Source organism: Clostridium sp. (genome assembly GCF_034179595.1).
GTDB lineage: Bacteria > Bacillota > Clostridia > Clostridiales > Clostridiaceae > Clostridium.
Window position 1 is genome coordinate 1 of record NZ_JAXFPT010000016.1, and the last position, 57671, is coordinate 57671.

The window sequence follows — 57671 nt, forward strand, 5'->3', positions numbered from 1 at the left end:
TATAATTTTCATCTTTCTTTAAGTTCTGTGCATAGAATGATATTTTACATTTATCACTTTTAGCCTCTATCTTTGCATAGCCAGATAGTGGTTTATCAGCAGAATTAGAATGATTATTTTCATCCTCCTGTAAAATTATAAAATTTCTATATAATTTATTATGTGCCAAGCTCCATTACCTCCACATATATTTATTCCATATAGTATATGCTTGAAGGTACCCTTTATGATAATATTAATTTATTTATATTCGTAAATACAGTCGCTAAGCCTTGCAAACTCTTCTAATGATAAAGTTTCTCCTCTTCTTTTTGGATCAACTCCAGCTTCTTCAAAAGCTTTCATTAAATCTTCTTTATCCACGCCCATATTTTTAACACCATTCCATAGTGTTTTTCTTCTCATATTAAATGAATTTCTAATTATTTCAAACATAAGATTTTCATCTTTAACCTTAACTCTTGGCTCTTCTAATCTATCTAATCTTATAACTATAGATTCAACCTTAGGTCTTGGCATAAATGAACTTGGTGCAACTTTTCTTATTATTTTAGTATCACAATAATATTGAACTAATAATGAAAGAGAACCATATTCCTTACAATTAGGCTCAGCATCCATTCTTTCTGCAACTTCTTTTTGGATCATTATAGTTAAACTTTTAAAGTTATACTTATTCTTTAAAAGATTAACTATTATTGGAGTTGTAACATAGTATGGAAGATTAGCAACTAGTTTTACGCTTTTTTCATCTCCAATTACTTCATTAAAATCTACCTTTAATGCGTCTTTATGTATAAGTGAAAAATTTGGATGATCTCCAAGTTCTTGTTGTAATATAGGAATTAAATCATTATCTAATTCTATTGAAGTAACTTTTTTTGCTTTATTTAATAATTGTGCAGTTAAAGTTCCAACCCCAGGACCTATTTCTATTATAAAATCTTCACCATTTACATCAGCACCATTTACTATATCATTAAGTACTGAATCATCTATAAGGAAGTTTTGCCCTAAGCTTTTTGAAAACTTGAAGTTATATTTTTTTACAAGTTCTTGTGTTTTATAATCTTTTATTTCCATAATAATTATTCTCCTATTTCTTTATCTACCTTTTGTATTGCTTTTACAAATTCATCTTTATCTATGCCATAATTATTTAATCTAGATACCATTTGCTTGGCATTTCCATATCCTATACCAAGTTCTTTTCCAAGTGCCATTCTTCTTTCTTTAGCCTTATCATCAGCTGTTAACTTAAAGAAAAACATATCTTCCATTGAATATACAGTTTGCTTTTCTTCTAATGTTACTTTTGCTCCTTCTAAAGCTCTTATTATAACTTCAGGAGAAGCATTTTCAACACCTATATCTCCATCTTTTAAGCCATCTTCTTGAGCGATATATGCATGCTTTATTCCATTAACTCTTTTTCTTATAATACTTCTTATTTTTTCTCCAGCAAAATCTGGATCAGTTAAAACTATTACACCTTTTCTCTTTTGTGCTTCTTTTATTCTATCTATAACTGTTTTATTTATTCCAAATCCACCAACAGCAATTAATTCAGCATCCACTGCTTTTTTTACTGCATCTATATCATCTCTTCCTTCAACAACGATGACTTCTTTTATAATTTTTTTACTCACCATATGACTTCCTTTCGCAAACTTTATTTTTCCTTATCTTCTATATAAATAATTTACCTATATATATACACTGTGTCAAATTTCAAAATTTTATTTTATCATAAAAAATAGAGATAGCAATATTGCTATCTCTTAAAAAATTACTATTCTCCCGGATAAGACACTATATAAACATCCACACCATGTTTTCTTCCCCATTGATTACATTGTGATTCATTATTAAAGAAAACATCTATTATATTTCCCTTAATTGCTCCACCTGTATCTGATGCTCTAGCATATCCATATCCTTCTACATATACTAAGCTACCTAACGGTATTACTCTTGGGTCAACTGCTATAGTACTAGTTCCACCAGGGTTGTACACTGGTTTAACTCCAGTAGCAGTAGTAGTATGTCCTGAATACGCGGTTGATTCCATAACTAAATGTTTCTTGTACGCCACTGAATTTCCTCTGTTTGGTATATAATTTACAGGATCTTTAGTTCCATGTACAATAACTGCATTTACTGGGACAGCAACAGTTTTACTGCTTACTTCTTTCTTTGAAGCTTCCTTGCCATTTTTATATACTACTTGGTAAGTAACCTCTTGCTTTCCATCTTTACCTTCAGCTTCAACTTTTTTCTTTCCCTTTTCAAGATCTGCATCACTCTTAGTTATAGTGTCAAAAGGTATTGCCTTATGCTCAGTTACATTTTTAGTTTCTACCTTTGTAACATCAATATCCATACTTTCTTTTATAGGAGTATCAAGTGATGGCTCAACTTCATCTACACCATGAACATATTCTACTCCTTCTTTTTTAAGTTGATCATTGCTAGCTAATAAAGCATCTTCAACATTATCTTCTGTTGAAAGAATTTTAATATCTTTTTTTGCGAATTTAACATTGATAGATACAGCTTTCTTAACTTCAATTTCTTCCGCTTTTTCAATTTTGGATTCTAAGGATGGTTGCACTTTATCATATTCGGATACTTCTACCCCTTTTTCTTGCAACACATCTTTAACAGTCCCTTTATATGTGATAAATGTCTCTTCTTTTCCATCGATGCTTAGTTTTACTGTCTTTCTCATTACAGCAACGGTTGTTGCTGCTACTGCCACAACACATGCCGTGGCAAATATCACTATTTTTGCCTTCGGACCGTTAGAAAAACTTTTCTTCATAAAAGTTTTAAATTTTTCTACCATTCGTTTACCTCCTTTGGCAAGAGTGTCTTTTGCATTATATATTAGAATTTTACATTTTGTCAAATTTCAAGCCTCTTGCTTAATTGAAATGATATAAAAAATGCATTTATATGCATGATTGACAAAATTTAAAATTTGCATATTTAAGCTCTTGTTTAGGTGTCTCCGAGTCCTTAATATTTAGTGACGTATGTTTTTTAATATTTTTATTATATACCAATTAATTCCATTTTATATTAAAGCTCTCTCTTTATCAAATTGAAAAAATTGGTATTAAGTTGAATATTTAATCTTTCTGGATTTATACTTCTTATTTCTGCTATTTTCTCTATGATATATTTTATATAATCAGATCTATTTCTTTTTCCTCTATTAGGAGCAGGCGCCATGAAAGGTGCATCAGTTTCTACAAGCATTCTATCAAGTGGAATTTCTTTTGCAACCTCTACTATTTTTTTAGCATTTTTAAATGTTACTACACCTGTAAAGCCTATGTAATATCCAAGTTTTATACATTCTTTAGCAAATTCAACACTACCTGAAAAACAATGTATTATACCTGTAACTTCTGGAAACTCTTTTAATATATCAAGAGTATCTTTGTGGGCATCTCTATCATGAATTATTACTGGCATATTAAGTTCTTTAGCTAAATTCATTTGAGCTCTTAATGCCTTTTTTTGAATTTCTTTTGAAGGATTTTCATCCCAATAATAATCAAGTCCTATTTCTCCAATAGCAACTATCTTATCATTTGATTTAATCATTTCTTTTATTGTTTCTAATCTTTCATCAGTAAGTTCATCTGCATTTTCTGGATGAATTCCTAATGCACCATAAATAAAATCATATTTTTTTGTAAGTTTATCTGTTATTTCTACACTTTCATATGATGATGCACAATTTAATATACCTATAACACCATTTTCTTTTAAATCTTTTAAAATCTCATCTCTATCTACGTCATAATCTTCTGAATCATAATGAGCATGAGTATCAAAAATCTTATAAACTTTTTCCATATATCCTATCTCCTTCTTTAAGTGTATAATAATATATTATACATTATAAACAACATATAAAAATTAATACAATTGAATGGACGTGAAGCATATGAAAAATGAAGAAATAATTGAAGTTTTGGGATTATCACCTCTATTTAATAGTCTTTCGAATGAAGAATTAAGCTTAATAGTAACTAATCCTTTAGTTCGTATAAAAAAATATTCAAAAGAAGAAACAATATTCTTTCATAATGATAAATGTAATGACCTAAGTATATTAATTTCAGGTATTATTGAAATACAACAAAACGACTCTAACGGAAACACTTTAGTTGTATCTACTTTAAATAAATCTAACATATTTGGAGAAAATCTACTTTTTGGTGACAAAAATGTATATCCAATGGATGTTGTAAGTAAAGAAGATAGCTTGGTAATACATATAAATAAAAAAGAAGTAACAAAATTACTTCAATCTAATCAAAATTTCTTACTAGATTTTTTAAAATTATTATCAAATAAAGCTATTATACTTAGCAATAAATTAAGGCAAGTTAGTTCTAAGTCTTTAAGGCATATGATATGTGATTTTTTAATAAAGGAATCTAAAAAGCAAAATAGTAACATAATAAAATTAACTATAACAAAACAATCATTAGCAGATTCATTTGGAGTTCAAAGACCTTCTCTTTCTAGAGAACTAAGTAATATGAAGGCTGATAAGCTTATAGATTATGATAGAAAGACAATAAAGATATTAGATTTTGATAGAATTAATATGTAATAAATCTTTATTCCAAACATGAAACTCAATAATTATTATCTATTAATAATTTATTATACTTTTTGACACATAACTGACATATTAATAAGTTATTATATACCTGTAAAGTAGTTAAAGCATTATTATTTACCCCTTATAACCATCTTAATTGATTGGTTTCCTAGAATATCTCGTCCCCCTATTGTAGATATTCTAGGTTTTTTTATTTTTAAATTTTTTTATTCTTTAATCTCTTTAATTCATCAGCAACATTTTTCTTATCTATCATCTCAAAAATAGGCTCATAATGTAGTGGTTTTTGCTTCTCTTTTATCTCTACAAAATTCCACACACTTTCTTTTACATTAAATTGTTTTTTTATTTTTAAACATATTCTTGGCATAAATGGCTCTAATATATTTATTATGTTTATAAAGCTATCAATATATGGTTTATCAGTTTCACATTCTTCTTTTATATAATCAAAAATCTCTTTTAATGCAGATTTAAATTTTCCTTCTTCAATTTTATCTCCTACACTAAAATATAAATCTAATATCTTATTTTTCTTATCTAAACTAAGTTTATCAAAACTTCCATTTAAGATAGTGTTTTTATATAATTTATTAAATTTTAGAACTAAATCATTATTGTGAGTATTTATAAAATTTCTCCATTTAAAGTCAGTATTTGAGTTTTCTGGCCCATTTAATATTAGGTAATATCTTAAAGAATCAACATCATATTTATCTAATATCTCATCAACCCAAATAGCCCAATTTTTATTAGTAGAAAAATCTTTACCTTCAAGTTTTAAATGCTCACTAGATATTATATTTAGGTTTACATTTTTAAATTCTAATGCTGATAATAATGCAGGAAAAATTATTGTATGAAATGGTATATTATCTTTACCATGAACTAAATATACCTTGCTATTTTCATCATTCCAATAATCTTCTATAATTTGATTTGTACCTTCAAGGCATTTTGCTGTTGCTGTAATATATCCAAGTAATGCTTCAATCCATACAAATATTTTTTTATCTAAAAACCCATCTAAAGGTACATCTACTCCCCAATCGATTTCTTTAGTTACTACTCTATCTCTTAATCCTTCATCTATATATTTTTTAGTTATACTTTGAGCATTTTTTCTCCATACTTGTTGTTTTATAAAAATCCTCTTAACATCATTTTCAAACTTTGAAAGTGCTAAAAATAAATGATTACTTTCATGACCAGTTTCTCTTTCTACTGAAATCTTTTCATATATATATCCTTTATCATATAATTCCTTAATAAACTTCATTACCATTTCTTTATGAAATTCTGTATCAGTATTTGTGAATAAATCAAATGAGAAATCAAGTTTTCTAAAGCATTCAATAAACTTTTCATGGTACGTTAAAAATATTTCTTTTGGACTTAAATTAAGTGATTCTGCCTTTGCTTTTACAGGTCTTCCATGAGCATCACTTCCAGATATAAATAAAACATTATCACCCATCATTCTATGATATCTAGCAAGAATATCTCCTGGAATAAATACTGCAATTCTACCTAAATGCAACTTTCCATTTGCATATGGCCATGAATTTCCTATTATTATATTCATATACTATCTCACCTCATTTAATATAAATAAAGAAGCCAACTTAACCTCAAGCTGACTTCTTCTTCGTATTCTTATTATTATCTTACTTCGCTTCCAGTTGGTAAATCACCAGGATTAACTAAGTTTAGTATGCTATCATCATCATTTGATGCAGCAAGTATCATACCTTGTGATAATTCTCCTCTTAATTTAACTGGTTTAAGATTTGCTACAAGAACAACATTTTTACCAACTAATTCTTCTGGTTTGTAGTGTTTTGCTATTCCTGAAACAACCTGTCTAACTTCTCCATCTAAATCTACTTTTAGCTTAAGTAATTTATTTGCTTTTTTTATTGGTTCACATTCTAAAACCTTAACTACTCTTAGATCAATTTTTTCAAAATCATCTATTGTGATTTCTTCTTTTATTGGTTTCATTTCTTTAACTTCTTTAGCTTTATTAGCTTCCATTTGAGCTTTTCTTAATTCTTCAAGTTCAGCAAGTTTCTTTTCAACGTCTATTCTTGGGAATAGGCTTTCTCCCTTTTTAACCTTTGTTCCAGGTGCTGTTCCATCAAATCCTTCTAATGAAGCCCAATCTTTAGCAGTTATTGCTAATTGTTCATTTATCTTTTCTGATGTTGTTGGTAAGAATGATGATATTAAAACTGATGTAAATCTTAATGATTCTGCTAAATTATAAAGTACAGTTCCTAATCTATCTTTCTTTTCTTCATCTTTTGCTAATATCCAAGGAGTTGTTTCATCAATATATTTATTAGCTCTTCTAACTAATTCAAATATATGCTCTAAAGCTTCTGGAAGTCTAAGTTCTTCTATAGCTTTTTCAACTTTCTTTGGAGTTTCTAAAGCAAGGTTTATTAATTCATCATCAACTGCTTCTTTTTCTAATGGTGCAGGTATTACTCCATCAAAATATTTTTCTATCATTGCAACTGTTCTTGAAAGTAGGTTTCCAAGGTCATTACAAAGATCTGAATTTATCTTCTTTATAAATATTTCATTGTTGAATAATCCATCTGATCCAAAAGGAATTTCTCTTAATAGGTAGTATCTTACAGCATCTACACCAAAGTTTTCAACAAGTGCAACTGGATCTACTACATTTCCTTTTGATTTACTCATCTTACCGCCATCAACAAGTAACCATCCATGACCAAATATTTGCTTTGGTAATGGTAAATTAAGTGCCATTAACATTATTGGCCAATAAATTGTATGGAATCTTAATATATCCTTACCTATTAAATGAACATCTGCTGGCCAATATTTATCAAATAATTCTGTATTATCACTTCCATAACCTAATGCAGTTATATAGTTTGATAATGCATCTATCCAAACATAAACCACGTGCTTTTCATCAAATGTTACAGGAACTCCCCAGTCAAAGCTAGTTCTTGAAACACAAAGATCTTGTAGTCCTGGTCTTAAGAAGTTATTTAACATTTCATTTTTTCTTGATTCTGGTTGTATAAAGTGTGGATGTTCTTCAATATACTTTATTAATCTATCAGCATACTTACTCATTTTAAAGAAGTAAGCTTCTTCTTTTGAAGTTTCAACTGGTCTTCCGCAGTCTGGACACTTACCATCTACTAATTGACTTTCTGTCCAGAAAGATTCACATGGAGTACAGTATAATCCTTCATATGAACTCTTATAAATATCTCCTTGATCATATAATCTCTTAAAGATTTTTTGAACAGCTTCAACATGATAATCATCTGTTGTTCTTATGAATTTATCATAGCTTACGTCCATCATCTTCCAAAGTTCTTTTATTCCTGCAACGATTTCGTCTACGTGTTCTATAGGTTTTATTCCTTTTTCTTCTGCGATTCTTTGAATCTTTTGACCATGTTCATCTGTTCCAGTTAAGAACATAACATCATAGCCAGTTAATCTCTTAAATCTTGCAATTGCATCAGCTGCAACTGTAGTATAGGTATTACCTATATGTAATTTCGTTGATGGATAATATATTGGTGTAGTTATATAATATGGTTTTTTACACATCTTAAAATCCTCCTTATTTTATATATTAAAAAAACCTCTATGCAAAATATTGCATAGAGGCGTTATATACGCGTACCACTCTACTTCTTTCTTACCTCACAATAAGAAACTCACTAGGTGAATCTTCACCATGCAATATAACGGTTGCTCCGTATCTCCCTTACTTAAAAGCTCAAGAGATATGCTCAAAGTCCATATTCATAAAAGTCTATAACACTAACTTTCAGCAAACGTTAGCTCTCTTTGGAAATCTACTTTTACTACTCTTCTTTTCATAGCATTTACATTTTAAATATATAATATTCTATATGTTTTTATCTGTCAATTATTTTTGATTTACATAACAAATTAATCCATTATAATAAACTTGTATGTTATAATATCATAATGTCGGTTAGGGGGAAGGGAAAAATGAAATTAAATTTACCTAAGATTGGTTTACGTAATATTAAAACTGCTTTAGCTGTTACGGTATGCATGGTTATATTTAATATTTTTGGAAGGGAAAATGCTTTCTATGCATGTATAGCTGCAGTAATATGTATGAAAGATACAGTATCTAGTTCCTTTGCTATGGGTAAAAATAGATTAATAGGAACTGTATTAGGTGCAATATTAGGGATTATAGTTATATTTATAATGGTTAAGTTACCTTTCTTATATGATTATAATTCTTTCATAACTGGACTTGGAATTGTTATAGCAATATATGCATGTAATGTTCTTAACAAACCTGGTTCTGTAACAATAGCTTGTATTGTTTTTATAGGTATAATGATAAATTATAGTGGTCCACAATCATATGCTTATGCAGTTAGTAGAAGTATTGATACTGCTATAGGTATTATAGTTACCATTTTAATAAATAAATACTTTAATCCACCAAAAGAAAAGGATGAGTAAAATAAATTTTAGAAGTAAAATAAGTCTGAGAAATAAAATATCTCAGATTTATTCTTCTTTATAATCTACATCAATTATATTATTTTCATTTTCTAATAAACTTTCATTTGTCTTTCCAACTATCTGTTCTTTATATTTTGGAATTTCTAATCTTAATCTATAATTCTTATATGAAGCTCTAAGCTTTGTTATATCAGCATTAGGAACAAAAAATTCTCTCTTAAAATCTTCCCCAAATCTCATTACAGCCATAAACATATTATATCTATTAGAAAATACTTGTTTTCTCTTTACATTTAAATATATATGACTGTTTTTATAATCTATTATTATATCTTTTCTTTCTATACCCGGAAAATAACCTTCTATTAAGTACCTATTATCCTGATCTTTCATATTAACTCTTATAACATCATTGCTTTCATTATTATAATTTTCATTAAAGCTTTGAGCTAAGTTTTCTATAAAATTTGAATTAAATACACTGTTAACTATACTATCAATAAAATTACTATTATTCATAAGCGTATTGAATGTTTGATTAAATAAATTAAAGAAGTCATTATTATCATTCATCATATTTCTATTCATTAATTTATACCTCTATTATAAATTCTTCCTAACTATAAACTATTATATTTATACAAAAAATGTACTTCTTATTTTCATTAATAAAAAAACTCATAGAAAAATTCTATGAGCTTTTAGTCTAATCATTTATATTATCAACTGGCTTTCCTATAAATCTTACAGCTAAACCAATGATTATTATTGAAACTGGTAAAATCACATATATAGGAACATTTAATCCAGCTGGAATATATCCAAATAAAATTGCTGCTCCTCCAACAAATAATGCATACCACATTTGAGTCTTAACATGATCTATATGATCACATCCAGCTCCCATTGATGAGAGAATAGTTGTATCTGATATAGGAGAGCAATGATCTCCAAAAATTGCACCTGTTAAAACTGCACTTGTACTTATCACTATATAACTCATCTCTGGTGATATTGAATATGAAAGTGGTATAGCAAGAGGCATAAGTATACCCATTGTTCCATAAGCAGTTCCTGTTGCAAATGATATTACTGCGCCAAATATGAATATTATGCTTGGAAGTAGAAATGCTGGTATTGAATCTGAAAGTAGAGTAACTAAATATTTAGCTGTTCCTAAATCTTTTATTACTGAACTTAATGACCAAGCAAGTAATAATATAAGTCCTGTTATTATTAATCCTTTCATTCCATCTATCCAAACTTCAATTGCCTCTGTTATAGTAAATATCTTTTTTAATACCCCCATTACTATTGCAACTATTGATGCAAATACCGCTGATTGTAAAAGTGCTGTTGATGCATCTGCTGCACTAAATGCTTGTTGAATTGCTGTAAATGAAAATGGTGATTCAATAAAAATATTTTTAATTGCTTCATCACTTCCTGCAATTATCGAAGAATACCCACTATAATAAAAGCTTATAAGTGCTGAAATTATTAAAGTTCCAATTGGAATTATTGCATTCCATACATTAAGTTCTATTCCTTCTTTAACTTGCATTTCTTCACTTATCTTTGTACTTTCAAGTTTTTTATTACCTTGTCCTTTTCTTGCTTTAATTTCAGCTTTTCTCATAGGTCCAAAATCTCTAAGCATAACTGTAGTAAATACAACAAAGACAAGTATTAGTATATTATAAAACCTAAATGGTATAGTATTTAAAAATACTCCAAATGCATCTACTTTTACTCCTATTTGATTAAATGAATCATTTATAAGTCCAACTTCAAGTCCAATCCATGTTGATATAATTGCAAGTCCAGCAATTGGTGCTGCTGTAGCATCTATTATAAATGCTAATCTCTCTCTTGATACTTTTAGTTTATCAGCAACTGGTTTCATTATTGGTCCTACAATTAAAGAATTTGCATAATCATCAAAAAATACTAATAAACCTAAAAACCAAGTTATTAACTGTGCACTTCTTGGTGTTTTAGCTCTCTTTGCTAAGGCTTCTGCTATAGCTCTTGCTCCACCCATCTTAGAAACTAAGTTTATAACTCCACCTATAGCTAATACTTGAAGTATAATTCCAGCATTCCAAGGATCTGCAAGAGAATTTAAAACTCTTTGAATAAAATCTAAGAATGCTTGAATTAAAGATGTGAATACATTATTATCTAATATCTGAATCATAAAGCAACCAGCTAGTGTTCCTATAAATAACGATATAACAACATTCTTGGTAATAAACGCTAAAACTATTGCAACTAGAGGTGGAATTATAGTCCAAATTCCAAACTTTTCAGCATTTATAACCCCTTGATCAACTTCTGTTGCGAATGCAACTGTCGATAACCCCATAACCAAAATAAAAGTTAATAAAAATATTAAATACCTTCTTTTTTTCATAATATCCCCCCACAAATACAAGAAATTTAATATTTACTTAAAATAAAAAGGACCTGGAGATAACACCCAAGGTCCTATTACATGCGTAAAAAATCCATTGAATGATAGCTCAACACAAAAATAAATTGTGACAGTCTTATGCATATTTTACATAAGCCCAGGTAAATAGCCTTAAAGCATTAGCTAAATCCTTCGGCAATATTTCCTTTTCTATCATCTCTAAGTGCTTATCTCAACAATAGTACTCTTAAATATTGCGCCTCTATCTCTTCTTATTATTCAGTTTAAAATTAATATGATTGTACATTATCTATAAATTATTGTCAATATTTTGTTAATAATTTATACTCATTTTATTAACATTTAGCCATAAATTCTTCTATATCTTTTACGCTCTTAATCATATTTTTAGTAAGAACTTCATTGCCGTCTTCTGTTATTAAAACATCATCTTCTATTCTTACACCAATTCCTTCTTCAGCTATATAAATTCCAGGTTCTACTGTATATATCATTCCTGGTTCTAATGTAGTATTTCTTCCTGGATTATCTATATCATGAGTATCTAGTCCAAGACTATGACCTATGCTATGCCAATAATACTTTGCTACATCTTTCTTATCTTCTATAAGTCCAAGGTTAATACACTCTTCTGCAATCCATTCTCTTGATTTCTTATTCATTTCTAAGAAATTTACACCTGCTTTTAATTCACTTATAACTCTTTCATTAACTCTTAGAACAGCTTCGTATACTTCTTTTTGTCTTTCTGTAAACTTACCATTTACAGGGAAAGTTCTTGAAATATCTCCATTATAATAATTAACTTGTGCACCTAAATCAAATAATATTAAATCTCCATCTTTTGCTTCTGAATTATTATCTACATAATGAAGTATTGTTGCATTTTTTCCTGCTGCTGCAATAGTTTTAAATGCATAATCACCAATTCCTCTTCTTCTGCACTCAAATTCAAAATATGCTTCAAGTTCATATTCTTTCATTCCTGGTTTTATATTTTTCATTATTGATTTAACACCTTCAATTGTTATATCAATAGCTTTTTGAATTTCTTCTACTTCTTCATTACTCTTTACTAGTCTTAGTGGTGCCATTAATGGAAATACATTTTTTATATTTGAATTTGCATATTTATCTCTTAACTCACTACCAAAAGCACTGCTTATTGAAGGAAAACTACTAAATTCATCTCTTTCTAAATCTAAATATATAGTCTTTTCTATGCTTTCATTTAAAATCTTATTTAGATATGGTCTAAATTCTCCTAGATATGAGACTTCTTCTATTTTGCTTATTTCATAAACTTCTTCTTTTCTTATAGTTTTTCCAAGCCATTTTTCTTTTTCTTCATCAATTTCCTTTATAAACATCTTTGCAGTTATGTTTCCATTATTTTTTTCCATAACAAATATATGATCTTCTTCATTTATTCCTGTTAAATAATAAAAATTTCTATTTGGAGTAAATTGATATTTTTCATCTCCTGTTTTCTTTGGTGCATTGCCAGCAAAAAGAATTAATAATGAATTATCATCTAACTTTTCAGCTAATCTTCTCCTATTTAATTCAAATACTTCATTTTTCATAATTATCCCTCCAAGCTTTTATTCAATAGCTAATATCCTAATTTTCACCACTCCATCTATTTCCTTAATCTTATATAAAAAGTTCTTAATATCACTCTTTATCTTAGAAACATCTAAAGTTATGCTAACATTAGCTGTCATGTTTATTTGTATATCTTGATTTATTGTTAGTATATTCAAATTCTTACTTGCAATAAAATCTAACACTTTTGATAATACTCCTGATTTATGAGAAAGCAATAAAATAATCGTTAACTTTTTGCTATTTAATCCTTCTACCATAGGATAAATAGAATCTTTATACTTATAATAAGTACTTCTACTTATGCCCACTTTCTTTACCCCTTCTGAAATATCCTTAACCTTTCCTGTATGTAATAATTCCTTAACTTCAATTACTTTGTAAAACACATCTGGCAATACATTTTCACTAACTACATAAAATTTTTCTTCTGACATATAAATCTCCCCCTGTACCTTTTTTAAAAAAACAAATCCCACAATCTGTTTTTTCGTATAATTTAATTTATGCTTATTATTTCAATTTATTATCATATTATCCCCTAAATTGCATATAACTATTGTTATTCTTCTTATTATTCTTCTTTCCTTTTTATTTTTTAGTTTTATGATAAATAAATAGACATATATTATATTCTTATAATATCATATAAAATACACATGTCTATAGGAGGGATACAAATTGAAAAAATTAGGCTTAATTCCTAAACTTATAATAGCAATTATATTAGGTTTATTATTTGGTAACTTTATGCCTGAAGTATTTATAAGGATACTTGCTACTTTTAATTCTTTATTTGGAAATTTCCTAGATTTTATAATTCCACTTATTATATTAGGGTTTGTAGTTTGTGGGATTGCTGACCTTGGTGGTTCTGCTGGTAAAATGCTGGGATTTACAACTTTATTAGCTTATGGATCAACAATTATTTCAGGATTCTTTGCATTTTTTGTTTCAACAAAGTTTTTCCCTAAATTTATTACTGCATCAGGATCATTTAGCGCAAATAATCCAGAGAAAAGTTTATTAAAGCCTTTATTTACAGTTGAGATGCCACCTGTTATGTCTGTTATGACAGCATTAATATTAGCGTTTCTTTTAGGGCTTGGAATATCATCACTAAAAGAAGGGCGTACTCTTTATAATATGGCTTTAGAATTCCAAGAAATAGTTCAAAAAACGATTAAAATTATTATTATTCCACTTATACCTCTACATATTCTTGGAATATTTGCAAATATGACTTATACAGGTGAAGTTCAAGTTATATTTTCTGTATTTTGGAAAGTATTCTTAATTATATTAGCTCTTCATTTTTGCATAATGCTGCTACAGTTCTCTCTAGCTGGCGCTGTTAGCAAAAAGAATGTTTTTGTTCTACTTAAAAATCAGATTTCTGGTTATTTAACTGCCCTTGGTACTCAATCATCAGCTGCAACTATTCCGGTTAATCTTGATATTGCAAAGAAAAATGGAGTATCAAAAGGAGTTCGTGAGTTTGTAGTTCCACTTTGTGCAACTATTCATTTATCTGGTAGCACTATAACTCTTACTTGCTGTGCTATAGCAGTAATGCTTTTAAATGGTATGACTTTTACATTTCCTCAACTTGCTGGCTTTATAGCAATGCTTGGTGTAACTATGGTTGCAGCTCCTGGTGTTCCTGGTGGTGGAGTTATGGCAGCACTTGGACTACTTCAAGCTAACTTAGGATTTAATGAAGCACAACTTGCTTTAATGATAGCACTATATATAGCACAAGATAGCTTTGGAACTGCTTGTAATGTATCTGGAGATAACGCGATTGCATTAGTAGTTGATAGATTTAAATTTAAATAAAAATAGAGATGGTGTTTAAACACCATCTCTATTTTTATATTATATATTTTATAAAATCAAATCCTTTCATTGCGAACTAGCATTTTATTATTAAACATTTCTCCAAAGGAATTTTTTAAAAAGAATACTGCTCTTTTGCTTTTATTGGTTTTTTAGTTATATCTACATTATAGTATTACCTACAATAACATCCAATTAACTATAATAATAGCTGTTATAATAGCTGTTATATCTGCCATTATAGCTGCCCAAAGTGTATGTCTTATTTTTTTTATATTTGCAGCTCCAAAATAAACACTTATCGTATAAAATATAGTTTCTGTAGTTCCCATAATTACTGATGCAACAAGCCCTATAAAAGTATCTGCTCCATATGTTTTAATTATTTCTGTAAACATCCCAATAGCTCCACTTCCTGAAATAGGTTTAATTAAAACTAAAGGTACAACTTCCTCTGGCAATCCTATGAAATTAGAAAGTGGGGAAATAGTTTTATTTAATAGATATAAAAGATTTGAATTTTTAAATATTTGAACGGCTACTATCATTGCAAGAAGACAAGGAAATATTCTTACACATACTAAAAGTCCATCTTTTACACCATCTAAAAACCACTCATACACCTTTTTACCTTTTATCATTCCATAAATTAATATTATTACAACAACTATAGGAATTATACTCTTTGTTATATATTCAAACATTTTAATTCCTCCTTAAAAATATCGTTGCAATATCTTACAACAAGTTATGCCAACTATTGCAGCAACTCCAGTTGATATTATCGCTGGAATTATTATAATACCTGCATTTTGAGAACCTGCTGCTGCTCTTATAGATATAATTGTTGTAGGCAGAAGTTGTATGCATGATGCATTCATAACTAAAAATAATGCCATATCATTAGATGCTATATCGCTTTTTTTATTTAATCTATCCATTTCTTCCATAGCTTTTATTCCAAAAGGAGTAGCCGCATTAGATAATCCCATAATATTAGCAGTTAAATTCATAACTATTGCTCCAAGTGCTTTTTCATCCTTTGCTGCATCTTTAAATAAAAATCTAAGTAAAGGCTTTAAAAGTTTTGCGATATTAGCTGTAAGCCCGCTATTTTCCGCAACCTTCATAACACCACACCAAAAGCACATTATCCCAGTAAGTTCAATAAGAAAAGTTACTGTACCTCCACTACCATTTACAATTGCTTCTGTTATTTTATCTGCATTTCCAGTTAAAACTGCAAATATTATTCCTAAAAATATCATAAAGAACCAAATATAATTGATCATACTACCCTCCATAAAATAAGTACTGTTAACATTTAAATATATGCCTTGCACAAGAGTTTTAGTAGTGATACGATAAATATAAATAAACATAATCAAATATGATACATTAAAAGGAGTAGCTTAGATGAAAGAAGAAAATCTTAAAAAAGCACAACAAGATATTGAGGATGCATTAAAAACTGTAGAGGACTTAGAAAAAGGACTTGATAGCGATATTATGTCAAGAGACGATATAAAAGAAAGATTTATATCATTAACTGACAAACTTCAAAAATTAGAAGATATCTTAAAAAATGAAGGTATATTATAGGATAAATAAAAGAAGCTTATAAATTTATAAGCTTCTTTTATACTTTATAATACTTTATTTTTAAATTCGTCTATTCCTATTCTGTCTATATAATCTCCAATTTTTTCTCCTGCTAATCCTTCTTCTTTGTAAACTTCAAAAACATTGTCTACAATTCTCATAGCTTCTTTTTCATCTACATCTTGAATTAAAATATCTGCCATTCTTGGATTATGACCTGCTGATCCTCCAGCTGTTACAATAAATCCTGTTTTATCAGCTATAACACCAACATCTTTTGAATATACACCGCCACATGCATTTCTACATCCGCATACTCCTATTTTTGTTCTGCATGGTACTTCCATAAACTGATATTTCTTTGAAAGTTTCATTCCTGTTCCTATAGTATTAAATTTTGATCTTTTACAGAATCCAGCTGGACACATTTCAACATTTTTAACTGAATTTTGTTTTCTTACAGCTGGTTCCATTCCAAGTTCTTCCCAAATTTTAGGTAAATCTTCACCATTAAGATTTGTTATTAATAATCTTTGACCTGATGTTATTTTAATTACTCCATTATATTTCTTTGCAACACTTGTTATCTTTTCTAAAGTTTCTATAGTTATAAATCCACCTGGAATATGAGGTGTTATACCAAAAGTTCTTTTTCCACTTCTGATTTTTTGAAGATTTCCATGATGTGTTCCACTTACCATATTAGGAACCATACTTTGTATATCGCTCATTATATCTTCTCCTTTTTCTCAAAATGTATATTTAAATAAACTTTAATAATTCTACTTTATTAATTTTATTATATCCTACCGTTATAAAATTAGTTGTAACCGATGTTACTAAAGCCATAAAAATGTAAATTATTATATTAACATATGCTTAATTCTTCTTCACAATCTACTTCTTTATTTCTATTTAATTTTTTTACTGAATTATAGAATATAACTAATGTAATTAATGATGAAAGCCCATCACTTATAGCTCCTGAAAGCCATATTCCTGTAAGTCCAAGTGGTTCTCCATTTAAACCTGGAACATTTGGAAGTATTAAAAGACATGGTATTAAAAGAATTACTTGTCTTAATAAACTTAAAAACATTGATATCTTTGCTTTACCTATTGATTGAAAATAATTTGAACTTATTATTTGCATTCCAGTAACAGGTATCATAAATAAGAATATTTTCATTCCAGTAGTTGCTATAGATACAAGCTCTGGATCATTATTAAACATTCTTATTAATGTGTGTGGGAAAAATTGTACTACACACCATCCAAAAATAACAATTATAGTTGCAGCTATAGTTCCATATTTAACTGTTTCTTTTACCCTATCATATTTTCCAGATCCATAATTATATCCTATTATAGGTTGAGAACCTTGATTTATTCCAAAGATAGGCATCGCAAAAATCATAGCAATACTTGATATTATAGCCATTGCTCCAATTGCTAAGTCTCCACCATATTGTTTTAATGAATTATTTGAAATAACTTGAATTATACTTGTTGCAACTTGCATACTAAATGGACTTATTCCTATTGAAAATATACTAATAATAGTAGCTTTATCTAAAATTAAGTTTTGTTTCTTAAGTTTTATAATACTTTTTCCTTTAGTAAAATAATATAATATCCAAATTGTTGTTAATACTTGTGAAATTACTGTAGCAATAGCTGCTCCTCTAACTCCCATACCTAATACAAATATAAATATTGGATCTAATACAATATTAGTGATTGCACCAATTAGCATAGATAACATTGCAACTTTTGGATTTCCATCACTTCTTATAGAATGATTTAATCCAAAGCTTAGCATATTTAAAACTGTTCCAATAAATATAATTTGCATATATTGTCTTGCATATATTTCTGTCTTTTCACTTGCTCCAAAAAGCTCTAATATTGGATTTAAAAACATAAGTCCAACTATAGTAATCGTAATACTTATTATAATTATTAAAGTAAATGCATTCCCTAAATGCTTTTCTGCCCCTTCTTTATCATGTTGTCCAAGTTTTAATGATACTCTTGCAGCTGTACCTATTCCAACTAACATCCCAAATGCTAATATTATAGTCATTATAGGCATAGTTATTCCCACACCAGTTATAGCTAATTGTCCAACTCCTTTTATGTTCCCTATATACATTCTATCAATTATATTGTATAGAGTATTTACCATCATACCTACAATTGCAGGTACTGAAAAAGTTAACAATAACTTTGAGATTTTTTCTTCTCCCAATCTTTTTTGCTTATTCATTTTTAAACCCCTTCACCATTTATTTTTTATTTATATTACTCCTATTTTTTTAAGCATTTCTTCTATTTGTTCTTTTGAATAAATATTAGATTTTTTCTCTACAAAATTTCCATCTTTATCTAATGCTACTAATGTTGGTACGCCCATAACTTCATATTTTTTTGATAATTCTATTGCTTCTTTATTATCAAGTACATCTGGATTAGCATGTACTATATTGAACTTATCCCCATACTCATCATGCAAAAGTTTTAAATTTACTTCTGCTTTAACGCTATTTTCTACAAGCGAACTCTTAAATAATATTATAGTTGGAAGTTTTTTGTTTATATCCTTCATGCTACTTACAAATTCAGGTTTACCATACTTTATATTATCGTAATCTCTTTTGCTTTTTACATGAATAACAGTAAATATACCTACAATCAAAAATAGAATAATAACTATAGAAATTATCTTATTCTGCTTCTTCATCTTTCCCCTCCTTTACCCATTTTTGATAAGTATAATATATCATAGATATTTGTAATAAGTAATTGAAAATATCTATCTAATAAACTTAAGCAAAAATAAAAAAATAGACTTATAAACAATTTATAAGTCTATTCTTTGATGTAATTATTTTACGCTATTTCTTTCCACTATTCTGTATGGTAATACATAATGCGCTTGCTCTAATTCTTGCTTATTAAGAAGTTTTATTAACATTCTCATAGCTACTGAACCCATGTCATAACTTGGTTGAGAAATAGTTGTAAGCTTTGGATAGAATATTTCTCCAAGATAATTATTATTAAATCCAACAACACTAACATCTTCTGGAACATTTATTCCATTATCTCTTAATCCATTTATAACTCCCATTGCAAGTTCATCAGTTGCGCAAACTATAGCATCTACCTTTTTATTTGATTGTATGTAAGATTTAGCAGCATTATATCCACTACTAACTTTTAAATCTTCTAAATGAATTAAATCGTTATCTATAGCGATATTTGCTTCGTTCATAGCTTTTTCAAATCCTACGTATCTATCACTCCATGCATTTATTTCATCTTTTTTAACACCAACAAATGCTAGGTTTTTAAAGCCTTTATTTAATAAGTACTTTGTTCCTTCATAAGCAGCTTCTATATTATCTATAGTTACACTTGGAAGTTTTCCTTCTTTATCTTTAGTTTCAACAAGAATTGTTTTTAAATTTAATTCGTTTATTAAATCTAAAATTTCATCTTGAAGAGAGCTACTCATGTAGATAACACCATCTACCATTTTTTCTTTTAAAACTCTTAAATATTCTTTTTCTTTCTCTACATCAAAATCTGAATTTCCAAGTATTATATTATAATCATATATATTTGATACATCTTCAGCCCCTCTAACTATTTCTGGATAGAATTGGCTTGATATATCTGGTATTAATATTCCTATTGTCTTTGTTCTTTGTGTCTTTAAACTTCTTGCTACTATATTTGGTCTATATCCTAGTTTTTGTATTGCATCTAAAACCTTCTTCTTAGTGTCCTCGTTTACAACATCTATATCATTTAAAACTCTAGAAACCGTAGCAATTGAAACGCCAGCTTCTCTAGCAACATCTTTAATAGAAGTAGCCATATTGTAATCACTCCTAATCATACTTAGTTAATTTATTATACTAATATATTCGCCTTATTTCAATGAAATACCTTCTTTAATTATAGTTTTCCTAAAAATTATGTAAATATATATTAATTTTAAAAGGACTAGAAACCCTAATGATTCCTAGCCCTAAAAATTTCTCTATTTAATAACTTCTACTGTCATGTCTAGTTTTTCGCCGTTTATTACTACTTCTGTGTAGTCAAATTCTCCATTAAATACTATTTCTTTAGTTAAAGTTTCCTTCTTAATAGTATCGGCAAATTTCTTTATAACATCTATTAACATGTCATTATTTGCAATATAAAGTCTTATATTGTCTGCAACTTCAAAACCTTTTTCTTTTCTCATGTTTTGAATCTTTGAAATTATTTCTCTTACATGACCTTCTTCTCTTAATTCATCTGAAATATGAGTATCTAATACTACTCCTGTATCTCCTTCACCTGCAAATGCAAATCCTTCTAAGCCTTGCATTGTAACTAAGATACTATCTGAGTTAAGTTCTATTTCAGTTCCTTGAACTTCTATAACTTCAACTCCACCAGCTTGAATTTTTTGAGCTAATTCCATTTGATTTCTTGAAGCAATTTCTTTTCTTATTCCTGGTATTAACTTACCATAAGTTCTTCCTAGAACAGGTAGGTTAGGCTTGATTTCAAAATTAACATATTTTGAAAGGTCTGCTCCAAATTCTATTTCCTTGATGTTAAGTTCATTAGCTATGATATCACCATAATAGTTTGGAAGTGATGTTGTAGATACAAGTATCTTTGAAAGTGGCTGTCTGTTTTTAACATTAGCTCCATTTCTAGCACTTCTTCCAAGCTTAACTATTGTATATGCTAAATCCATATCCTTTTCTAAGTCTTTATCTATAGCTTTTTCATTAACTTCTGGCCATTTGCATAAGTGAATACTTTCTGGTGCAGTAGGGTCTAAGTTAACTACTAAGTTTTGATAGATTTCTTCAGTTATAAATGGAACAAATGGTGCAGCAACCTTAGCTAAAGTAACAAGTACTTTATTTAATGTTACATAAGCTCCTATCTTATCTTCAGTTAATTCTGATGCCCAGAATCTTGATCTATTTCTTCTTACATACCAGTTTGATAACTCATCTGTAAATTCTTCAATAGCAAGAGCTGATTTTGTTATATCATACTCATCTAATCCATTTTCTATAGTCTTAATTAATGTATTTAATTTTGATAATATCCATTTATCCATTACATTATCTGATTCAAAATCAGCATATTGAGTTGGATTGAAGTTATCTAAATCTGCATATAGTACATAGAATGAATATACATTCCATAATGTGCTTAAGAATTTTCTTGATGCTTCCGCAACGTCATCTATTGAGAATCTAGTTGGAAGCCATGGTGCACTTGCAGTGTAGAAATGCCATCTTGTAGCATCAGCACCTTGTGAATCAAGTACGTCAAATGGATCTACAACATTTCCTTTTGACTTACTCATCTTTAAGCCCTTCTTATCAAGAACGTGACCTAATACTACGCAGTTTTCAAATGGGTTTCTATCAAATATTGCAGTTGAAATTGCAAGTAATGTGTAGAACCATCCTCTTGTTTGGTCAACAGCTTCTGATATAAATTGAGCTGGGAAGTTTTGTTCAAATAATTCTTTATTTTCAAATGGATAATGAAGTTGTGCAAATGGCATTGATCCTGAGTCAAACCAACAGTCAATAACTTCATGAGTTCTCTTCATTTCCTTTCCACAATGCTCACAAGTTAAGTTAACCTTATCTATAAATGGCTTGTGAAGTTCTATATCATCTGGAACGTCGATTCCTTTTTCTTTTAATTCAGCTATGCTTCCAATACATTCTTTATGTCCGCATTCACATTCCCATATTGGAAGTGGTGTACCCCAGTATCTATCTCTTGAGATACCCCAGTCGATAACATTTTCTAAGAACTTACCGAATCTACCAGTTCTAATGTTGTCTGGTAACCAGTTTATCTTATCATTGTTTTCTAATAATTTATCTCTTAAAGTTGTCATAGCAACAAACCAGCTATCTTTTGGATAGTAAAGAAGTGGTGTATCACATCTCCAACAGTGTGGATATGAGTGAACGTGCTTTTCAGCTTTAAATAATTTGTTTTCTTTTTCTAGGTAGTCACAAATTTGTTGGTCACAATCTTTAACAAACTTACCTGCCCATGGAGTTACTTCTTCAGTAAAGCATCCAGCAGTATCAACTAAGTTTATAAATGCCATTCCATTTTTCTTTGCAACAAAACTATCATCTTCACCATAAGCTGGTGCTATATGAACTATTCCTGTACCATCTGAAAGTGTTACATAATCTCCATGAATTACTTCAAATGCTTTTCCTTCTGGAACATGGAATGGAAGTAATTGTTCATATTTCATTCCAAGAATATCTGCGCCCTTAAATTCTTTAACTATTTCATAGTCTTCTCCAAGAACCTTTGGTGCTAATTCCTTAGCTAAGATATAAATTTCATCTCCTACTTTAGCTTCAATGTAGTCATATGATTTATTTAAACATAATGCTACATTTGAAGGTAATGTCCAAGGAGTTGTTGTCCATGCAAGTATATACTTATTTTCTTCTCCTGAAACCTTGAACTTAGCAACTGCAGTTAAATCTTTGACATCTTTATATCCTTGTGATACTTCGTGTGATGAAAGAGCTGTTCCACATCTTGGGCAATATGGCATAACCTTGTGACCTTTATATAAAAGACCTTTATCCCACATTTGTTTTAATGCCCACCATACTGATTCAATATATGGGTTGTGATATGTTACATATGGGTGTTCCATATCTACCCAGTAACCTATCTTATCAGTCATCTTTTCCCACATGCTAACATATGTGAAAACACTTTCTTTACATTCTTTAACGAATTTTTCAACGCCATAATCTTCGATTTGTTCTTTACCTGAAATACCAAGTTTCTTTTCTATTTCAAGTTCAACTGGTAGTCCATGAGTATCCCAACCAGCTTTTCTTATAACTTTATATCCCTTCATTACTTTATATCTTGGGATAATATCCTTCATAACTCTTGTTAAGATATGTCCTACGTGAGGCTTTCCATTTGCTGTTGGAGGTCCATCATAAAATGTAAAGTACTCACCATCTTGATTCATGTCAAAATTTTTCTTAATTACATTTCTTGCTTTCCAAAGGTTAGCAATTTCATTTTCCATACCTACAAAACCATTTGTAAGTTCTACTTTTTTGTACATGTCAAAACTCCTTCCTCATATTTAGTTTTGTTAAAATATTTTTATATATAAGCATCAATAATATGATGTCTTATAATTTTATTTTAAATATAAAAAAACCTCATCCAACTATAGGACGAAGTAAATAACTCGCTATACCACCCATGGTAATACAATAATCAGCAATATTGATACCTTATCAATATTTTAAAATAGTAAATTTTCTCCCTTACTATTTAACTTAATATTGTGAGATTCAAGTACTAACATACTCTATCTTTTAACGCAAGATTACGGGTTAACTTAATAAGTAATTTTTACCGTTAGGCCACCGACTCCTAGGTGATTTTTATTAATATTTACTATAGCTTTGCACCAAACAACTACTCTCTTTAAGTGAAAATATTAATTACTTTTCCTAATCATTGTCTTTATTAAAAACATTATATATTATGCCCCTTAAAAAGTCAATTAAACATAAATTTATGAATTTTTTATATAAATAGTATTTTTATTTTATTATTGATTTTTTAATTATATAGTGATTAAATTTTTATAAGAAAAGAATTGAGAATTTACTTTATAAGATATTTAAAAATTGAGGAGGATTAATATGGAAAATAATAATTTAAATTCTGAAATAATGGATAAATTAACTAAAGTATGTATATGTAAAGCAATTAATAGAGCTACTATTAAAAATGCTATAAGAAATGGAGCTAGAACTGTAGATGATGTAAAAAAAGTAACTGGTGCTAGAACTGGTTCTTGCAAAGGTACTAGATGCACATCTAAAATCCAAAGTTTAATAGAACAATTTGAAAACGGTGAATACAAATAAATTCCTAGGATTAAATTTTTTATAATGCTAAAACTAATAGTGTTATAAAGGAGGCGTTTATTATGAGCAAGAACAAAAAAACTGCAACTAATAACCAATGGATTTCTACTCCAGTAGAATCTGCATGTAACTGCAATTCATCATGCTCTTGTAATGAAAAAACCGCTGGAAATAATCAATGGACATCAACTAATAAAAATCCAGTAGATAATAATAAAAAGTAAAAATAAAAAGGATATGGTCTAAGCCATATCCTTTTTATTTAATTTTCTTCACAATATTTTTCTATTGCATCTGCAACTCTCTTTGAATCTGCAACCGCTTGAACAACAGTCTTAGCTCCTGTAACAACATCACCTGAAGCAAAAACACCTTCTTTTGTTGTACGTCCTTCTTCATCTGTTACAATAAGTCCCCATCTATTTATTTCTAATCTTGTTGTGTTTGAAACAATATTTGATCTTGGTTCTTGACTTATAGCTATTATTACTGAGTCACATGGTATTATTTCTTCTTTACCATCTATTATTTTAGTTTGGATTTTTCCATCAACTTCAATATTTTCAGTTTCTGCTACTTTAATACCATCTTCTAATATTTCAAGTGGCGCTCTAAATAGCTTAAACTCTACATTATCTTCTTTAGCTTCTTCTATTTCTTTCTTAGTTGCTGGCATTTGGTCAAAATGTTTTCTATATACTACATAAACATTTTTTGCACCATTTCTTTTAGCTGTTCTAGCTGCATCCATAGCAACATTTCCTGCACCTATAATACATACAGTATCACCTAAATCATAAGCATTTGGTGCTTCTAAGTAATTTATAGCATAATGAACATTTGCTAAAGTTTCACCTTTTATGCCTAGCTTTTTAGCGTTCCATACTCCTGTTCCTATAAATACTGCCTTATAACCATCTTCAAGTAAGTTATCTAATGTGATAACATCACCTATCATTGTATTAGGTCTTATCTTAACCCCTAAATTATGTAACTTTTCTGTAATTTGATCAACTATTGTATTTGGAAGTCTATATTCTGGTATACCATATCTTAAAACTCCACCTATTTTTTTATGTTCATCAAATATAGTAACTTTAAATCCTCTGTTCGCTAACATAAATGCAACAGTTATTCCAGCTGGACCTCCACCTACTATTGCAATTTTATCTCTATTAGCTAAAGGCTTTTCAAATTTAACTTCATTTAAATATTTTTTTGATATTTCTTCTTCCATTTCATAGAAATGAATTGGCTCACCTTTTATTCCTCTTATACAATGTCCTGCACATTGTTCTTCATGCGGACAAACTATAGCACAAACTGCTGAAAGAGGATTATTTTGAAATAATATTTCTCCAGCTTCTTCAAGTCTACCTTCTCTATAAAGCTCTATAATTTCTGGAATCGGAGTACTTATAGGACAAAATTCTTTACATCTTGGTTTTTTACATAATAAACATCTATTTGCTTCTTCATTTAAAAATAAATTCATACTTCCTCCTAAAATTGCTTTTTAGTAAATCTTCTTATTAATATATTACTAATATCATAAAAAAACAAGTTATTTTCGTTAGAATAATAAACCATAAATTATGCTATAATCTTAAAAGAATTAATTTGAAAGGAGCTAATATTAATGGCTAGTAAATTCTACTTAGAAAAATTAAGCAAAAAAGCAAAAGCTGAACAAGGTAGACCATGGATATACACAGATGAAATCAAAGAATATGATGGTGAATATCAAAATGGTGATATAGTTGAAGTTTATAATCATAAACATTTCTTTATAGGTAAAGGGTACATAAATGATCAAAGTAAAATTGCTATAAGAATAATGACAAGAGATATAGATGAAGAAATAAATGAGGATTTTTTCAAGAAAAGATTTAAAGATGCATGGGATTATAGAAAAACTGTAATTGATACATCTTCTTGTAGATTTATATTTGGAGAAGCTGATTTCCTTCCTGGACTTACTGTTGATAAGTTTGAGGATTATTATGTAATACAAATATCTACTTTAGGTATGGATAAATACAGAGATATAATAACTAAAATATTAGTTGAAGAATATGGTGCTAAAGGTGTTTATGAAAGAAGCGACCTTAAAACTAGAGAAATAGAAGGATTAGAACAAAGAAAAGGATTCTTAACAGAACCTTTTGATACTAATGTTCAAATCATCGAAAATGGGGTTAAATATATTGTTGATTTAGAAAATGGTCAAAAGACTGGTTTCTTCTTAGATCAAAAAGAAAATAGAGCTGCAATCCATAGAATTTGTAAAGGTAAAGATGTTTTAGATTGCTTTACTCATACTGGATCATTTGCATTAAATGCTGGAATTGCAGGTGCAAAATCAGTTCTTGGTATAGATGTATCTCAACATGCAGTTGATTGTGCAACTAGAAATGCTAAGCTTAATGGACTTCAAGATACAGTAAAATTTGAATGTCATAATGCCTTTGATGTATTACCAGCTTGGTCAAAAGAAGGAAAGAAATTTGATGTTGTAATATTAGATCCTCCAGCATTTACAAAATCAAGAAATACAATAAGCGGTGCAAAAAGAGGCTACAAAGAAATAAACCTTAGAGGTTTAAAGATGGTTAAACCAGGTGGTTACTTTGTTACATGCTCATGCTCTCATTACATGGCAGAAGATTTATTAAGAAATACAATTGCAGAAGCTGCTCATGATGCACACAGAACATTAAGACAAATTGAATTTAGAACTCAATCATCAGACCACCCAATACTTTGGAATTCTGATGAATCATATTACTTAAAGTTCTTTGTATTCCAAGTTATTTAATTATTTATAACTATATTTTTAATATAATAACATTATTAACACTAAATTATAATTTGATTACCTTTATTAATATACAGTTATAATATTTCTATTATTTTTAACATCACGTTAATTGATAACAAAAATTCTTGGTACTATAATTAACTCGTTCAATAAAATTAGTAATATTTATTTATTAATTAAAATAACCTATGGTATATGGTTTAGGAGGAGTTAATTATGAAGAGTTTAAAAGGAACAAAAACAGCTGAAAATTTAATGAAATCTTTTGCTGGAGAAAGCCAAGCTAGAATGAGATATACTTACTTTGCTAAAGCAGCATTAAAAGAAGGATATAATCAAATATCAAAGATATTTATGGAAACTGCTGAAAATGAAAGAGCACATGCTAAAAGATTTTATGAATTCTTAAAGGATGACTTCCAAGGAGAAACTTTAGATGTTAACGCATCATATCCAGTAGAATTACCTACTGATACAAAAACAAACTTAATATATGCAGCTGAAGGTGAACGTGACGAAAACACAAACCTTTATCCTACATTTGCTAAAGTAGCTGAAGAAGAAGGATTCCCTGAAATTGCTGCTGCATTTAGAATGATTTGCAAGGTAGAAGTAGCACATGAAGTTAGATATAGAAAATTAGCAGCTAATTTAGTAAATGGAGCAGTATTTAAGAAGGATTCAGATAAAACTTTATGGAAATGTTCAAACTGTGGATTTATATATGAAGGTGCTGAAGCTCCAGCTAAGTGTCCAGCTTGCTTACATCCACAAGCATTCTTTGAATTATTTGTAGAAAACTATTAAAATAAATATAATTAAAAAAGCACTCTAAATTAGAGTGCTTTTTTAATTATAAAAAGGAATAATTTCTTCTTTAAATTTCCAAGCTAAACAATTTTTCGGATATCCAAATTTAGTTAAATCTCCTACCCTTACAAATTCTTTTTTAGACTTAGAATTTAAAACTCCATATCTTATTAATTCTAATATATCTTTAATTCTCTCTCTGTAAACCTTTTTCATAGCAATACAAGGTTCTCCCCATGCAGCTATTATCATATCGCTTTCTCTTATACATTCTTTAATAATATAATTATTAATTTGCAAATTCTCTGCATGATTTTTATCTTTTATATCAACTTCATACTCTGAAAATAAATTAATTAAGATTATTTTTTTTATTCCATTTATGAAATTTTTATAAGATTTTTCTTTTATATATCTAGTTATTTTTTTTAATATCTTACTACAACCTCTACTATCTATCCTCTTAGGATAATTTGAAATTATAAGTATAGTTTTTCCTTGATTTGAAACTTCAATACTTACTTTATAACAATTATTTTCAGAAGCATCTTCTAATAATTCTATATTGTTTTTTTTAATATATTTAGGATACTTACAGTTACCCATGCCCTTCCTCTCAAAATTCTTACTGCACCTTATTTCTATAAGGTTAATTTATTCTATAATATGTCCATCTTTATATTCTGGAACAATATTAGTAATATTTTTTTGCATGCAATATTCAATATCCTTCATAAGATTTAAATTTTTCATAACTCCATAGTGCCTTGCATCTTTAATAAAACTTTCTATGCCAGTATTATTTTCATATACATAGTTAGCTGTTTTAGCTATATCACTAAGATATAATTTATTGCTTATTTTAAGCATTTCATTAATTATATAGCCTGAGCATATAAAATCATCCATAGAAAATTGTCCATTAGTTCCTGAATTCACTATTACAACATCTTCACCAAGTTCTACAAGTTTTTCAGCTACAGCCTTTCCATTAAGCATAGATCCAACAAAAACCCTTTTAGCACAAGAACACTCTGTTAAGGTTCTAGTTCCATTTGTTGTACTCATTATCACAGTCTTATCTTTAACTATATCTTCTGTATATTCTAAAGGTGAATTTGATAAATCAAAACCTTCTATCTTAATAGCTTGTCTTTCTCCACCTAAAATAAATGAACCCTTCTTTAACTCTTTAGATTTTTCCCTTGCTTCTTCAATAGTTAAATAAGGTATTACTTCTTTACATCCTCTCATAAATGCAGTAGTTATAACACTTGTTGCTCTAAGCATATCAATAACAACTACCACCTTATCTTTCAAATAATTTTTTTCTACATGATCTGCTGAAATAATAATATCTATATTCATAAAAACTCCCTACTTTCAATATATAACATAAAAAACCCAAACGGGTTTTCTATGTTATAAAATAATTTTTTCATTAGTCTATTTAAAATCTTTCCCTTGATATATACCATTATCAACTAAAGCTTTATCTATAGCATTTAAAATTTCCCACTTTTTAAGACTCCACATAGGTCCAATTAAAAGATCTCTTGGAGAATCTCCAGTTAATCTATGAACTATCATATCTTCTGGAATAATTGATATAGACTTACATATTAAATCTATATAATCATCTTGAGACATAAATTCAAGTTCTCCTCTTTCATATAATTTAACCATAGGTGTATTTTTCATAAGATGAAGAAGGTGGAACTTTATTCCCTTTGATCCTGTATGTGCTACATATTCTACAGTCTTTAACATATCTTTTTTAGTTTCACCTGGCAATCCAAATATACAATGAGTTACAAAATCTATATTTCTTTCTTTTAATCTTCTCATAGCATCTTCATAAACTTCTAGTTTGTATCCTCTGTTTATTTTTCTTGCTGTTTCATCTGATACAGTTTGAAGTCCAAGTTCTACCCAAACATAAACTTCTTTATTTATTTCTTCTAATAAATCTAAAACATCATCACCTAAACAATCAGGTCTAGTTGCAATAGCAAGAGCAACAACTCCTTCTTGTTTTATAGCTTCATTATACTTTCTTCTTAAATCTTCAATTGGTGCATATGTATTCGTAAATGCCTGAAAATAGGCAATATACTTACCTTCTTTCCATTTCTTATTCATCATTTCTTTTACATCACAAAATTGTTTTCCTATTGATAAAGTTCTGCTTCCTGCATAATCTCCTGATCCACTTTCACTACAGAAAAGACAACCTCCACTGCTTATTGTTCCATCTCTGTTTGGACAAGAAAATCCTCCATCTAATGATATCTTAAATACTTTTTCATTAAATTTATTTCTAAGAAAATAGTTTAAACTATGATATCTTTTTCCATTCCATTCTTTCACTATGACTTCCTCCATTATTACGTCTGCCTTTTATAATATAATATCATAAGTGAAAATTTATTTCCTATTACATTTTTTCTATAGTCTTTTGTATTAAATCAATTTTATAGCTTCCTAATACTTCTTGTGATATATTTTTCTTATCCATTGCTGTAACATTGATTACTAAATCATTTTTAGTTGATTTTACATACTCTATACTATATTTATCCATTGGGAATAGCTTTTCAAATTCTATTGGGAATAAATCTCCATCTGGATTGCTATATATCTTCATTCCTAATGAGTTTCCATTTCCCTTTGTGTATTGAACTATTAAAACTCCTTCTTCTTCATTAAACATAAGAGTTTTTATCTTGCTATCTTCTAAAACATCATATCCAGATATTTGTTGAGCTACAGGCTTTTCTAATGCTTTTTTCAAAGTATCCTCATCTAATGGAGTTCCTGCACTTCCACCTCCACCTTGATCTTGTGCTAACTTTGAATCTAATACTCTTGCACTACTTTCAACATTAGCCTCTTCAATTATAGCAACTCCAATGAAGCTATTTTTACCATCAGTAGTGCTTACAGCTATATTACTACCTGTGTAACTTATTCCTATAACTGAATATTTATCCTTTGGAACCTTAACTTTATTTATAACTGGATTTTGACCTTTAGGATAAACTTGTAATGGTAAGTCTTTTAATCTAAGTATTAATTGACTGCTACCTTCTCCTTTTGTTATTAATCTAAGTTCATCTTTTTCATGATATATTTCTGAAATATTTTCACTTTTTACATCAGATATTATATATTCCTCATTACCCTTAACTATTTTTATATTAACTAAGTCTAAGTTTGCATCTGATAAATTTCCATTAGTCCTAGTACAATAAAATGAAATATATGCGCTATTTCCAGTTTCATTTATATTTGCAGTTTGAAAGGCCATAATAGGCATACTAGTTAATTTTTTAATTTTATTACTAGCTTTAATTTCTGGAGTAGATATAGCATTAGCACCATCTATATCATTTGCTTTAAGTCTTTCCATATATTCAATTGCAGTTTCTTTTGCAATTTGTACATTAAATCTTTCTTGTACATTATTATTATCACCTTTTGCTTTACACCCAACCATACATAAAATAAATATCATAAATAAGATAAATAATCTCTTCTTTTTCAAAAACCTTCACTCCTCCTTAGTGTATTAATCTCTTATTAGTTTTCCTTAGAAAAATTACCTTATTCACGTATAAATAGAATAAATCTTAAGTATAGTTTGTATATTTGATATTAAGAAAATATTTATATGGAGGTATCTATGTCAAAAAAAGAATGTCTTAAAGTATTTCAAGTTGCAGCTGTTTTCATAGGAACAATAGTTGGCGCTGGACTTGCTTCTGGAGCAGAAATAAGACAATTTTTCACGTCATTTGGTATAACAAGTTTTATATCTATAATTATTTGCGGATTATTTTATATTGTAATGTGCAATATAATTTCAAAAATAAGTATAAAATATCAATTAGAATCTTATGGAGATGTAATTAATAAGATTAGTCCAAATTTCTTTGGTAAAATCACAGGTGGAATAACAACTATTTATTTAATATCAAGTGCTTCGATAATCCTTGCTGGTAGTGGTGCGCTTATAAGTCAATTTTTTGGAGTTCCTAAAGTAGTTGGAACTTTAATAATGATTTTAGTTGCTATATTTTTCTTACTTAGAGACACAAATGGATTAATAGAAGTAAATTCTTTTATAGTTCCTACTTTGATACTTACAATATCACTTATAACTATACTTTATTTTATCTTTTATAGAGATCATTTAACTATTGAAAATATATTAAGCTTTACTCCTAAAAAAGAAAATGGACTTTTTTTATCTACTGTTCTTTATGGTGGATATAACATTCTTTGTTGTTCTGGAGTTTTAGTGCCATTAAGCACAAGTGTTAAAAAGAAAAAGGTAATGACACTTGGAATTTCTCTTGGAGCAATTGGACTTACTATACTTTGCTTAATGATAAATTTATTACTTATAATAAATCAACCTTACATTTATGAACTTGAAATACCTCTTTTACTTGTTGCAAAAAGATTTAGCACATTACTGCAAGCACTTCTTCTCATGGTAATACTTTTAGAAATGTTCTCAACAGAAGTTTCTGATGTATATTCTATAAGTAAAACATTAGAAAGAACTTTTAAAATTAAATTTAAAAAAGCAATATTTTTAGTTTTATTAGTAGCATTTCCAATATCACAAATAGGGTTCGCTAATCTTATCTCAACCTTATATCCACTGTTTGGAATGCTTAGTTTAATTTTTATATCTCAATGCATTATATTCTATTTTAAGAATAGAAAAGTATTAAATTCTTAGTATAAAAAGACCATTTCTTTTATAGAAATGGTCTTTATTTTATTGATTAAGCTCTGCTATTTTTGTAACTCCAACATATATTTCAGAAATTTTATACCAAGTTTTATAATCTACCACTCCTGTTTGTGGCAATGAGAATATACTTTGGAATACTCTAACTTGTTCTGCTGTACGACTTCCATATATACCATCTTGTGCAATTTTAGGTATTAATGGATAGTTCTTAGATATCCTATTTAAATATTCTTGTACAGTTCTAACAGCTTGACCTCTAGAACCTCTTGTTAAATCGTATCCAGGATATGATCTTGGACTACCCTTAACAGATTCTGCCGTAGCAAGTTCAATATCACTTCCATAATAATAAGTCAATATTTCATATGGAACTCTACCTTGATCTCCAAGATATTTGCTTCCCCATTGGCTAAGCCATTCTGGACAGACAACACTTTTACCATCACAATACTGAGTTAAAAGTGGTTGTTTTCTTCCAAATCTTCTTACATATGTTGAGAAGATTTCATCTACTATGTCACTTATATTTTCATATATATTTCGTCCATAGAAAAATGCATGATCATATGCTGTTGAGTTTGTAATATCAAAGCTTTTTCCCTTTGATCTATACCATTCTGTATAAATTCTATTTAAAGTAAATGATACAATACAAAATACATTTGCTCTTATCGTACTTTCTGACCATGTTGAATATATTTCACTTGATGCAACGTTTTTAATATAATCCTTGTAAAGAACTCTATAATTTGCACCTGCTGTATTAGGCCCTCCTTCATGTACAGTAATATATTCTGGTACAACTGGTTTTGCTAATACTACTCCACTAGTTGGTGCTGGAAGTGGCTTATCTACATCTTCTGGAATCTTTCTTGGATAATTACCATTAAGTCTATTTGATGGTATATTTATAATTTGTGCTCTATAATCTCTTGAATTTCGACTAGATAAATTACATTTTTGATAAGCTGTTTCTCTAGGGAATATTTGACATCCATTTACTACAAATGGTTGAAATCCGCTTTTCTCAACTGTTATATTACATAAACCGTATGGCAAACCTCCATCAGGTTGTTGTGAATTTTCAAATGCTGGTGCATCTAGTTCTATAATATCAGTAAGTCCAGATGAATCAGTAGTTAATTCAACTTCAATTGATTCACCATAATTTGATGTAACAGATACCTTACATCCTTGAACTGGTATATAGTTATCTCCACTAAAACACTGAATTTTTAACTTTCCTTTTTCAGCCATAAAATACTCCTTGATATTTCTTTATAAATAGCTTATGCTTATCACTCTTTATTGGTGAAATCATTTGATTTTCTAATAAGCATATCTCCAATATAAAACTCATCAAAGCTCTCTTCTCTATATACTCTAGCCCTAATATTATTGAATACTCCTTGCATATCAATAATTCCATATCCCCATTCACGATTTGGGTATAAATCTCCTTCTCTTTTTCCAGATCCTCTTGTTATATAAGTTTTTAATTTTACAGAATTCATGGTTACATCATTTCCATCAATTATTCCCCATTGGAATAATTGCGCACAACATCCTGCAACAACTGCACCTGCAACAGATGCACCAGATGCCCTTTTAGTTGTTCCACCTGGTGATAATACCAATGCATTTATTCCTCCTGCAGCTATACTAGGCTTTACTCTATTATCTCTTGTATAACCTCTTCCTGACTTTCCAACTGTAGCTTTATTATTTTGATTATAATATGCAACTGACAATACATTTCTTGATGTTGAAGGAATACTTAAAGTTGTATATTGACTAGAATTTAAAAATCTAGTATCTCCTTGAAGCAATTCTCTTTGAGGAATCCATGAGTGATACTGTGCATTATTAACTATATAATCACCTATCAATCTAAATTGCCATATTCCTTCTTTTAAATTTTCTGCTCTTATTTTTATTAATTCATCACCAGTTATTTCTTCTGGAATTGCATATTGTATAAACATTCTAGTTCCTTCAAAAACAAACCTTATTTGTTCAACTTCTTGTAATCTTGCTGGTATTTTATCTATAATTTCTCCAGATGGTGATACTATAGATAAAGCGACCTTATTAGGTCTATTTATCCATATTTCAAAATATAAATCTGTCTGATTAGGTCCTACCTTTAATTCTATTGTATCTGTATTGCTTGCTGATTCTATAGTTCCAAAAGTGTGTGTATCTGTATCCCCTTGATTTCCTGTTGTTGTAACTACAATAATCCCTCTTCTTTTAGATACATCATCAATAAATCTCTCTAAAATTGAACTTCCATCATGTGGTCCAACATTAGTTCCAAGTGGTATATATATTACAACTGGCATCTTTCTTTTATTTGCTTCATCTACTATATGCTTTATACCAAGTATTATATCTATATTTTCATATCTACCAGTTCCTGATGTTACTACTCCAAAGTTTTTTAAATATGACTTAGATGCTTCCTTTAATTTAACAATAGCAAATTCACAATCTGGTGCTGCTCCTATAAGGTCTGGATTTTTACCTCTAGCACCAACTATACCAGCCACCATGGTTCCATGCCCTATTTCATCTCTAGTCTTAACAATTGAATATGGATCTCCCCCACTTAATGAAGTATTTATTGCATTATTGATATCCTCTTCTGAATACACAACTCCATATTCTGCAAAGCTTGTCTTTCCTTCAGCTGGAAGACTTTGATCCCATATAGATACTATTCTTGTTGTATCGTCTTCTCTCATAAATTCAGTATTCATATAATCAATTCCGGTATCTACTATCCCAACAAGCACACCTCTACCATTTAACTCTAAATAAGGATTTTGATGAAAAACTGGTGCATTAGATGCATAAACTGGCGATACTTCATTAAGTGTATAAACAGGTGATGCTTCAGCAAATATAATTTCAGGAACTACCGAAATTATATTATCTATTTGCTCTTCTGGAGCCTCTATAATAGCAAAATTATCATCTAAAACCACTACTTTTGTATTTGGATATGCATTTACTGCATTTTCAATATCTCCTATATATTCAATCATTTTTCTAGCAATCTGCTGTCTATTAAATCCTCTATACTCTGATTTTAATCTAGGTAAATCTAAAGTATTTCTTAATATCTCAAACCCTTCATAAGCACAAACTGTTCCGTAACCCCATAATTGATTAGGATATGAAACTTCTTGCCTAGTTCTTCTTGCTCCTCTTACTAAATAATTTTTTAAGCGTTCACCATAAAGGAATCTATCATTTCCTTTTACTATTCCCAATTGCATAAATAATGCAGCTATTCCTGAAACATGAGGTGCTGCCATAGAAGTTCCACTTTTAGCATCAAAGTTATTATAAGGAGTTGAAGAAATTATTTGTTCTCCAGGCGCTACAAGGTCTGGTTTTATATATCCCATATCACCATATACGCCTCTTCCACTAAAACTTGATATGGTATTTGTTACATAATTATAGCTTCCAACTGATATAACATTTTTTACAGTCGCAGGTATTCCTAAAGTATTATTTAATGAAGGTTTTAAGAACTTTGTATTTCTATTAAGAGTTTCGCTTATAGGTAACCATATATCATAATCTCCATTATAATCATTAGTTGCACTTAATTTTATTTTCCATTCCCCAGAAATCAAATAATCACCAGCAGAAATGAATGCTACAATCACTTCTCCAAGCAAATCAAATGGTTTAGGTCCAGACATATAAAATATAATTCTATCTCCATCTAGATTAATTTCATTTAGCCCTTCTTTTATCTCTATTTCACCACTTACTCTACCAGTTGGATTTGTTATTTGAATCCTTATATTAGATAAAATGCTATGATATAAATTCAATTGAACAAATGATTCATCTTCAGCAATGTTTATTGAAATTATTTGTGATTGTCTAAGTTCTCCACCAACATGATGTGATGTATCTCCTTCATTTCCAGCAGCTACAACAACAGTTATTCTCTCTAAATCACAAACTGTACTTATATATTTTTCTAATAATGACTGACCATTATGTGCACCATCATTAGTACTTAGACTTATATTAACTACTAATGGCATATTTAATTCTTTACTTTTATCAACTAAAAATTTAAGGCCTCTTAATATTTGAGTACTAAGTGCAAACCTTCCTCTATTTGTTTTTACCATCATTATAGAGGCTTTAGGTGCTACACCATAATATGCTTTAGGTATTCTTCCTCCTGCACATGCTATACCTGCAACATGAGTTCCATGTTCTGATAAATCAGCGGATGGAACTATACTACTTGGATCTTCATTTGATATAGCCTGATTTATAGTTTCTTTATTATATACACTTCCATTTAAACTAAGATCATAAATATATTCTATTCTTGTAGTCCCATCAGCATTTCTAAAAGCTGGATGCATATAATCTATTCCAGTATCTATAAATCCTACAAGTACTCCACTTCCATCTACACTATAGCTAGATTGTGCAGTTTGAACACATGAAGCCCTATTACTACTTGCATCTGAAAAATATAATTCTTTAGGAAGTTCTATATATTGTATTTCATCTAACGCTTCTAATTTGGTTAAGTTATCTATTGGTATTGTTACTATTCCATAATTATATCCTAAGCTCTCATACTTTCCTCCAATACCTTCTACAAGTTGAGATATATTATTTACATTACTTCCTGTTAATACTATTACTTCTATCGTACCTTCTCCATCAACCATATTTGCTTTAAATAAATTAACTTTATTTAAAGTATCTCTTCTAAGTGCCCTATAAAATCTTAAATAAGTATCTAACTTATTTTTCACCTTTAATTCACCCCAAGATTATTTCTATCATATACTTATTGTATGAAGATATCTAACTTTTGATAAAAGCCATATAACCCCCTTACAAAATAAAAGAAGGCACATTTTAAAATGTGCCTTCTTTTATAAATTAATTTCTACTCTATCTAATTTTGCTATTACCTTCATGTTTCTAATTTCAACAGTTTCAGTCATAACACTTCCTCTGTTACTCATAAGTAATGCTTTAGAATTATCTAATCTTCTAATCTCTCTTATTTTAGATTTTCCATTATAATTAACTAAATAGAAGCCGTTTTGATTAAGTTCAGTAACTAAATGACCAAATACTAAATCTCCTTTTAGCATTCTAAATCCACTCATTTCATCATCTGAAACTTCTAAATATATTACCTTATCTTGAGGATAACCTTCAATCTTATTAGAATGTATAGGTAGTTCTTTATGTCCCTTAACACTTCTTAATTCATAATCATATATAGGGACATTCTTTAAAACTGAAGAAAAAGCATTTTCCCAAACTTCATTTGATTTATTATCTTTCTTTGAAGTTGGTTTAAATTCTCTCTCTATTCTTTTTTCTTCCATTAATTCTTCATCAGCTGCAATCATATTTACATCATTTAAATCTACATTTAAGATTTTTGATGCTTTATTAATGAAGCTTTCTTGAGCAACTTTTCTTCCCATTTCAACTTCATTAATGTATTTTTCAGAAACACCAAGTTTCTTAGCTAATGCTTTTTGAGGTATATTAGCTTTAAGTCTAGCTTCTTTAATCTTATCTCCAATTCTACTCAAAACTATTATTCTCCTTTTTGTTGTTTTCTGTACCATTCTCTTTCTTCTAAAAGATGATTCATTAAGTATTTAAATGACCAATTACGTGACATTGGAGTTACTACTGCTAATACTCCACCTTGGACATTCATTCTTACTTTTTTTATTAAATTTCTAACTTCATTATCTTTGAAGTTATTAAATAATATTACCTTTTCATTTGGAACTTCAACTACTTCAATAACTTCTTCATTAACCTTACCTGAAGCTATTTCATGAATCTTAAGTTCTACCATATCAGGTTTTATTTCAATAATATTTCCTAATTCTTTTAATGAATTTATTTCACTCTCTGATAAGCCATGTACTAATAATGATTTATTATTACTCATCTAGCTCACCTCTTACTCTTCTCTTATACTAGGTTCTTTTGCAGTATAATCTCCAAGGTCTACAGTAACTTTTTTGATTCTTTGATCTTCATATGGTCTATCTCCACGATCTCTTGGTTGTTTAACTATTTCATCAGCAACTTCCATTCCTTCGATAACCTTACCGAATGATGCATATTGTCCATCTAAGTGTGGTGCATCTGCAACCATTATAAAGAATTGGCTTCCAGCTGAATCTGGATGCATAGCTCTAGCCATTGATAGAACTCCTCTAGTATGGTTTAAATCATTTTTAAATCCATTTCTTGAGAATTCTCCTTTTATTGAATATCCAGGACCACCCATTCCTGTTCCTTCTGGACATCCTCCTTGAATCATGAAACCTGGAATTACTCTATGGAATATTAAATCATCATAGAATCCCATGTTTATTAAATGTATAAAGTTATCAACTGTATTTGGAGCTATTTCTGGATATAATTCAGCTTTAATAACTCCTCCATTTTCCATTTCTATTGTTACTACTGGATTTTTCATATAAATTCTCCTTTCAAATTCAAACTTATTAACTATTATTATCAAAAGAAACCATATAAATTCATATAATTTCTAAGATAATACTTTATTTTGTATAATGAAATTATATCTTATTTAACCATATTAAACAAATAATAGCTTTATAAATTATATAATTTATAAAGCTATTATTTTATGCCTTTTATGCTAATTCTTTTTTAGATTTTGACTTTTCTTTAAAAATTCCAATTATAGCTGGTAAGATTGATATTAAAATTATTACTATTATAGCAATAGAAAAATTATTTGCGATAAATGGTATGTTACCAAAGAAGAAACCTAATAGAGAAACTACAAGTACCCAAAGGATTCCCCCTATAGAATTATATGTTATGAATTGTTTATAATGCATTGAACCTATTCCAGCTACAAAAGGTGCAAATGTACGAACTATCGGAATAAATCTAGCTATTATAATAGTTTTTCCACCATATTTATCATAATATGCATTTGTTCTATCTATGTATTCCTTTTTTATAAATTTTGAATCACCACGACTTAAAAGTTTATGCCCAAGATATCTTCCAATATTATAATTTATAGTATCTCCAATTATTGCTGCAAAAATTAATGAAACTATCAATATTACAATATTAAGTGATCCTAATGCTGCAAATGCTGATGCTGCAAATATCATTGAATCTCCAGGTAAAAATGGTGTTACAACTAAGCCAGTTTCAAGTAAAATTATTAAAAATAATATAACATAAACCCATGCTCCATAATTACTAATTAATATACCTAAGTGTTTATCTAAGTGTAACACTAAGTCTATTAATCCACTTATTAAGTTCATCTTATCACTCCCAAAGTTTATTTAATTTTTATCTTACCATATTTATTATAAAGCTATTATGTTAACTATTAATTAAATAATTATAATATTTAATATATTTTGAAAAATTTTTGTTAAATAAAAAAACCACTATCTTACTCTTAAAAAGATAGTGGCACTTTATAAATCTTAATTATTTTATTCATTTTATTACTCCATTTATTAATTTAAAAAGGTAGTTCCCATTACAACTCTTGAAAAATCATTATAATTTGTTAAGTTTTTAACATTAATTGCATTAAAAATTGCTTCTCTTCCGTTTTGATTTATTAATTCATTAAATAAGCAAATAAAAAATGTACTTGGTACTCTGTCTAATCCTTCAAAGTCTAAAGTTATTTCATTATTTAAGTTATTTTTTATGTGTTCTCTTAATATTATAGCATCTTCAATTGCAAAATTTTCTCCTAAGAATTCTTTAACATTTATCATCATCAATATCACCTCATAAGTCATTTTTAAAATTTTCTGACAATTCTGTCTACATCTATAATATATCAACCGCCCACAAAATTGTCAAGCATTTAACAAACATTTTTTTATTTTCCTTTATATAATTAATATATTCAAACTTCTTAATATTGTTACTAAAATAATTCAAATATAATAAACCATATGTATACAAATATACATATGGTTTATTATAAATAACTTATCTACATATTAATTAGTTTTTTACTAAGGTTTATTAACTCATCACCTTCACGAGAATTATAAAATTCTACTGTTCCTTTTTTATTGCTATCATTTATAATATCTAATTCTTCAAGTTTCCTTTTTAATTCCCTTGCTGTACCTTCACCGCCATGAATTATAGGAATATCTTTATCTAATACTTCTAATATTGCTTTTTCTATAAAAGGATAATGAGTGCATCCTAAAACTATAGCCGCGATATCTTTATTTCTATATTCTTTAAATCTATCTTTAAGGTACTCTTTAAGTTCTTTACTATCCAATTCTCCTTTTTCAATAAACTCTACTAACCCATCACAAGGCATTGGCTTTATATTAGCTTGCTTTTTATAATTGTCCATAAGATTTTTAAATTTATTATTTTTTAATGTAAATGGAGTTGCCATTATCATAATATCTCCATCTCTATGTAATTCAACCGCTGGCTTAATAGCTGGCTCTATTCCTATTATAGGAATATCTTTATATTTTTCTCTTAAATCAGATATAGCTGCACTTGTTGCTGTATTACAAGCTATTACTATAGCCTTAGCCCCTTTACTTAACAAAAATTCAACTGCATTAAACGTTAGTCTCTTTACATCATCAAGTTCTCTAACACCATAAGGTGCATTTTTTGAATCTCCAAAATATACATAATTCTCATTGGGCATAAGCTTTAATGCTTCTCTCATTACGCTTAATCCGCCAACTCCTGAATCAAAAAAACCTATTGGTAATTGCTTCTTATCCAAACCTTAATCACTCCATTCTATTTATATAGATTTATATTACATATTCTATAACTTTAGTAAAAATAAATCTATATTTACTTAATTTATTCATTCCAAATATTGAATAATAATTTTTTATTAACTTTATTGACTGGCAAAATATATTGTAGTAAAATTTTTCTAAGCTTTGAATTGTACGTATATTTTAATGAATATTGATAAATTTATTCGAGCATAAATGTAGAAAGGATGTGAACTATTCTAGATATATTGTTCTTCTGTCTAGAATTATTTTATTATGATTGAAAATTTAATTTATACAATACCAAGTAGCAAGCATACGAAAAATGACATTATTGATATTATGTCAAGAAATCCTCAAATTAAATTCGTTTCCTTAGTTGGGATAGATTTATCTGGAAATGATACTGACGAAAAAATTCCTATGAGCCTATTCTTAGATGATATAGACTCTTTTTTAAATGGTGTTGCCATTCAAACTGACGGTTCATCAGTTGTACTACCTGGAATAGCTACTCTTAATAATGCCAAAGTTGATATGATTGCAGATTTAGATTGCAATTGGTTTATTGACTACAATTATGACAATATAGATCCACTAACTAAATTACCTATCGGTACTCTTAAAATCCCATGTTTCTTATACCACGATAATATACCAGTTGATTCAAGATATATACTAAAATCAGCTGTTGAAACTTTCAAAAAATCTCTTTTAGAATCATTCGATACAAATCCTCAATTATTAGAAACTTTTAACATAAAAAAAGATGATATAGAAGACATAGTTCTTACATCTGCTACTGAATTAGAATTCTGGGTTAAAACACCAAACGACATTGCACAAATAGAAGAATTATCAACATCTCAAGTACTACAAGAACAATATTGGACTAGAACAAAAGGTAATGTAAGAACAGCTTTAGAACAAACATTAGATTTAATGGATAAGTATGGATTTGAACCTGAAATGGGTCATAAAGAAGTTGGTGGAGTAAGAGCTAAGCTAGAAAGCTCAGGAAAATTCAATCATATAATGGAACAGTTAGAAGTAGACTGGAAATTCTCTTCAGCACTTCAAGCTGCAGATAACGAATTATTTATCAGAATATTAATACAAGAAACATTTAGAAGAAACGGTCTTGATGTAACATTTATGGCTAAGCCAATAGATGGAGTTGCTGGATCTGGTATGCATACTCATTTAGGAATTAATGCAAAATTAAAGAACGGAAAGAGAGTTAACCTTTTCCATGTTGGAAAAGAACACTTCTTAAGTGAAATAGGATACGGAGCTGTAATGGGAGTTCTTAAGAATTATGAAGTAATAAATCCATTTGTTTCTTCAACTAATAACTCACTTAAAAGATTAAAACCTGGATTTGAAGCACCTATTTGTACTGTTACATCTCTAGGATTAGCACCTGATAATCCTTCAAGAAATAGAACAATACTTATAGGATTAATAAGAGATCTTGCTAAACCTATGGCTACAAGATTTGAACTTAGATCACCAAATCCACATACAAATACTTATCTTGCTATAGCAGTTTCATATACAGCTATGCTTGATGGTATATTATATGCTGCAAATTCTAAGAAATCAAAAGATGAATTATTAAAAGAATTATCAAAAGCACCTCATGAAGATGCAGATTATTTAGAAAAGGGAAGAGCCTACAGAACTGAAGATGATGTATTTGAAGACTTTACTGAAGAAGAAAGAAATGAATACTTCGGTAAAGCGCCTGCAACAGTATTTGAAAATTTAGCTCAACTTGAAGCTAATCCTGAAAAAGTTAATATGCTAAAGAAAAACCCAATATTTACAGATAAAATAATAGAAAGCTTTAAAATAGCTACATTAAGCAGATGGTCTACTGAAATACAACATAGAGTATTAAATAACTATATGAAAGAAATAAGAGGATTTAAGGTTCTTCATGCACCTGAAAAAGCTCTTGATTTAGATATTTCAAGATGGACTGAAATAAATGCATTAAGACATAACTTACTTAAAGATACATTCACAACTAAATCATTATTTACTAGAACTAAAGAAGCATTTAATAATAATGATTTTGAATTAGCTTCAAAATTATACTTAGAAATTGAAGATTCTATGGATAAATTAAGAAATCTTTATTCAATATACAAGAAAAATTTATTAGACTTATAAAATAGATTTTAAATAAAGAAATAAAAGAACTTTTTGTATTATCACAAAAAGTTCTTTTTTATGTTCTTATATTAATTTTGATATACATTTGCTGAATATCCCTTTCTATTTTTAAAAGGATTATTATTTACTATTTCTTCAGCTTCCTTAAAATTTCTTGCCTTAAAAACTATAGTCCAACCGTCTTTATCATACTTTCCTGCACACATTAAATACTTTTTTGAATCTCCAAAACTTCCTTGTCTATCTATAATTAAGCTATTAATTTCTCCAATATTTTTATAATTTAATTTTACAAAAACACTTGAATCTGAACTCATAAATAACACTCCTTTTAATTCTCATATATCATATTTTTTCTTATGTTAACAATATATGTTGTAATATTTTTATTATTACCAATTATTAAGATTTTTAATAAATAAAAAGAGAGCTTATTAAATAATAAACTCTCTTTTATTAAATATTATTTATAATTCTGTTTTAAAATTCAGCTATATTAAATACTTCTAAATTGTTCTCATTTTCAAAGTGTTTCTTCTTAACATCTATGATGGCCTTTAGTGTATCAAGAGCTGTTATAACCCCTATATTTCTTTCTACAGCAGCTCTTCTTATTAAGAATCCATCTCTTTTTGAGTCATTACCCTTAGTTGGTGTATTTATTACTAAATCTACTTCTTTATTCTTAACAATATCTAATATATTTGGTGTTTCTTCATTTATCTTTCTTACTTCTTCTGCATCAACATCATGTTCTCTTAATAGATTACATGTTCCTTCTGTTGCTACAAATTTATATCCAAGTTTTGAAAGCTCTACTGCCATATTTAAGAACTCATCTTTATCATGATTATTAATTGTTGCAAGAATTTTTCCCTTTTTCATTCCTGGGAACATATTTGCCCCAACAAATCCTTTATATAAAGCCTCCTCTATATTTTTGCCTATTCCTAATACTTCTCCTGTAGATTTCATTTCTGGACCTAATGATACTTCAACATTAGGAAGCTTTTGAGTTGAGAATACAGGAACCTTAACTGATACTAATTCTGGCTCTTTATAAACATCTACTCCATAACCTAAATCTTTAATCTTATATCCAAGCATAACCTTTGTTGCAAGGTCTACTATTGGAACTTTAGATACCTTACTTATATATGGTACTGTTCTTGATGCTCTTGGATTTACTTCTATTACATATAATTGCCCCTCAAATTCGATAAATTGTACATTTATCATTCCTTTTATTCCTATTGCTAGAGCGAGTTTCTTAGTATATTCTAATACCTTGCCCTTAATTTCATCACTTATATTTTGGCTTGGATACATAGTAACACTATCCCCAGAGTGTACCCCAGCTCTTTCTAAATGTTCCATTATTCCTGGTATTAAAATATCTTCCCCATCTGATATCGCATCTACTTCTATTTCTTTTCCAACTAAATATTTATCTATTAATATAGGATTTTTAGAATCCTTTTTAAATGCATTTTCAAGATAATATATTAATTCATTTTCATCATAAGTTATTTCCATACCTTGTCCACCAAGTACATATGATGGTCTAACAAGTACTGGGAATCCTAACTTTTTAGCCTCTTCTAATCCTTCTTCTACAGTCCATATTCCTCTACCCTTAGGTCTTAGTATTCCAAGCTCTTCTAATAATTCATCAAACTTTTCTCTATCTTCAGCTAAATCTATTTGATCTGCTGTTGTTCCAAGTGTAGGTATATTTTTTTCTTTTAAGAAATTAGCAAGCTTTATAGCAGTTTGACCTCCAAATTGAAGTATTACTCCATCTGGATTTTCTTTTTCTACTATATTAAGTACATCTTCTTCTGTTAGTGGTTCAAAATATAGCTTATCTGATATATCAAAATCTGTACTTACTGTTTCTGGATTGTTATTAATTATAATAGTTTCAATATCCATATTTTTAAGTGATTTTACACAATGTACAGATGCATAATCAAACTCAACACCTTGTCCTATTCTTATTGGGCCTGAGCCTATAACTATTACTTTCTTTCTATCATTATTTACAACAACTTCGTCATATTGCTCATATGTTGAATAATAATATGGTGATAAAGCTTCAAACTCTCCAGCACAAGTATCAACCATTTTATATGAAGGTTTTATATTCCATATACTTCTTAATTTATAGATATCTTCTGGACTTACATCTAAAAAGTCTGCAATAGCTTTATCTGCAAAACCTTTTTTCTTTAATTTTAATAACCATTCTTTATCTAAATCTTCAAACTTACTTAGCTTTAGTCTTTGCTCTTCATCTACTATCCACTTAATTTTATCTATGAAGAATCTATCTATTCCTGTTATCTCAGATACCTTTTCAGCTCTATAATCTCTTCTTAAAATTTCTGCAAGTGCAAATATTCTTTCATCATCTGGAGTTACTACTTTTTCTTTTAATTCTTTAATGCTTAAATCTTTAAATTTCTTAAAGTCTAATGAATATCTTCCTATTTCTAAACTTCTTATTCCCTTTAAGAATGCTTGCTCAAAATTAGCACCTATTGCCATTATTTCTCCTGTTGCCATCATCTTTGTTCCAAGTGCTCTATCTGCCCCAAAGAATTTATCAAAAGGCCACTTTGGTATTTTACATACAACATAATCAAGTGTTGGTTCAAAACATGCATATGTTTTTTGTGTAACTGAATTTTTGATTTCATCTAATCCATAACCAAGAGCTATCTTCGTAGCTAGCTTTGCTATTGGATATCCTGTTGCCTTTGATGCTAATGCTGATGATCTTGAAACTCTTGGATTTATTTCTATTACAGCATATTCAAAGCTTTCTGGATTAAGTGCAAATTGTACATTACAACCACCTTCAATACCTACAGCATTTATAATATTTATTGATGCTGTTCTAAGCATTTGATACTCTTTATCTGATAAAGTTTGAGATGGTGCAACAACTATACTATCTCCTGTGTGTATTCCAACTGGATCTATATTTTCCATATTGCATACAGTTATACAGTTTCCATATGAATCTCTCATTACTTCATATTCGACTTCTTTCCATCCCTTAACTGATTTTTCTAAAAGAACTTGTCCTATAGTACTTAATTGTAATCCTGACTCTAATATTTCTTTAAGTTCTGCTTCATTATCTGCAATTCCGCCACCAGTTCCTCCAAGAGTATATGCAGGTCTTACTATAACTGGATATCCTATTTTATTTGCAAATGAAATTCCAGATTCTAAATCAGTTATTATTTCACTTTGTATAACTGGTTCATTTATTCTGTTCATCATATCTCTAAATAGTTCTCTATCTTCGCCTTCTTTTATAGACTCGATAGATGTACCTATTACTTTTACATTATATTTATCTAAAATTCCAGCATCATAAAGGTCTACTGCAAGATTTAATCCTGTTTGTCCGCCCATTCCTGCAAGTAAACTGTCTGGTTTTTCTTTTTCTATTACTTTTTCAACAAACTCTAATGTAAGAGGTTCTAAATAAACTTTATCTGCAACTTCTCTATCTGTCATTATCGTTGCTGGATTTGAATTTATTAAAACAACTTCTATTCCTTCTTCTTTTAACGCTTGGCAAGCTTGAGTTCCTGAATAATCAAATTCTGCTGCTTGTCCTATAACAATTGGTCCTGATCCTATAACTAAAACTTTTTTAATATCTTTATTTAATGGCATAATTTCAATCCTCCTAAGCTATCTTATAGTGCATAATCTAAAAATCTATCAAATATATATTCTGAATCCTTAGGACCAGCTGATGCCTCAGGATGGAATTGAACTGAATAGATTGGCATAGTTTTGTGTTTCATTCCTTCTATTGTTTCATCATTTATATTTATGTGAGTTACTTCTACATCTTGTGGAATATCTTTTACATAATATCCATGGTTTTGTGATGTTATGTGTACTTTTCCTGTTTCTAAATCTTTTACTGGATGGTTTCCACCTCTATGTCCAAATTTTAATTTTGCTGTCTTTCCACCTAAGCTTAATGCTAATAATTGATGCCCAAGGCATATACCTACTACTGGTTTTTTCCCTATAATATTTTTAATAGTTTGTATTTCTTCGCTTAAATCTTCTGGATCTCCAGGTCCATTTGATAAGAATACAAGATCTGGGTTTACACTTAAAATTTCTTCTGCTGATGAACTTGATGGAAATACAGTTATCTTGCAATCTCTCTTTTTAAAACATCTTAAAATATTTGTTTTTATACCATAATCAATTACAGCTACATGTTTCCCAAAACCTTCAATTTCATACTTTTCTTTAGCACTCACTATATGTACTGCTTCTTTGTTTGAAAAGCCATAAATTTTATCCTTAACATCTTCTAAATTTGAATTATCTAATACAATGATTCCCTTCATTGTTCCATTATTTCTTAATACTTTAGTTAATGCTCTTGTGTCTATTCCTTCAAGCCCTATTATTTTGTTTTGTTTTAAGTAATCATCTAAAGTTAATTCGCATCTAAAATTATTTGGAGTTTCACATTTTTCTCTAACTATAAATCCTCTAACTTGAGGTTTATCTGATTCAATATCTTCTAAATTAACTCCATAATTTCCTATCAAAGGATATGTCATAGTAACTATCTGTCCATAATATGATGGATCAGTTAATACTTCTTGATATCCTGTCATACCTGTAGTAAAAACTACCTCGCCAACACTTTCTTTTAAATAACCAAATGCATTTCCTTCAAAAATCATGCCATTTTCTAATATAAGCTTTGCTTTCATGCTTAGCCCTCCTCTATATATTAGTTAATCGCTAAAAATACACTTCATAAAGATAAAATTTATTAAATAAAAAAGGATAATAAAAAGACTACAACATTTAAATTGCTCTTCCTATTATCCTCGTATGTTTATAGTTATAAAAATCTACCTTCAAAAACAAAGCTATGATATCAATATTCTTAATAACATAGTTACATACTCCTTTTTGGCCTCACAGGACCAATTTAAAGTGTACTTTAACTTAAATTTATTCTTTTTTCTTATTTTAATTTATGGATATTTCCATGTCAAGGAACTTATTACAATTATTTTTTAAATATAGATCATTTATCTTATAATATAATTACTTATTTGTGCTAAATATTATTTTTCTAATTATACTTCTAGGTAAAAATTTTGTTGCTATAACCATTAGTTTATTATTAAATCCAGGTACTATAATGGCTTTCTTATTCTTAAAGCCATTATATGCTTCCCTTGCAACATCTTCTGCATCCATTAAATATTTTTTTGCCTTTTCAGATTTTTTAATCCCAGCATTTTTTTGAAACGATGTTTTTACAGGACCAGGACAAACGCAAGATACATTAACATTAAATTCTTTTGATTCTTCATAAAGTGCTTCTGATAATGTAAGAACATATGCTTTTGAAGAATAATAAGTACTCATCTTAGGCCCACCAACAAATGCCGCTGTTGATGCCATATTAAGTATTCCTCCTGATTCTCTCTCCTTCATTAATGGCAAAAAATATTTTATAAGTCTTGTTAATGCAACAATATTTATATCTATAAGTTTTATATCTTTATTAGTATCTACTTCATCAAAATATCCAAAGCTTCCAATACCCGCATTATTAACTAAATTTTCTATAACTAAATTTTTCTCTTCAACAAATTCTATAAGTTTTTCACATGAATTATCTATACTTAAATCTAATTTTAGTATTTCAACTGATACTTTAAATTCTTTTTCTAAAGCTTTTTTTGTAGCTTCAAGTTCATTTAAAATTCTTGAAACTATGACTAGATTATTTTTATCCTTGGCAAATAACTTTGCAAGTTCAAGCCCTATGCCTTTTGTTCCACCAGTTATTAATGTATATTTTCTATCCATTTTAAAATCTCTAAATATTATCTCCTATTTATTATATATCATAAATCATCTTAATATGAGGGATTTCAGCTTCATCATAAACATCAGATACCACATGAAATCCAAGTGATTCATATAAATCTTTTACATATAATTGTGATGATATTTTTATTTTTTTATCATTAAAGTTTTCTTTTATGTATTTTATTGCTTCTTTTACCACAACCTTTGCAAGCCCATATCCTCTATACTCTTTTTTTACTAATACTCTTCCAATACTAGGAGCATCTTCATATGCTAAACCCTTTGGTAATACTCTAAGATACGCAGCTATTTTATCTCCATCTTTAGCATATATATGTATACAATCTTTATCTTTTCCATCAAATTCATTTTCACATGTTATCTTTTGCTCACATGCAAAAACTTCAAATCTTTCTTGTAAAATTCTATATAAATCATCCCTTGTAAGTTCATCAAATTTTTGAACATAAAGTTTCATTAAAATTTCTCCTTTTTTTAAAGCTCACCCTAAACTTTTAGGGCAAGCTTTATTATTTATAATCTATTTATCTTATTTGTCCATTTCCAAATATAATATATTTAATTGTAGTAAGTTCTTTAAGTCCCATAGGTCCTCTTGCATGAAGCTTTTGAGTACTTATTCCAATTTCAGCTCCAAGTCCAAATTCAGCTCCATCTGTAAATCTTGTTGATGCATTCACATAAACTGCTGCTGCATCGACTCTTTGTAAAAACTTTTGAGAGTTTTCATAGTTTTTAGTTACTATAGCTTCTGAATGACCTGTATTATATTTATTTATATGAGCTATAGCCTCATCTATATCTTTTACTACTTTAACACTCATTATATAATCTAAATATTCTTTATAGAAATCTTCTCCTGTAGCCTCTTCCATATCTTTTACTATTTCTCTTGCTTTTTTATCGCCTCTTAAAACTACATCTTTATCTCTTAAAGCTTGTGCAAGTATTGGAAGTAACTCTTCTGCAACGCCTTCATGTATAACTAAACTTTCAGCGGCATTACATACTGCTGGTCTTGAAGTCTTTGCATTAACTACAATATTTTTTGCCATTTCAAAATCACATTCTGAATCTATATAGATATGGCAGTTTCCTGTTCCTGTTTCAATTACTGGAACTGTTGCATTATTTACAACAGCTTTTATAAGTCCAGCTCCACCTCTTGGAATTAAAACATCTATATAATCATTTAACTTCATCATTTCTGTAGCAACTTCTCTACTTGTATCTTCAACAAGTTGAACTGCATCTTCTGTAATATTTGCTTCTTTAAGTCCTTGTCTAAGTGCTTTTATTATAGCAATATTTGAATTTATAGCTTCTTTTCCACCTCTTAATATTACTGCATTACCTGACTTTAAACAAAGTCCAGCTGCATCACAAGTAACATTTGGTCTTGCTTCATATATTATTCCTATTACACCAATAGGAACTCTTTTTTGTCCAATCTGGAGTCCATTAGGTCTATTCCACATTCCTATAACTTCTCCAACTGGATCTTGTAGATTTATAATTTGCATTAACCCATCTGCCATGCCTTCAATTCTGCTTTTATCTAATGATAATCTATCAAGCATAGCTTTGCTTGTTCCATTTTCTACTGCCTTTTTTAAATCTTTTTTATTTTCTTCTATTATATTATCTGCATTTTCTAAAAGATTTTTTGCCATGCTCTCTAATGCTCTATCTTTATCTGTAGTAGTAAGATTAGCTAATATATATGATGCTTCTTTTGCATTCTTTCCCTTTCTTATCAACTCACTCATCTTAATTCCCCTTTCTATTTTTTAAAAATAATGTCCCTATTTCTTTGCCATTTAAAATATCTAATATTATCTTTGGTTCTTCTCCATTTGCTAAAACCATATCTATTCCAGAATTAGTAGCAGTTTTTGCAGCTGTTAATTTAGTAATCATTCCGCCTGTACCAAAGTTTGTTCCAGCACCTCCTGCTGCTTTTTCTAATTCTTTTGTTATTTCATGTACTTCATTTAAAAGTTTGGCATCTTCATTATTTCTTGGATCTTTATCGTAGAATCCATCTATATCAGAAAGTATTATAAGAAGATCTGCATTACAAAGCTTAGAAACTATAGCTGATAAATTATCATTATCTCCAAATCTAACTATATTTTCTATTTCATCAATTGAAACTGTATCATTTTCATTTACTATTGGAACTACTCCCATTTCTAATAGTGTATTAAATGTATTACATACATTATTTCTTACATGATCATCTTCAATAACATCTCTAGTAAGTAATACTTGACCTACTGTATGACTATATTCTCCAAAGAATTTACTATATATATGCATTAATTCACATTGTCCTATTGATGCAACTGCTTGTTTTTCTCTAATAGTTTGGGGTTTTACTTTTAACTTTAGTTTACTGCTTCCAACACCAATTGCTCCTGATGTAACAAGCACAATTTCTTTACCAGAATTCATTAAGTCTGAAATAATTCTAGTTAATCTCTCAATTCTTGTTAAATTAATATTCCCATTTTCATATGTTAATGTTGACGTTCCTACTTTAATTACTATTCTATTAGCATCTTTTATTTGTATTCTGTTATTCATTTTGTACAACCCCTTGTATTTTAAATCTATTTTTTAAACTGATATAATTATATATTTTTATAATCATATTTTCCATAAAATTTGCAATATATATAAAATTTGAAATATATATAAATATTTTAAACTTTTTATGATTCTTTTTAAAATTTGAAATAAAAATGTTATACTATAATTAAAAACATTTTCAAGAATTAACACATCCTATTTCACACAACTACAACTACATAAACAAAATTTATTTATGTGATAGGGTTTTAGAGTTAAACACAGGAATTTCTTCTTGTTTAACTCTTTTACTTTGTTTTAAAATTTTAATTTTATTAATGATAATATTAATATTTTTATTATATTATAACTATTAATTTTTATGGGGGTGTTCTCATGGTTAGCTTTTTAGCTGAAATGATTGGAACAATGATACTTATTTACTTTGGTGATGGAGTAGTAGCTAATGTTGTTTTGAAAAAAACAAAAGGCTTCAATGGTGGATGGATAGTTATAACTACCGGATGGGCTTTTGCTGTTGCTATCCCTGCATTTATATTTGGAGCTACAAGTGGTGCTCACTTTAATCCAGCACTTACTTTAGCATTAGCTTGCATTGGAGATTTTCCTTGGAGTCAAGTTCCTATGTATATAACTGCTCAAATGATTGGTGGATTTTTAGGTGCTGTCTTAGTATTTCTTCAATATTACAATCATTTTGAAGAAACTGAAGATAAGGATGCAAAGCTTGGAGTATTTTGTACAGGCCCAGCTATAAAAAATGTAAAATTTAATTTTATTAGCGAATTCTTAGGAACATTTTTCTTAGTATTTGCAATCTTAGGTATAAACTCAGTTCAAATGGCTAATGGATTAAATACACTTGCAGTAGGCTTATTAATATGGGCAATAGGATTAAGTAATGGGGGAACAACTGGATACGCAATTAATCCTGCAAGAGATTTAGCTCCAAGAATAGCCCATGCAATACTACCTGTACCAAATAAAAGAGATGCTGATTGGAAATATGCATGGATTCCAGTAGTTGCACCTATACTTGGTGGATTAGTTGGCGCATTTGTATTTGTTTATTTATTTAGATAAACAATTTTAACCTTATACTTATAATACAAAAGAACTATCAAAGATTTGATAGTTCTTTTTTACTTATTTTTTATCTTTATTTATTACCTTCTGTATAATTATTTATAGTGTGTTGTACACTATTTATACATTGGTCGATTGAGTTTATTGAGTTTTTAATTAAACTTTTATTTTGTTGTTTTTCTGCTGAACAAACTGCTTCATTTAATTTTGTTTTAGCTTTATTTAATTCATCTAAACAACATTTTACATTTTCTATAGCGTTCTTTGCCATCGGAACTCACTCTCCTTTTTTCTTCTGATTACAATATTATTGTCTGTATTTTAATATAATTAATACTTATATGTTTAAGGTTATAATTCTAATATTTTCATGCATAATTTTCGAATATTTTTTTGAAAAAGGGTATATTTTTTTCATGTTTTAGGTTATTATTATTATCTATAGTGCATATTTATAAATAATTTATACACTTTTATAAAGGAGATTTAATATGGAAAAGGTAAATAAAAAATATTGTAATTTATCATTATTAAGATTTATAATACCCTCTTTAATTGGAATTTCTTTATTTATTGTTCCACTTAAAATAGAAGGTCAAATAACTATACCAATAGCATTTATGGCTAATTTTATTCAAAATAATTTTTCTGATTCGTTAAAACTACTAGCATTAGTACTTATATCACTATCTGTTATAGGTAGTGTTGTTATAAAATTATTCAAACCAAAGTTTTTGACTGAAAATAGCTTCTTAAATAACTTATTTAATGTAACTCCATTATGGTTTATAGCTAGAATTTTAGGCTTAATTTTTGTTATATGTGCATTCTTTAAAATTGGACCTGAATTTATCTGGTCAAATGATACTGCTGGACTTGTTTTAAATGATTTATTACCTATATTAATAGCTGTTTTCTTTTTTGCAGGCTTCTTACTTCCACTACTTTTAGATTTTGGTCTTTTAGAATTTGTTGGTTCAATATTAACTAAGTTTATGAGACCATTATTTAATCTACCAGGTAGATCTTCAATTGACTGTATAGCATCATGGCTTGGTGATGGAAGTGTTGGTATACTTTTAACTTCAAAACAATATGAACAAGGTTTTTATACTAAAAGAGAAGCTGCTGTAATTGGAACTACATTCTCTGCTGTTTCAGTAACATTTTGTTTAGTTGTAATATCTCAAGTAGGACTTGCTCACATGTTCTTGCCATTTTACTTAACAGTTACAGTTGCAGGAATTGTTGCAGCAATAATAATCCCTAAAATACCACCTCTTTCAAGAAAGGAAGATGAATATATTGGTGGTAATGAATCTAAGAATTTAGAAATCATACCAGAAGGTTATACTCCTTTTTCTTGGGGACTTGAAAAGGCTGTAGAAAAAGCCAGCCAAAATACTGATATAAAAGAGTTTTTCATATCAGGTGCTAAGAATGTTTTAGATATGTGGATTGGTGTTCTTGCAATAGTTATGTCTATGGGTAGTATTGCACTTATAATTGCACACTATACTTCAGTATTCCAAATACTTGGAACTCCATTTATTCCATTTTTAAAATTACTTGGCGTTCCAGAAGCTATAGCCGCTTCACAAACATTAGTTGTTGGATTTGCTGATATGTTTATCCCTTCAGTTCTTGCAACTTCTATAAGTAGTGAAATGACAAGATTTATAATTGCTTGTGTATCAGTTACTCAGCTTATTTATATGTCAGAAGTTGGTGGGCTTTTACTTGGATCAAAGATTCCAGTTAGATTAAAAGATTTAATAATTTTATTCATAGAAAGAACTATAATAACATTGCCTGTTATTGTTTTAATGGCACATTTATTCTTCTAAATAAAAAATCTCATCTAAATAGATGAGATTTTTTTATTTAAACTATGAGATTATTATTTTGTCTTATTCCAATAAGCTAAAGCTTCAACTTCAAGTTTTTTTAGTCTTGTATAGTAATCTGGAAATTCCATTAAATGTGCTAAAGCTATTTTACCTGTTAATATAGGATCATCATGTGTAACATCAGTTCTTGGTGATCTACTTCCATGTTCAAGTTCTACATCTAACCCCATTCTAAATTGATCTATATCAAATCTTTCCTTTGAAAAATCAATCTTCAATCCTTCAGATATCTTTTCTGCCTCCTCAAGAGTAAAAGATTTTTTAATTGGTTCTCCTCTAAATATCATTGTTACCCAATCATTGTAATTCATTTTCTAATTCCATAAATATTACTTTTCAAAGTTAATATATGATTCATATATAGAATTTGAAACATTATTTACCTTTGATTTCTATCTCTACAAATGTTTCATTATAAGTTACTTGTCCACCTATATCCGATTTTCCTGAATCAGTTAATTCATTAGGATTTCCGTGTTTTCTCCACCAACCTACATACATCATTACAATATCATCACCTATAGAATTATCTATACTAACTTTCACTTTTATGCTACCATTTTCAGATTTTAATTTTACAATTTCACCATCAGATATTCCTTTATATTTTGCCATATTTTCATTTATATAAGCTTTTGAAATTCCTTCTTTATCTATAAAATGATAACTTGATAAAGAATCTCTATCATGATTAGTTAATAATCTAAATTTACCTTTTTTATCATCTTTAAAATCCTCTTTATATAAGGAAATTTCTATTTTACCAGATGGAGTTAAAAACTTTTTATCTTCCCATGCAACACTTTTATGTATTGTTATATATTCATCTCTTATTTTATCTAATGATATATCTTTATAGTATTTCTTAAGTGGTTCTATAACTTTAGTCAAATATTCTCTCTTTGAAACTAATGGATAATTTTTAAGCTTCATTCTTTTTGCTAATTCTCTAAAGAAATAATATTCATCCATTAATTTTTCTTTAGGCTCCATAATCTTTTCATTAAAAATAATATATGGATTCATCATTGAACTAAAGATTATATCTTCACTTTCTAATGTAGTTGTAGTTGGAATAAACATATCACATACTTTTGCAGTATCTGTCATAAACATATCAAAACAAACCTTAAATTCAACTTTTTCTAATGAATCTTTAAGCTTATTTATATTAGGTAATTGGTTTAATAAATTACTCTTAGTTATAACAGCCATCTTTACTGGAACATTTATTTTTTCTAAACATTCTTTATTTTCTATATTCTTAGTAAATATTTTATCTTTATAATATGTATCACCTTTTAGTGATTCATCAATAAAATCACTCATATCACTAACGTAAAATAATCTATTATCAGCAAAATCTTCACTATTATATGGATCTTTATCTAATACTCCAAGAAATACTTTATTAGCATAGTTTACTCCACCACCACTAAAGCCTACTTGTCCTGTTATTGCACCTAAAGCATCTATAGCTCTAATTGTGTTTCCACCATTTTTATACTTTTGCATTCCATATCCTAATAAAAGAGTAGAATACTTATCTGTATATAAATCTACTAACTTTTGTACCTCTCCTTTACTTACTCCAGCTTTTCTTAAAAGATCATCTAAATTTAATTCTTCAAGATAATCCTTATATTCAGTAAATCCTAATACATAAGATTTTATATATTCTTCATCATATAAGTCTTGCTCTACTATTATTTTCCCCATCGCTAAAGCTAAAGCAAAATCTCCACCAGGGTTTACTCTTATATATAAATCAGACATCTTAGCACTTTCAGTATAGATAGGATCTATAACTACTACTTTACTTCCATTATCCTTAGCTTTTTTAAGCATTTTTGTTGTGTGTATAGTAGTAAATGCAGGATTTTTACCCCAAACAAATATACTTTTACTATTTAACATATCCTCTAATGAATGACTTTTTGCACTTCCAAAATCATATTTTTGTGCCTTCATTCCAGCACTCCAACATGGTCCACCTTTTGCTTCACTTACTCCTCCATACATATTTAAAAACATATTAGCTATACTTTTTAATACAGAGCCATTACCATATTGCTCATAATACATTATTGATTTTGATCCAAAATTATCTTTGTAGTATTTTAATTTTTCAGCCATTATA

At 28.6% G+C, this 57671-nt stretch carries 52 protein-coding genes, 1 riboswitch and 1 other annotated feature (1 of these 54 running past the window's edge); of the genes, 12 read left to right on the forward strand and 40 right to left on the reverse strand.

What is annotated here, in order from left to right:
• Positions 1-240: 240 nt before the first annotated feature.
• The 4 genes from rsmA to SPJ33_RS01545 all read right to left on the reverse strand — a co-directional run bounded on the left by rsmA (position 241) and on the right by SPJ33_RS01545 (position 3870).
• Positions 241-1092, reverse strand: coding sequence for a 16S rRNA (adenine(1518)-N(6)/adenine(1519)-N(6))-dimethyltransferase RsmA (gene rsmA / locus SPJ33_RS01530; RefSeq protein WP_321116255.1), 852 nt, complete (start codon positions 1090-1092; stop codon positions 241-243).
• Positions 1089-1637 carry a ribonuclease M5 gene (rnmV, locus tag SPJ33_RS01535; protein WP_321116256.1) on the reverse strand — a complete coding sequence of 183 codons (549 nt, stop codon included), beginning with the start codon at positions 1635-1637 and terminating at the stop codon, positions 1089-1091. Before rnmV ends, rsmA begins: the two co-directional genes overlap by 4 nt.
• A gap of 155 nt (positions 1638-1792) precedes the next feature.
• Complete coding sequence (locus SPJ33_RS01540) at positions 1793-2848, reverse strand: G5 domain-containing protein (protein WP_321116205.1); 1056 nt, start codon at positions 2846-2848, stop codon at positions 1793-1795.
• A 236-nt stretch (positions 2849-3084) separates the two neighbouring features.
• The gene (locus SPJ33_RS01545) at positions 3085-3870 is read right to left on the reverse strand and encodes a TatD family hydrolase (protein ID WP_321116206.1); all 786 of its coding nucleotides are present in this window, start codon (positions 3868-3870) and stop codon (positions 3085-3087) included.
• Between the two features lie 91 nt (positions 3871-3961).
• On the opposite strand from SPJ33_RS01545, the gene SPJ33_RS01550 reads away from it, so the two are divergent.
• A complete protein-coding gene (locus SPJ33_RS01550) occupies positions 3962-4636 on the forward strand; it encodes a Crp/Fnr family transcriptional regulator (protein ID WP_321116207.1) in 675 nt (224 codons plus the stop codon).
• Between the two features lie 208 nt (positions 4637-4844).
• On the opposite strand, the gene SPJ33_RS01555 is transcribed toward SPJ33_RS01550, so the two are convergent.
• Both SPJ33_RS01555 and metG read right to left on the reverse strand, forming a co-directional pair.
• Positions 4845-6233 (reverse strand): methionine--tRNA ligase, encoded by a 1389-nt coding sequence (locus tag SPJ33_RS01555; RefSeq protein ID WP_321116208.1) that lies wholly within the window; start codon positions 6231-6233, stop codon positions 4845-4847.
• Between the two features lie 77 nt (positions 6234-6310).
• The gene (gene metG, locus SPJ33_RS01560; protein ID WP_321116209.1) at positions 6311-8254 is read right to left on the reverse strand and encodes a methionine--tRNA ligase; all 1944 of its coding nucleotides are present in this window, start codon (positions 8252-8254) and stop codon (positions 6311-6313) included.
• A 52-nt stretch (positions 8255-8306) separates the two neighbouring features.
• Positions 8307-8539 (reverse strand) — a binding site (T-box leader).
• A gap of 126 nt (positions 8540-8665) precedes the next feature.
• On the opposite strand from metG, the gene SPJ33_RS01565 reads away from it, so the two are divergent.
• Positions 8666-9157, forward strand: coding sequence for an FUSC family protein (locus SPJ33_RS01565; RefSeq protein WP_321116210.1), 492 nt, complete (start codon positions 8666-8668; stop codon positions 9155-9157).
• A gap of 48 nt (positions 9158-9205) precedes the next feature.
• Here SPJ33_RS01565 and SPJ33_RS01570 read toward each other — a convergent pair whose 3' ends face one another.
• The 4 genes from SPJ33_RS01570 to SPJ33_RS01585 all read right to left on the reverse strand — a co-directional run bounded on the left by SPJ33_RS01570 (position 9206) and on the right by SPJ33_RS01585 (position 13642).
• Complete coding sequence (locus tag SPJ33_RS01570; protein ID WP_321116211.1) at positions 9206-9748, reverse strand: Hsp20/alpha crystallin family protein; 543 nt, start codon at positions 9746-9748, stop codon at positions 9206-9208.
• A 118-nt stretch (positions 9749-9866) separates the two neighbouring features.
• On the reverse strand, positions 9867-11576 hold the full coding sequence (locus SPJ33_RS01575; protein ID WP_321116212.1) for a Na+/H+ antiporter NhaC family protein: 1710 nt from the start codon (positions 11574-11576) through the stop codon (positions 9867-9869).
• 97 nt (positions 11577-11673) lie between these two features.
• A riboswitch (Lysine riboswitch) is annotated at positions 11674-11849 on the reverse strand.
• Between the two features lie 83 nt (positions 11850-11932).
• Positions 11933-13183: an aminopeptidase P family protein gene (locus SPJ33_RS01580; protein WP_321116213.1), complete on the reverse strand. Its 1251-nt coding sequence runs from the start codon at positions 13181-13183 to the stop codon at positions 11933-11935.
• Positions 13184-13201: 18 nt separating this feature from the next.
• Complete coding sequence (locus SPJ33_RS01585) at positions 13202-13642, reverse strand: ACT domain-containing protein (RefSeq protein WP_321116214.1); 441 nt, start codon at positions 13640-13642, stop codon at positions 13202-13204.
• Between the two features lie 244 nt (positions 13643-13886).
• Here SPJ33_RS01585 and SPJ33_RS01590 point away from each other — a divergent pair, with 244 nt between their 5' ends.
• Positions 13887-15044: a dicarboxylate/amino acid:cation symporter gene (locus tag SPJ33_RS01590; RefSeq protein WP_321116215.1), complete on the forward strand. Its 1158-nt coding sequence runs from the start codon at positions 13887-13889 to the stop codon at positions 15042-15044.
• Between the two features lie 179 nt (positions 15045-15223).
• Here the strand turns inward: SPJ33_RS01590 and SPJ33_RS01595 are convergent, their stop codons facing one another.
• Both SPJ33_RS01595 and SPJ33_RS01600 read right to left on the reverse strand, forming a co-directional pair.
• Positions 15224-15748, reverse strand: a complete 525-nt coding sequence (locus SPJ33_RS01595; RefSeq protein ID WP_321116216.1) for a spore maturation protein — start codon at positions 15746-15748, stop codon at positions 15224-15226.
• 12 nt (positions 15749-15760) lie between these two features.
• Positions 15761-16336, reverse strand: a complete 576-nt coding sequence (locus SPJ33_RS01600; RefSeq protein WP_321116217.1) for a nucleoside recognition domain-containing protein — start codon at positions 16334-16336, stop codon at positions 15761-15763.
• A 124-nt stretch (positions 16337-16460) separates the two neighbouring features.
• On the opposite strand from SPJ33_RS01600, the gene SPJ33_RS01605 reads away from it, so the two are divergent.
• Positions 16461-16646 carry a hypothetical protein gene (locus SPJ33_RS01605; protein ID WP_321116218.1) on the forward strand — a complete coding sequence of 62 codons (186 nt, stop codon included), beginning with the start codon at positions 16461-16463 and terminating at the stop codon, positions 16644-16646.
• A 44-nt stretch (positions 16647-16690) separates the two neighbouring features.
• On the opposite strand, the gene SPJ33_RS01610 is transcribed toward SPJ33_RS01605, so the two are convergent.
• From SPJ33_RS01610 to ileS, 5 genes are all read right to left on the reverse strand, one after another.
• Positions 16691-17377, reverse strand: a complete 687-nt coding sequence (locus SPJ33_RS01610) for an NAD(P)/FAD-dependent oxidoreductase (protein ID WP_321116219.1) — start codon at positions 17375-17377, stop codon at positions 16691-16693.
• A 137-nt stretch (positions 17378-17514) separates the two neighbouring features.
• Positions 17515-18915, reverse strand: a complete 1401-nt coding sequence (locus tag SPJ33_RS01615) for an MATE family efflux transporter (RefSeq protein ID WP_321116220.1) — start codon at positions 18913-18915, stop codon at positions 17515-17517.
• A 30-nt stretch (positions 18916-18945) separates the two neighbouring features.
• On the reverse strand, positions 18946-19389 hold the full coding sequence (locus tag SPJ33_RS01620) for a hypothetical protein (protein ID WP_321116221.1): 444 nt from the start codon (positions 19387-19389) through the stop codon (positions 18946-18948).
• A gap of 144 nt (positions 19390-19533) precedes the next feature.
• Complete coding sequence (locus SPJ33_RS01625) at positions 19534-20532, reverse strand: LacI family DNA-binding transcriptional regulator (RefSeq protein ID WP_321116222.1); 999 nt, start codon at positions 20530-20532, stop codon at positions 19534-19536.
• A 165-nt stretch (positions 20533-20697) separates the two neighbouring features.
• Positions 20698-23808, reverse strand: a complete 3111-nt coding sequence (ileS, locus tag SPJ33_RS01630) for an isoleucine--tRNA ligase (protein WP_321116223.1) — start codon at positions 23806-23808, stop codon at positions 20698-20700.
• Between the two features lie 592 nt (positions 23809-24400).
• Here ileS and SPJ33_RS01635 point away from each other — a divergent pair.
• Together SPJ33_RS01635 and SPJ33_RS01640 are read left to right on the forward strand one after the other, a co-directional pair.
• Positions 24401-24628 carry a (2Fe-2S)-binding protein gene (locus SPJ33_RS01635; protein WP_321116224.1) on the forward strand — a complete coding sequence of 76 codons (228 nt, stop codon included), beginning with the start codon at positions 24401-24403 and terminating at the stop codon, positions 24626-24628.
• Positions 24629-24690: 62 nt separating this feature from the next.
• Positions 24691-24852: a hypothetical protein gene (locus tag SPJ33_RS01640; RefSeq protein ID WP_321116225.1), complete on the forward strand. Its 162-nt coding sequence runs from the start codon at positions 24691-24693 to the stop codon at positions 24850-24852.
• 38 nt (positions 24853-24890) lie between these two features.
• Here the strand turns inward: SPJ33_RS01640 and SPJ33_RS01645 are convergent, their stop codons facing one another.
• Positions 24891-26123, reverse strand: coding sequence for an NAD(P)-dependent oxidoreductase (locus SPJ33_RS01645; protein ID WP_321116226.1), 1233 nt, complete (start codon positions 26121-26123; stop codon positions 24891-24893).
• A 144-nt stretch (positions 26124-26267) separates the two neighbouring features.
• On the opposite strand from SPJ33_RS01645, the gene SPJ33_RS01650 reads away from it, so the two are divergent.
• Together SPJ33_RS01650 and rbr are read left to right on the forward strand one after the other, a co-directional pair.
• The gene (locus SPJ33_RS01650) at positions 26268-27446 is read left to right on the forward strand and encodes a class I SAM-dependent rRNA methyltransferase (RefSeq protein ID WP_321116227.1); all 1179 of its coding nucleotides are present in this window, start codon (positions 26268-26270) and stop codon (positions 27444-27446) included.
• A 219-nt stretch (positions 27447-27665) separates the two neighbouring features.
• Positions 27666-28256 carry a rubrerythrin gene (gene rbr / locus SPJ33_RS01655; RefSeq protein ID WP_321116228.1) on the forward strand — a complete coding sequence of 197 codons (591 nt, stop codon included), beginning with the start codon at positions 27666-27668 and terminating at the stop codon, positions 28254-28256.
• 42 nt (positions 28257-28298) lie between these two features.
• Here rbr and SPJ33_RS01660 read toward each other — a convergent pair whose 3' ends face one another.
• From SPJ33_RS01660 to SPJ33_RS01675, 4 genes are all read right to left on the reverse strand, one after another.
• Positions 28299-28865, reverse strand: a complete 567-nt coding sequence (locus SPJ33_RS01660; protein ID WP_321116229.1) for a DUF1643 domain-containing protein — start codon at positions 28863-28865, stop codon at positions 28299-28301.
• Between the two features lie 48 nt (positions 28866-28913).
• Complete coding sequence (locus SPJ33_RS01665; protein ID WP_321116230.1) at positions 28914-29627, reverse strand: 2-phosphosulfolactate phosphatase family protein; 714 nt, start codon at positions 29625-29627, stop codon at positions 28914-28916.
• Between the two features lie 78 nt (positions 29628-29705).
• Complete coding sequence (locus tag SPJ33_RS01670) at positions 29706-30644, reverse strand: TIGR01212 family radical SAM protein (RefSeq protein WP_414627193.1); 939 nt, start codon at positions 30642-30644, stop codon at positions 29706-29708.
• Between the two features lie 52 nt (positions 30645-30696).
• A complete protein-coding gene (locus SPJ33_RS01675) occupies positions 30697-31806 on the reverse strand; it encodes a hypothetical protein (RefSeq protein ID WP_321116231.1) in 1110 nt (369 codons plus the stop codon).
• A 138-nt stretch (positions 31807-31944) separates the two neighbouring features.
• Between SPJ33_RS01675 and SPJ33_RS01680 the strand changes: the two genes are divergently transcribed.
• Entirely contained in the window at positions 31945-33012 is a 1068-nt protein-coding gene (locus SPJ33_RS01680; protein ID WP_321116232.1) for a transporter, read from the forward strand.
• Positions 33013-33051: 39 nt separating this feature from the next.
• Here SPJ33_RS01680 and SPJ33_RS01685 read toward each other — a convergent pair whose 3' ends face one another.
• The 8 genes from SPJ33_RS01685 to murI form a co-directional block, all read right to left on the reverse strand.
• Positions 33052-34284 (reverse strand): peptidoglycan-binding domain-containing protein, encoded by a 1233-nt coding sequence (locus SPJ33_RS01685; RefSeq protein WP_321116233.1) that lies wholly within the window; start codon positions 34282-34284, stop codon positions 33052-33054.
• Between the two features lie 41 nt (positions 34285-34325).
• Complete coding sequence (locus SPJ33_RS01690) at positions 34326-37835, reverse strand: S8 family peptidase (RefSeq protein ID WP_321116234.1); 3510 nt, start codon at positions 37833-37835, stop codon at positions 34326-34328.
• A gap of 123 nt (positions 37836-37958) precedes the next feature.
• The gene (locus SPJ33_RS01695; RefSeq protein ID WP_321116235.1) at positions 37959-38636 is read right to left on the reverse strand and encodes a helix-turn-helix transcriptional regulator; all 678 of its coding nucleotides are present in this window, start codon (positions 38634-38636) and stop codon (positions 37959-37961) included.
• Positions 38637-38641: 5 nt separating this feature from the next.
• On the reverse strand, positions 38642-39007 hold the full coding sequence (locus SPJ33_RS01700) for a DUF3783 domain-containing protein (protein WP_321116236.1): 366 nt from the start codon (positions 39005-39007) through the stop codon (positions 38642-38644).
• A 12-nt stretch (positions 39008-39019) separates the two neighbouring features.
• Positions 39020-39544 carry a peptidylprolyl isomerase gene (locus tag SPJ33_RS01705; protein WP_321116237.1) on the reverse strand — a complete coding sequence of 175 codons (525 nt, stop codon included), beginning with the start codon at positions 39542-39544 and terminating at the stop codon, positions 39020-39022.
• A gap of 181 nt (positions 39545-39725) precedes the next feature.
• Complete coding sequence (locus SPJ33_RS01710; RefSeq protein WP_321116238.1) at positions 39726-40379, reverse strand: DedA family protein; 654 nt, start codon at positions 40377-40379, stop codon at positions 39726-39728.
• Between the two features lie 201 nt (positions 40380-40580).
• The gene (locus SPJ33_RS01715) at positions 40581-40853 is read right to left on the reverse strand and encodes an STAS-like domain-containing protein (RefSeq protein ID WP_321116239.1); all 273 of its coding nucleotides are present in this window, start codon (positions 40851-40853) and stop codon (positions 40581-40583) included.
• A gap of 221 nt (positions 40854-41074) precedes the next feature.
• Positions 41075-41848, reverse strand: a complete 774-nt coding sequence (murI, locus tag SPJ33_RS01720) for a glutamate racemase (RefSeq protein ID WP_321116240.1) — start codon at positions 41846-41848, stop codon at positions 41075-41077.
• 277 nt (positions 41849-42125) lie between these two features.
• Here murI and SPJ33_RS01725 point away from each other — a divergent pair, with 277 nt between their 5' ends.
• Entirely contained in the window at positions 42126-44027 is a 1902-nt protein-coding gene (locus SPJ33_RS01725; RefSeq protein ID WP_321116241.1) for a glutamine synthetase, read from the forward strand.
• Between the two features lie 71 nt (positions 44028-44098).
• On the opposite strand, the gene SPJ33_RS01730 is transcribed toward SPJ33_RS01725, so the two are convergent.
• From SPJ33_RS01730 to proB, 7 genes are all read right to left on the reverse strand, one after another.
• Positions 44099-44347, reverse strand: coding sequence for a hypothetical protein (locus SPJ33_RS01730; protein ID WP_321116242.1), 249 nt, complete (start codon positions 44345-44347; stop codon positions 44099-44101).
• A gap of 163 nt (positions 44348-44510) precedes the next feature.
• On the reverse strand, positions 44511-47726 hold the full coding sequence (gene carB / locus SPJ33_RS01735; RefSeq protein ID WP_321116243.1) for a carbamoyl-phosphate synthase large subunit: 3216 nt from the start codon (positions 47724-47726) through the stop codon (positions 44511-44513).
• A 23-nt stretch (positions 47727-47749) separates the two neighbouring features.
• Positions 47750-48799: a glutamine-hydrolyzing carbamoyl-phosphate synthase small subunit gene (carA, locus tag SPJ33_RS01740; protein ID WP_321116244.1), complete on the reverse strand. Its 1050-nt coding sequence runs from the start codon at positions 48797-48799 to the stop codon at positions 47750-47752.
• Positions 48800-49142: 343 nt separating this feature from the next.
• Entirely contained in the window at positions 49143-49916 is a 774-nt protein-coding gene (locus SPJ33_RS01745) for an SDR family oxidoreductase (RefSeq protein WP_321116245.1), read from the reverse strand.
• Between the two features lie 31 nt (positions 49917-49947).
• Positions 49948-50397, reverse strand: a complete 450-nt coding sequence (locus SPJ33_RS01750; RefSeq protein ID WP_321116246.1) for a GNAT family N-acetyltransferase — start codon at positions 50395-50397, stop codon at positions 49948-49950.
• Between the two features lie 67 nt (positions 50398-50464).
• Positions 50465-51709 carry a glutamate-5-semialdehyde dehydrogenase gene (locus SPJ33_RS01755; RefSeq protein WP_321116247.1) on the reverse strand — a complete coding sequence of 415 codons (1245 nt, stop codon included), beginning with the start codon at positions 51707-51709 and terminating at the stop codon, positions 50465-50467.
• Between the two features lies 1 nt (position 51710).
• Entirely contained in the window at positions 51711-52529 is an 819-nt protein-coding gene (gene proB / locus SPJ33_RS01760; protein WP_321116248.1) for a glutamate 5-kinase, read from the reverse strand.
• 381 nt (positions 52530-52910) lie between these two features.
• Here proB and SPJ33_RS01765 point away from each other — a divergent pair, with 381 nt between their 5' ends.
• Positions 52911-53618, forward strand: coding sequence for an MIP/aquaporin family protein (locus tag SPJ33_RS01765; protein WP_321116249.1), 708 nt, complete (start codon positions 52911-52913; stop codon positions 53616-53618).
• Positions 53619-53694: 76 nt separating this feature from the next.
• Here SPJ33_RS01765 and SPJ33_RS01770 read toward each other — a convergent pair whose 3' ends face one another.
• Positions 53695-53892 (reverse strand): hypothetical protein, encoded by a 198-nt coding sequence (locus SPJ33_RS01770; RefSeq protein ID WP_321116250.1) that lies wholly within the window; start codon positions 53890-53892, stop codon positions 53695-53697.
• A gap of 220 nt (positions 53893-54112) precedes the next feature.
• On the opposite strand from SPJ33_RS01770, the gene SPJ33_RS01775 reads away from it, so the two are divergent.
• A complete protein-coding gene (locus SPJ33_RS01775) occupies positions 54113-55468 on the forward strand; it encodes a YjiH family protein (protein WP_321116251.1) in 1356 nt (451 codons plus the stop codon).
• A gap of 53 nt (positions 55469-55521) precedes the next feature.
• On the opposite strand, the gene SPJ33_RS01780 is transcribed toward SPJ33_RS01775, so the two are convergent.
• Positions 55522-55842 (reverse strand): DUF5661 family protein, encoded by a 321-nt coding sequence (locus SPJ33_RS01780; protein ID WP_321116252.1) that lies wholly within the window; start codon positions 55840-55842, stop codon positions 55522-55524.
• Positions 55843-55906: 64 nt separating this feature from the next.
• Positions 55907-57671, reverse strand: the 3' portion of a protein-coding gene (locus tag SPJ33_RS01785) for a molybdopterin-dependent oxidoreductase (protein ID WP_321116253.1). 242 nt of this gene lie beyond the right edge of the window; 1765 of the gene's 2007 nt are visible here — the last part of the coding sequence; its start codon lies beyond the right edge, outside the window — the gene reads right to left on this strand; the stop codon is at positions 55907-55909.

Excerpts from the sequence above, each read along its gene's own strand:
- SPJ33_RS01540 (WP_321116205.1), bottom strand. The coding sequence starts at position 2,848 with ATGGTAGAAAAATTTAAAACTTTTATGAAGAAAAGTTTTTCTAACGGT.
- SPJ33_RS01545 (WP_321116206.1), bottom strand. The coding sequence starts at position 3,870 with ATGGAAAAAGTTTATAAGATTTTTGATACTCATGCTCATTATGATTCA.
- SPJ33_RS01550 (WP_321116207.1), top strand. The coding sequence starts at position 3,962 with ATGAAAAATGAAGAAATAATTGAAGTTTTGGGATTATCACCTCTATTT.
- SPJ33_RS01555 (WP_321116208.1), bottom strand. The coding sequence starts at position 6,233 with ATGAATATAATAATAGGAAATTCATGGCCATATGCAAATGGAAAGTTG.
- metG (WP_321116209.1), bottom strand. The coding sequence starts at position 8,254 with ATGTGTAAAAAACCATATTATATAACTACACCAATATATTATCCATCA.
- SPJ33_RS01565 (WP_321116210.1), top strand. The coding sequence starts at position 8,666 with ATGAAATTAAATTTACCTAAGATTGGTTTACGTAATATTAAAACTGCT.
- SPJ33_RS01570 (WP_321116211.1), bottom strand. The coding sequence starts at position 9,748 with ATGAATAGAAATATGATGAATGATAATAATGACTTCTTTAATTTATTT.
- SPJ33_RS01575 (WP_321116212.1), bottom strand. The coding sequence starts at position 11,576 with ATGAAAAAAAGAAGGTATTTAATATTTTTATTAACTTTTATTTTGGTT.
- SPJ33_RS01580 (WP_321116213.1), bottom strand. The coding sequence starts at position 13,183 with ATGAAAAATGAAGTATTTGAATTAAATAGGAGAAGATTAGCTGAAAAG.
- SPJ33_RS01585 (WP_321116214.1), bottom strand. The coding sequence starts at position 13,642 with ATGTCAGAAGAAAAATTTTATGTAGTTAGTGAAAATGTATTGCCAGAT.
- SPJ33_RS01595 (WP_321116216.1), bottom strand. The coding sequence starts at position 15,748 with ATGTTTGAATATATAACAAAGAGTATAATTCCTATAGTTGTTGTAATA.
- SPJ33_RS01600 (WP_321116217.1), bottom strand. The coding sequence starts at position 16,336 with ATGATCAATTATATTTGGTTCTTTATGATATTTTTAGGAATAATATTT.
- SPJ33_RS01605 (WP_321116218.1), top strand. The coding sequence starts at position 16,461 with ATGAAAGAAGAAAATCTTAAAAAAGCACAACAAGATATTGAGGATGCA.
- SPJ33_RS01610 (WP_321116219.1), bottom strand. The coding sequence starts at position 17,377 with ATGAGCGATATACAAAGTATGGTTCCTAATATGGTAAGTGGAACACAT.
- SPJ33_RS01615 (WP_321116220.1), bottom strand. The coding sequence starts at position 18,915 with ATGAATAAGCAAAAAAGATTGGGAGAAGAAAAAATCTCAAAGTTATTG.
- SPJ33_RS01620 (WP_321116221.1), bottom strand. The coding sequence starts at position 19,389 with ATGAAGAAGCAGAATAAGATAATTTCTATAGTTATTATTCTATTTTTG.
- SPJ33_RS01625 (WP_321116222.1), bottom strand. The coding sequence starts at position 20,532 with ATGGCTACTTCTATTAAAGATGTTGCTAGAGAAGCTGGCGTTTCAATT.
- ileS (WP_321116223.1), bottom strand. The coding sequence starts at position 23,808 with ATGTACAAAAAAGTAGAACTTACAAATGGTTTTGTAGGTATGGAAAAT.
- SPJ33_RS01635 (WP_321116224.1), top strand. The coding sequence starts at position 24,401 with ATGGAAAATAATAATTTAAATTCTGAAATAATGGATAAATTAACTAAA.
- SPJ33_RS01640 (WP_321116225.1), top strand. The coding sequence starts at position 24,691 with ATGAGCAAGAACAAAAAAACTGCAACTAATAACCAATGGATTTCTACT.
- SPJ33_RS01645 (WP_321116226.1), bottom strand. The coding sequence starts at position 26,123 with ATGAATTTATTTTTAAATGAAGAAGCAAATAGATGTTTATTATGTAAA.
- SPJ33_RS01650 (WP_321116227.1), top strand. The coding sequence starts at position 26,268 with ATGGCTAGTAAATTCTACTTAGAAAAATTAAGCAAAAAAGCAAAAGCT.
- rbr (WP_321116228.1), top strand. The coding sequence starts at position 27,666 with ATGAAGAGTTTAAAAGGAACAAAAACAGCTGAAAATTTAATGAAATCT.
- SPJ33_RS01660 (WP_321116229.1), bottom strand. The coding sequence starts at position 28,865 with ATGGGTAACTGTAAGTATCCTAAATATATTAAAAAAAACAATATAGAA.
- SPJ33_RS01665 (WP_321116230.1), bottom strand. The coding sequence starts at position 29,627 with ATGAATATAGATATTATTATTTCAGCAGATCATGTAGAAAAAAATTAT.
- SPJ33_RS01670 (WP_414627193.1), bottom strand. The coding sequence starts at position 30,644 with ATGGAGGAAGTCATAGTGAAAGAATGGAATGGAAAAAGATATCATAGT.
- SPJ33_RS01680 (WP_321116232.1), top strand. The coding sequence starts at position 31,945 with ATGTCAAAAAAAGAATGTCTTAAAGTATTTCAAGTTGCAGCTGTTTTC.
- SPJ33_RS01685 (WP_321116233.1), bottom strand. The coding sequence starts at position 34,284 with ATGGCTGAAAAAGGAAAGTTAAAAATTCAGTGTTTTAGTGGAGATAAC.
- SPJ33_RS01700 (WP_321116236.1), bottom strand. The coding sequence starts at position 39,007 with ATGAGTAATAATAAATCATTATTAGTACATGGCTTATCAGAGAGTGAA.
- SPJ33_RS01705 (WP_321116237.1), bottom strand. The coding sequence starts at position 39,544 with ATGAAAAATCCAGTAGTAACAATAGAAATGGAAAATGGAGGAGTTATT.
- SPJ33_RS01710 (WP_321116238.1), bottom strand. The coding sequence starts at position 40,379 with ATGAACTTAATAAGTGGATTAATAGACTTAGTGTTACACTTAGATAAA.
- SPJ33_RS01715 (WP_321116239.1), bottom strand. The coding sequence starts at position 40,853 with ATGATGATAAATGTTAAAGAATTCTTAGGAGAAAATTTTGCAATTGAA.
- SPJ33_RS01725 (WP_321116241.1), top strand. The coding sequence starts at position 42,126 with ATGATTGAAAATTTAATTTATACAATACCAAGTAGCAAGCATACGAAA.
- SPJ33_RS01730 (WP_321116242.1), bottom strand. The coding sequence starts at position 44,347 with ATGAGTTCAGATTCAAGTGTTTTTGTAAAATTAAATTATAAAAATATT.
- carB (WP_321116243.1), bottom strand. The coding sequence starts at position 47,726 with ATGCCATTAAATAAAGATATTAAAAAAGTTTTAGTTATAGGATCAGGA.
- carA (WP_321116244.1), bottom strand. The coding sequence starts at position 48,799 with ATGAAAGCAAAGCTTATATTAGAAAATGGCATGATTTTTGAAGGAAAT.
- SPJ33_RS01745 (WP_321116245.1), bottom strand. The coding sequence starts at position 49,916 with ATGGATAGAAAATATACATTAATAACTGGTGGAACAAAAGGCATAGGG.
- SPJ33_RS01750 (WP_321116246.1), bottom strand. The coding sequence starts at position 50,397 with ATGAAACTTTATGTTCAAAAATTTGATGAACTTACAAGGGATGATTTA.
- SPJ33_RS01755 (WP_321116247.1), bottom strand. The coding sequence starts at position 51,709 with ATGAGTGAGTTGATAAGAAAGGGAAAGAATGCAAAAGAAGCATCATAT.
- proB (WP_321116248.1), bottom strand. The coding sequence starts at position 52,529 with ATGAATAACAGAATACAAATAAAAGATGCTAATAGAATAGTAATTAAA.
- SPJ33_RS01765 (WP_321116249.1), top strand. The coding sequence starts at position 52,911 with ATGGTTAGCTTTTTAGCTGAAATGATTGGAACAATGATACTTATTTAC.
- SPJ33_RS01770 (WP_321116250.1), bottom strand. The coding sequence starts at position 53,892 with ATGGCAAAGAACGCTATAGAAAATGTAAAATGTTGTTTAGATGAATTA.
- SPJ33_RS01775 (WP_321116251.1), top strand. The coding sequence starts at position 54,113 with ATGGAAAAGGTAAATAAAAAATATTGTAATTTATCATTATTAAGATTT.
- SPJ33_RS01780 (WP_321116252.1), bottom strand. The coding sequence starts at position 55,842 with ATGAATTACAATGATTGGGTAACAATGATATTTAGAGGAGAACCAATT.